Source organism: Streptomyces sp. NPDC046876 (genome assembly GCF_040645035.1).
Lineage (GTDB): Bacteria > Actinomycetota > Actinomycetes > Streptomycetales > Streptomycetaceae > Streptomyces.
In genome coordinates, this window is record NZ_JBEYXK010000058.1 from 1 (window position 1) to 43,945 (window position 43,945).

43 protein-coding genes and 4 pseudogenes are annotated in these 43,945 nt (G+C 71.6%); 20 read left to right on the forward strand and 27 right to left on the reverse strand.

Annotated elements, in window-relative coordinates:
• Both ABZ924_RS25465 and ABZ924_RS25470 read left to right on the forward strand, forming a co-directional pair.
• Positions 1 to 206: pseudogene (locus ABZ924_RS25465) on the forward strand (hypothetical protein); the annotation flags it as partial.
• 47 nt (positions 207 to 253) lie between these two features.
• Positions 254 to 1,165, forward strand: a complete 912-nt coding sequence (locus tag ABZ924_RS25470; protein WP_361914092.1) for an ADP-ribosylglycohydrolase family protein — start codon at positions 254 to 256, stop codon at positions 1,163 to 1,165.
• Between the two features lie 49 nt (positions 1,166 to 1,214).
• Here the strand turns inward: ABZ924_RS25470 and ABZ924_RS25475 are convergent.
• From ABZ924_RS25475 to ABZ924_RS25520, 10 genes and pseudogenes are all read right to left on the reverse strand, one after another.
• Positions 1,215 to 1,973: pseudogene (locus ABZ924_RS25475) on the reverse strand (collagenase); the annotation flags it as partial.
• Positions 1,974 to 2,297: 324 nt separating this feature from the next.
• Entirely contained in the window at positions 2,298 to 4,307 is a 2,010-nt protein-coding gene (locus ABZ924_RS25480; protein ID WP_361914095.1) for a hypothetical protein, read from the reverse strand.
• Positions 4,307 to 5,002, reverse strand: coding sequence for a hypothetical protein (locus tag ABZ924_RS25485; RefSeq protein WP_361914098.1), 696 nt, complete (start codon positions 5,000 to 5,002; stop codon positions 4,307 to 4,309). Before ABZ924_RS25485 ends, ABZ924_RS25480 begins: the two co-directional genes overlap by 1 nt.
• Complete coding sequence (locus ABZ924_RS25490) at positions 4,999 to 5,673, reverse strand: hypothetical protein (RefSeq protein ID WP_361914100.1); 675 nt, start codon at positions 5,671 to 5,673, stop codon at positions 4,999 to 5,001. Before ABZ924_RS25490 ends, ABZ924_RS25485 begins: the two co-directional genes overlap by 4 nt.
• A 35-nt stretch (positions 5,674 to 5,708) precedes the next feature.
• Entirely contained in the window at positions 5,709 to 6,251 is a 543-nt protein-coding gene (locus ABZ924_RS25495) for a TetR family transcriptional regulator C-terminal domain-containing protein (protein ID WP_361914192.1), read from the reverse strand.
• 211 nt (positions 6,252 to 6,462) lie between these two features.
• Positions 6,463 to 6,620: pseudogene (locus ABZ924_RS25500) on the reverse strand (serine/threonine protein kinase); the annotation flags it as partial.
• Between the two features lie 45 nt (positions 6,621 to 6,665).
• Positions 6,666 to 6,809, reverse strand: a complete 144-nt coding sequence (locus ABZ924_RS25505) for a hypothetical protein (protein ID WP_361914102.1) — start codon at positions 6,807 to 6,809, stop codon at positions 6,666 to 6,668.
• Between the two features lie 310 nt (positions 6,810 to 7,119).
• The gene (locus ABZ924_RS25510; protein ID WP_361914105.1) at positions 7,120 to 8,298 is read right to left on the reverse strand and encodes a GDSL-type esterase/lipase family protein; all 1,179 of its coding nucleotides are present in this window, start codon (positions 8,296 to 8,298) and stop codon (positions 7,120 to 7,122) included.
• A gap of 73 nt (positions 8,299 to 8,371) precedes the next feature.
• The gene (locus tag ABZ924_RS25515) at positions 8,372 to 8,941 is read right to left on the reverse strand and encodes a TetR/AcrR family transcriptional regulator (RefSeq protein ID WP_361914108.1); all 570 of its coding nucleotides are present in this window, start codon (positions 8,939 to 8,941) and stop codon (positions 8,372 to 8,374) included.
• Positions 8,942 to 9,145: 204 nt separating this feature from the next.
• Positions 9,146 to 9,316 (reverse strand): hypothetical protein, encoded by a 171-nt coding sequence (locus ABZ924_RS25520; protein WP_361914111.1) that lies wholly within the window; start codon positions 9,314 to 9,316, stop codon positions 9,146 to 9,148.
• Positions 9,317 to 9,484: 168 nt separating this feature from the next.
• Here ABZ924_RS25520 and ABZ924_RS25525 point away from each other — a divergent pair, with 168 nt between their 5' ends.
• Positions 9,485 to 9,688: a hypothetical protein gene (locus tag ABZ924_RS25525; RefSeq protein ID WP_361914114.1), complete on the forward strand. Its 204-nt coding sequence runs from the start codon at positions 9,485 to 9,487 to the stop codon at positions 9,686 to 9,688.
• On the forward strand, positions 9,685 to 9,843 hold the full coding sequence (locus tag ABZ924_RS25530) for a DUF6126 family protein (RefSeq protein WP_361914116.1): 159 nt from the start codon (positions 9,685 to 9,687) through the stop codon (positions 9,841 to 9,843). The genes ABZ924_RS25525 and ABZ924_RS25530 overlap by 4 nt, the downstream gene beginning before the upstream one ends.
• A gap of 168 nt (positions 9,844 to 10,011) precedes the next feature.
• Here the strand turns inward: ABZ924_RS25530 and ABZ924_RS25535 are convergent, their stop codons facing one another.
• The 5 genes from ABZ924_RS25535 to ABZ924_RS25555 all read right to left on the reverse strand — a co-directional run bounded on the left by ABZ924_RS25535 (position 10,012) and on the right by ABZ924_RS25555 (position 13,442).
• Positions 10,012 to 10,347: a metalloregulator ArsR/SmtB family transcription factor gene (locus tag ABZ924_RS25535; protein WP_361914119.1), complete on the reverse strand. Its 336-nt coding sequence runs from the start codon at positions 10,345 to 10,347 to the stop codon at positions 10,012 to 10,014.
• Between the two features lie 152 nt (positions 10,348 to 10,499).
• Positions 10,500 to 10,925 carry an ATP-binding protein gene (locus ABZ924_RS25540; RefSeq protein WP_361914122.1) on the reverse strand — a complete coding sequence of 142 codons (426 nt, stop codon included), beginning with the start codon at positions 10,923 to 10,925 and terminating at the stop codon, positions 10,500 to 10,502.
• Complete coding sequence (locus tag ABZ924_RS25545; RefSeq protein ID WP_361914125.1) at positions 10,922 to 11,374, reverse strand: pyridoxamine 5'-phosphate oxidase family protein; 453 nt, start codon at positions 11,372 to 11,374, stop codon at positions 10,922 to 10,924. Before ABZ924_RS25545 ends, ABZ924_RS25540 begins: the two co-directional genes overlap by 4 nt.
• On the reverse strand, positions 11,371 to 13,026 hold the full coding sequence (locus ABZ924_RS25550; RefSeq protein WP_361914195.1) for a SulP family inorganic anion transporter: 1,656 nt from the start codon (positions 13,024 to 13,026) through the stop codon (positions 11,371 to 11,373). Before ABZ924_RS25550 ends, ABZ924_RS25545 begins: the two co-directional genes overlap by 4 nt.
• A 74-nt stretch (positions 13,027 to 13,100) precedes the next feature.
• Positions 13,101 to 13,442: a metalloregulator ArsR/SmtB family transcription factor gene (locus ABZ924_RS25555; RefSeq protein ID WP_361914128.1), complete on the reverse strand. Its 342-nt coding sequence runs from the start codon at positions 13,440 to 13,442 to the stop codon at positions 13,101 to 13,103.
• Positions 13,443 to 13,734: 292 nt separating this feature from the next.
• On the opposite strand from ABZ924_RS25555, the gene ABZ924_RS25560 reads away from it, so the two are divergent.
• The 4 genes from ABZ924_RS25560 to ABZ924_RS25575 all read left to right on the forward strand — a co-directional run bounded on the left by ABZ924_RS25560 (position 13,735) and on the right by ABZ924_RS25575 (position 16,609).
• Positions 13,735 to 14,352, forward strand: a complete 618-nt coding sequence (locus ABZ924_RS25560) for a DNA polymerase ligase N-terminal domain-containing protein (protein WP_361914131.1) — start codon at positions 13,735 to 13,737, stop codon at positions 14,350 to 14,352.
• A gap of 73 nt (positions 14,353 to 14,425) precedes the next feature.
• Complete coding sequence (locus ABZ924_RS25565) at positions 14,426 to 14,749, forward strand: hypothetical protein (protein WP_361914198.1); 324 nt, start codon at positions 14,426 to 14,428, stop codon at positions 14,747 to 14,749.
• 28 nt (positions 14,750 to 14,777) lie between these two features.
• The gene (locus ABZ924_RS25570) at positions 14,778 to 15,317 is read left to right on the forward strand and encodes a winged helix-turn-helix domain-containing protein (protein ID WP_361914134.1); all 540 of its coding nucleotides are present in this window, start codon (positions 14,778 to 14,780) and stop codon (positions 15,315 to 15,317) included.
• A gap of 17 nt (positions 15,318 to 15,334) precedes the next feature.
• Positions 15,335 to 16,609: an MFS transporter gene (locus ABZ924_RS25575; RefSeq protein ID WP_361914201.1), complete on the forward strand. Its 1,275-nt coding sequence runs from the start codon at positions 15,335 to 15,337 to the stop codon at positions 16,607 to 16,609.
• A gap of 17 nt (positions 16,610 to 16,626) precedes the next feature.
• On the opposite strand, the gene ABZ924_RS25580 is transcribed toward ABZ924_RS25575, so the two are convergent.
• From ABZ924_RS25580 to ABZ924_RS25590, 3 genes are all read right to left on the reverse strand, one after another.
• Positions 16,627 to 16,794, reverse strand: a complete 168-nt coding sequence (locus ABZ924_RS25580; protein WP_361914137.1) for a hypothetical protein — start codon at positions 16,792 to 16,794, stop codon at positions 16,627 to 16,629.
• A 184-nt stretch (positions 16,795 to 16,978) separates the two neighbouring features.
• Positions 16,979 to 17,287 carry a hypothetical protein gene (locus ABZ924_RS25585; RefSeq protein WP_361914140.1) on the reverse strand — a complete coding sequence of 103 codons (309 nt, stop codon included), beginning with the start codon at positions 17,285 to 17,287 and terminating at the stop codon, positions 16,979 to 16,981.
• A gap of 178 nt (positions 17,288 to 17,465) precedes the next feature.
• Entirely contained in the window at positions 17,466 to 18,698 is a 1,233-nt protein-coding gene (locus ABZ924_RS25590; protein WP_361914204.1) for a SpoIIE family protein phosphatase, read from the reverse strand.
• Positions 18,699 to 18,893: 195 nt separating this feature from the next.
• On the opposite strand from ABZ924_RS25590, the gene ABZ924_RS25595 reads away from it, so the two are divergent.
• From ABZ924_RS25595 to ABZ924_RS25605, 3 genes are all read left to right on the forward strand, one after another.
• On the forward strand, positions 18,894 to 19,169 hold the full coding sequence (locus tag ABZ924_RS25595; protein ID WP_361914143.1) for an isoamylase early set domain-containing protein: 276 nt from the start codon (positions 18,894 to 18,896) through the stop codon (positions 19,167 to 19,169).
• Positions 19,170 to 19,229: 60 nt separating this feature from the next.
• On the forward strand, positions 19,230 to 20,984 hold the full coding sequence (gene sulP / locus ABZ924_RS25600; protein WP_361914206.1) for a sulfate permease: 1,755 nt from the start codon (positions 19,230 to 19,232) through the stop codon (positions 20,982 to 20,984).
• A 129-nt stretch (positions 20,985 to 21,113) separates the two neighbouring features.
• On the forward strand, positions 21,114 to 21,659 hold the full coding sequence (locus ABZ924_RS25605) for a hypothetical protein (RefSeq protein WP_361914145.1): 546 nt from the start codon (positions 21,114 to 21,116) through the stop codon (positions 21,657 to 21,659).
• A 119-nt stretch (positions 21,660 to 21,778) separates the two neighbouring features.
• Here ABZ924_RS25605 and ABZ924_RS25610 read toward each other — a convergent pair whose 3' ends face one another.
• Both ABZ924_RS25610 and ABZ924_RS25615 read right to left on the reverse strand, forming a co-directional pair.
• Positions 21,779 to 22,708: a DUF4344 domain-containing metallopeptidase gene (locus ABZ924_RS25610; RefSeq protein ID WP_361914148.1), complete on the reverse strand. Its 930-nt coding sequence runs from the start codon at positions 22,706 to 22,708 to the stop codon at positions 21,779 to 21,781.
• Positions 22,709 to 22,908: 200 nt separating this feature from the next.
• On the reverse strand, positions 22,909 to 23,706 hold the full coding sequence (locus tag ABZ924_RS25615; protein WP_361914151.1) for a helix-turn-helix transcriptional regulator: 798 nt from the start codon (positions 23,704 to 23,706) through the stop codon (positions 22,909 to 22,911).
• 65 nt (positions 23,707 to 23,771) lie between these two features.
• Here ABZ924_RS25615 and ABZ924_RS25620 point away from each other — a divergent pair, with 65 nt between their 5' ends.
• Positions 23,772 to 25,265: an MFS transporter gene (locus tag ABZ924_RS25620; protein ID WP_361914154.1), complete on the forward strand. Its 1,494-nt coding sequence runs from the start codon at positions 23,772 to 23,774 to the stop codon at positions 25,263 to 25,265.
• Positions 25,266 to 25,407: 142 nt separating this feature from the next.
• On the opposite strand, the gene ABZ924_RS25625 is transcribed toward ABZ924_RS25620, so the two are convergent.
• Positions 25,408 to 26,460 carry a YncE family protein gene (locus ABZ924_RS25625; RefSeq protein ID WP_361914156.1) on the reverse strand — a complete coding sequence of 351 codons (1,053 nt, stop codon included), beginning with the start codon at positions 26,458 to 26,460 and terminating at the stop codon, positions 25,408 to 25,410.
• A gap of 151 nt (positions 26,461 to 26,611) precedes the next feature.
• On the opposite strand from ABZ924_RS25625, the gene ABZ924_RS25630 reads away from it, so the two are divergent.
• Positions 26,612 to 27,535 carry a LysR family transcriptional regulator gene (locus ABZ924_RS25630; protein ID WP_361914158.1) on the forward strand — a complete coding sequence of 308 codons (924 nt, stop codon included), beginning with the start codon at positions 26,612 to 26,614 and terminating at the stop codon, positions 27,533 to 27,535.
• 32 nt (positions 27,536 to 27,567) lie between these two features.
• Here the strand turns inward: ABZ924_RS25630 and ABZ924_RS25635 are convergent, their stop codons facing one another.
• Together ABZ924_RS25635 and ABZ924_RS25640 are read right to left on the reverse strand one after the other, a co-directional pair.
• Entirely contained in the window at positions 27,568 to 28,761 is a 1,194-nt protein-coding gene (locus ABZ924_RS25635) for a hypothetical protein (protein WP_361914161.1), read from the reverse strand.
• A 331-nt stretch (positions 28,762 to 29,092) separates the two neighbouring features.
• Positions 29,093 to 29,896: an aquaporin gene (locus ABZ924_RS25640; protein WP_361914163.1), complete on the reverse strand. Its 804-nt coding sequence runs from the start codon at positions 29,894 to 29,896 to the stop codon at positions 29,093 to 29,095.
• A gap of 832 nt (positions 29,897 to 30,728) precedes the next feature.
• Between ABZ924_RS25640 and ABZ924_RS25645 the strand changes: the two genes are divergently transcribed.
• The 6 genes from ABZ924_RS25645 to ABZ924_RS25670 all read left to right on the forward strand — a co-directional run bounded on the left by ABZ924_RS25645 (position 30,729) and on the right by ABZ924_RS25670 (position 40,090).
• Positions 30,729 to 33,293: a Pls/PosA family non-ribosomal peptide synthetase gene (locus ABZ924_RS25645; RefSeq protein ID WP_361914165.1), complete on the forward strand. Its 2,565-nt coding sequence runs from the start codon at positions 30,729 to 30,731 to the stop codon at positions 33,291 to 33,293.
• Positions 33,290 to 35,839, forward strand: a complete 2,550-nt coding sequence (locus ABZ924_RS25650; RefSeq protein WP_361914168.1) for an amino acid adenylation domain-containing protein — start codon at positions 33,290 to 33,292, stop codon at positions 35,837 to 35,839. The genes ABZ924_RS25645 and ABZ924_RS25650 overlap by 4 nt, the downstream gene beginning before the upstream one ends.
• Positions 35,836 to 36,909, forward strand: a complete 1,074-nt coding sequence (locus tag ABZ924_RS25655) for a TauD/TfdA family dioxygenase (RefSeq protein ID WP_361914171.1) — start codon at positions 35,836 to 35,838, stop codon at positions 36,907 to 36,909. The genes ABZ924_RS25650 and ABZ924_RS25655 overlap by 4 nt, the downstream gene beginning before the upstream one ends.
• Complete coding sequence (sbnB, locus tag ABZ924_RS25660; protein WP_361914174.1) at positions 36,906 to 37,943, forward strand: 2,3-diaminopropionate biosynthesis protein SbnB; 1,038 nt, start codon at positions 36,906 to 36,908, stop codon at positions 37,941 to 37,943. The genes ABZ924_RS25655 and sbnB overlap by 4 nt, the downstream gene beginning before the upstream one ends.
• A 63-nt stretch (positions 37,944 to 38,006) precedes the next feature.
• Positions 38,007 to 38,975 carry a 2,3-diaminopropionate biosynthesis protein SbnA gene (gene sbnA / locus ABZ924_RS25665; RefSeq protein WP_361914177.1) on the forward strand — a complete coding sequence of 323 codons (969 nt, stop codon included), beginning with the start codon at positions 38,007 to 38,009 and terminating at the stop codon, positions 38,973 to 38,975.
• Positions 38,976 to 39,658: 683 nt separating this feature from the next.
• The gene (locus ABZ924_RS25670; protein WP_361914180.1) at positions 39,659 to 40,090 is read left to right on the forward strand and encodes a hypothetical protein; all 432 of its coding nucleotides are present in this window, start codon (positions 39,659 to 39,661) and stop codon (positions 40,088 to 40,090) included.
• Positions 40,091 to 40,154: 64 nt separating this feature from the next.
• Here the strand turns inward: ABZ924_RS25670 and ABZ924_RS25675 are convergent, their stop codons facing one another.
• From ABZ924_RS25675 to ABZ924_RS25685, 3 genes and pseudogenes are all read right to left on the reverse strand, one after another.
• On the reverse strand, positions 40,155 to 41,012 hold the full coding sequence (locus ABZ924_RS25675; RefSeq protein ID WP_361914183.1) for a class I SAM-dependent methyltransferase: 858 nt from the start codon (positions 41,010 to 41,012) through the stop codon (positions 40,155 to 40,157).
• An 89-nt stretch (positions 41,013 to 41,101) separates the two neighbouring features.
• On the reverse strand, positions 41,102 to 41,248 hold the full coding sequence (locus ABZ924_RS25680; RefSeq protein ID WP_361914209.1) for a hypothetical protein: 147 nt from the start codon (positions 41,246 to 41,248) through the stop codon (positions 41,102 to 41,104).
• A 166-nt stretch (positions 41,249 to 41,414) separates the two neighbouring features.
• Positions 41,415 to 41,867, reverse strand: a pseudogene (locus ABZ924_RS25685) (MurR/RpiR family transcriptional regulator); the annotation flags it as partial.
• Positions 41,868 to 41,947: 80 nt separating this feature from the next.
• On the opposite strand from ABZ924_RS25685, the gene ABZ924_RS25690 reads away from it, so the two are divergent.
• Entirely contained in the window at positions 41,948 to 42,760 is an 813-nt protein-coding gene (locus ABZ924_RS25690; protein ID WP_361914186.1) for a DMT family transporter, read from the forward strand.
• A gap of 88 nt (positions 42,761 to 42,848) precedes the next feature.
• On the opposite strand, the gene ABZ924_RS25695 is transcribed toward ABZ924_RS25690, so the two are convergent.
• Positions 42,849 to 43,724: a hypothetical protein gene (locus ABZ924_RS25695; RefSeq protein ID WP_361914189.1), complete on the reverse strand. Its 876-nt coding sequence runs from the start codon at positions 43,722 to 43,724 to the stop codon at positions 42,849 to 42,851.
• Positions 43,725 to 43,945 lie beyond the last annotated feature (221 nt).

Genomic DNA, 43,945 nt, shown 5'->3' on the forward strand with positions numbered 1-43,945 from the left:
GGGCCGCGCACCTGCACGTGTGGTTCTTCGCCCGGCCCGAGGGACAGGCCCAGTTGTACGGGTCGCGGCTGCCCGTCTGGGACGACCTCCTGCCCGAATACCCGGCAGACGTGGCCGACGAGGACGCAACCGCCGTTGCCGACGCCCTGATTGCCTCGTACGGAGGTCGCCGCTCGGACCCCGACGGGCAGACGAGCCCCTCTTGAACGCGATCGCGTTCCCGGGGGGTGCCGGTGCCCGTGATACTGGGTGGATGATCGATCTGCCTACTGCTGCAATGGACTCGTTGTCCGGGCTCGCCTTCGGTGATGCCTTCGGTGACCGCTGGTTCGGCATCCTGCGCCGCGAGGGCTCGGCAGCCCTGGAGGCGCGGATCCTGCCCCAGGAGCCGCTGTGGCAGTGGAGCGACGACACCGCCCAGGCGCTCGTGCTCCTGCGGGAACTCGCCGAGGGCGGCGGAACCGTCGACCAGGACCGCCTCGCCCTGCGGCTCGCCGAGGCCTACGCCGACGACACGCACCGCGGCTACGGAGCCTCCATGCACGACGTACTCCGCCGGATCGGCGCGGGCGAAGCCTGGCGGGAGGTGGTCGCCGGACAGTTCGGCGGCCAGGGCTCCTGGGGCAACGGCGCTGCCATGCGCGTGGCGCCGCTCGGCGCGTGGCTCGCCGAAGACCTCGAGGCCGTCGCCGAGCAGGCCGCCAGGCAGAGCGAGGTCTCCCACCACCACCCGGAAGCCGTCGCCGGGGCGGTGGCGGTCGCCCTGGCTGCTGCGCTGGCCACCCGCAGCCGCGGCGGATCCGCCCCTGCTCGGCCGGACTTCCTGCGGGCCGTCGCCGAACGGCTCCCCGCCGGCGACGTCCGCTCCGGCGTACGGATCGCGGCCCGGATGCCGGAGCACACCTCGGTCCGGCACGCCGCGGAGGTGCTCGGCTCCGGCTACCGGATGTCCGGGCCCGACACCGTCCCCTACGCCCTCTGGTGCGCCGCGAGCCACCTCGACGACCTGCACGAGGGCTTGTGGTCCACCGTCGCCGGGCGCGGCGACATCGACACCACGTGCGCCATCGCGGGCGGCGTCATCGCCGCTCGCACGGGCGTCGCCGCCCTCCCGCCCGCCTGGCACGCAGCCCGCGAGCCGCTGCCCCCGACCGTGTACGGATAGGAACGCGGCGCCCGCGGCTGCGCCAGGGCGGGCCCCAGGGTCAGGCGGTCGCCGCCACGGATGTCAGCCAGGCGTTCCAGTCGCTCTCGTAGTCCAGCGAGGTGAGGAAGGAGCGGGCGGCGGTCCAGTTCCCCGTTCGGTACTGGCCGAGGACGGTGGCGACGTCGGCCGGGTGCTTCTCGACCATGTAACGCGCGGCCAGATAGCCCCAGTTGTAGGTGCGGTTGACGTCGCTGTTGGCGTAGGTCGTGTCGAACAGCGTACGCAGGGAGTACGTGTGCCGGCCGGCCTCAGCCAGCGCATTGGAGTAGGTGACGCCGCGATAGGAGTAGGAGACGTACTCCGCGATGCCCTCGCCCCACCACACGGTGGGGGTGGTCTGTCCGGCGCTGAAGTCCCCGTACAGGTCGAAGCGACCGTCGAGGTAGTGGGTGTACTCGTGGTTGAGGTTCCATATCTGCCAGCCGGGGCTCACATCGGTGCGCTCGTAGCAGATGAACCGCGGCTGGTTGCCCGTCTTGGCGGGGTCTCCCTCCAGGTACATGCCGCCGTTGTTGGTGTCGATGCCGTAGATCCTCCCCGCGTACGCCTTGTAGTCGGCGCTCGAATTGAAGACGTCGACCTCCAGGGTGGTGTTGTAGTCGTTCGCGACCGGTCCCGGGTCCTTGACCACGCCGTGGAAGTAGGCGTCCTGGTTGGCCAGGCTCGCGCAGGTCGCCGTCAGCTGGTCGGCGGTCATCTCCTGGGCGCGGATCCGCAGCGACGGACTACAGGTGTGGACGATCGGCAGGATGCGCGACTCCAGCTTGCCGCCGGTGGTCCCGGTCGCGTCGGGAGCGGCTTTGGCATTGCCGTGGGCGGGGCGTTGGGCGGGGTCCGCGAAAACGTGGTCGGGCTTGGGATCGGCCTGCGAGGCCTGGGCGGGGGAGGCTGCGATGGCGGCGAAGAGCAGGGCGGTGGCGACGGCCATGGCGCGCAAAACTCACTCCTGGGGAGGGGAGTAGGGGTCCCGTTCGCAACGGGCTGCGCTGTAAAATTGCACACGTCACATGGCTTTTCAATGACTTTGACAGGGACACATTGATTCACCTCCGTCGCTCCCGGGCGGCGGGCCCTTGTCGGTGGTCTGGGTTCAGCGCGGAGGGCCGGGTTCGCTCGGACTCTCGCCGGAGATTGCGAGCAGGGCGGCGCGCGCGGCGTCACACAACTCGTCGTCCTCCGGTACGGAACGCCAAGTTCCGTGCGAGACGGGCCGCTCATCGGCGTCGAGAAACGCCTTCAGGACGGGCTCCGCCGGTGCTGCAGGCGCGCCGATCTCCGCCAGGAGCCTCACCGTTTCCGTGACCGCGCGGTAGGCGCCGCCCCGTTCGGCGAACGGCGCGATCGCCCGGATGAGCACGGGAACCACCTCGTCGCCCTCACCGGTGATCCGCCAGAGCGCCTGGCCGACGCAGAACGGCAGCCAGCCCTCCTCGTGCAGGGGGAGGAGTTCCCGCAGCCGCGGAACGTACGGAGCGCCGGCCGGCCCCAGTTCCCCCAGCAACGTGGCGGCGTTCCCCTGGCCGTACGGCTCGCCCAGCTGCGGAAGCAGCAGCGCGAGCGCGGGCTCCCGGTCACCGGTCAGCCGCCCGTACGCGAGCGTCAGGCAGCGCTGTGCGAACGGCTGGCCTTCGGGCGGGGCGTCGAGCAGGGCGCGCAGCCGCTCCTGTGGCACGGCCGCGGCCGCGGCCGGCCCGATCGCGGCGAGGGCGTCCAGCGCCCACACCGCGCTGTCGGTGTCCAGGAGAGCGAGCAGTTCGGGGATCGCGGGGGCTGCTGCCCCGCCCCATGACTCCAGCAGTTGGCAGAGCGCTCGACGCTCCTCCAGGGTGGAGGCGGCGGCGAGGCGGCCCCGCAGCAACGGCAGCAGCACGTCGGCGTGGGCGCCGAGCCCCCCGGCGGTCTCGGTCAGGCTCAGGTCGTACGTCCACCAGCCGTCGGAGTGGACCGAGTGGTACGCGAACCCGAGCCGCTCCCCCGTCAGACGCCGCACCAGCGGCGGTACGCAGCGCGCGTCGCCCAGTCGGGACAGTGCCCAGACGGCGTGGTCCTGGGCGGGCAGGTACGGCTCGCCGTCGTCCGCCACCATGGCCGCCAGCGCGTCCGCCCAGGGGCGGGCGGCGCGCCCGCACATGCCGAGGACCCGGGCGGCGAAGAGCCGGTTGTCGGGCGCGGGGTCGGACAGCAGGCGGGCCACTGCCGGGAGCAGCTCGGGTACGGCGGAGCGTCGGCGGCCGAGCGCGTCGGCGGCCGCTTGCAGGGCGCCCGCGCGCACGGAGTCGTCCGGGTGCGCGAGCAGTCTCCTGGTCGCGTCGGCCCGGATCGCCCGGTCTTCTCCCAGCAGGCGGATCGCCCGGATGACCGTCGCCTTGACCGGGTAGTCGCCCGGCTGCCAGGCTGCCGGTTCGCTGTCGAGCAGCACCTCGAACACGGTCCGCGCGTACGCATCGTCTTCCTGCCCCGGCAGCGCGTGACGCAGGGCCTGGACGGCGCCGAGGCGAGCGGCGGGTTCGGCAGCGTCCATGAGCCGGCGCAGCCAGTCGAGGGCTTCCTCGGGCGGTGCGTCGGCGTAGGGGATCAGCGAGCCGACCGCGTCGATGAGTTGGAGCCCCGGCTCTGTCTCCGGCTCCAAGGCCCACCGCGCCCGCAGCGCCGCGATCACCTCGTCGGCTCGGTGACGGGCTTCGGCGAGAGCTTCCGCGACGGCGGCGCGGTGCGCGGCAGCCGGGTCGTCGAGCAGCGGCAGCAGGTCCGTCACCGCCAGGTCCCAGGCTGCGGGCCAGGTCGGGTGGACGAAGCGGGGCTCCGCCGTGTTCGCCGAAGCGGCCATTGACCCGACGAGCTCGAGGAGTTCGTGGCGGACGGCCGGAGCGATGGCCGGATCGGCGGCGGCCCCGAGCACGTACGGCAGGGCGGCCGGAGCCGAGGAGTAGATACCGCCGCCCTGGTGGTGGACGTAGACGAGCAGGTCGTCTGCTGCATCGGCCGCCTTCTCCGGCTGGTACAGATCCCGCAGCATTGCGGGGACGTCCTCGGCCCCCCCGTAGGCGTGCCGCAGCGCAGCCCAGTCGATGTCGTCGAGGTCCGCGAGAACGTCGCTCATCAGTGGCTCTCCTCGACCTGTTCCGATACCGCGAAGTCGCCGGCGCAGTCCGGGCACGTCGCCCTGCCGAAGAGGTACGTCACTGCGCGTGCGAGCTCCTCGTGTCCCGCCTCCGTCGCCATGCGGTGCAGGCGTGCGGGCAACGCGTCGAGGGCCGCCGGATCGGCGGGCAGGAGCGCCGCCCTGACCGGGTGCGCCGAAAGGTAGTCACCGGCTGCGGCAAAGGTGCCGTGGTCGCCGAAGGCGATGAAGAGCGACGCCTCGCACCTGGGGCAGTCGACCTCGTACTCCCCCTCGAAGAGTCCCTCCAGCCGCCCGGCGCTCCACACGCGTTCGCCCTCGAAGGCCAGAACGCACTGGAGGAGGTACACGAAGGTCGGGCGGTCCTCCGTTGCCGCGTCGAGGAGGTGGCGGGCCACCGGGAGAAGGGCGTTGATCTCTGCCGCGTACCGCGCGCTGTACGCGTCGTCCGCTGCCGAGGCAATGAGGCCGGCCATCAAGACGGCGTCCTGCGGCGCGCCCGGCGCGCGACCTGTCACGATCGCGGCCAGGTACGGGAGGGCGAGGAAGCTGTCCTCGTAAACGGAGCCCTGATGGCACAGGTCGTCCCAAAGATCGCTCCACACCCGCTCGTCCTCCTCACCGCCCAAGCGGGCGAAGGCGGCGGTCAGATCATCGGAAGGACGCACGGTCATGACAACGCATTCTTCCGGACCCGGCTCCCGTACCGAAGGGCGGCCCGCGTCACCAACGCGCCAAGGCCCCCGGCCCGGCATCGGCCGCCGGGACGAAGGCCGAGCGGGCGACCCACCGCCAAGCCGGGCTGGTGCGGACCGGGTACCACGGCGCGGCCGTTGCCCATTCCCACCACGGCCGCGTCGAAGGTGGCCTCGGTGACCGGTGTCCACGAGACGTTGCCGTTGGCCGCCTCCCGGTAGGCGGCGTGGCCGTTGGCACGCCAGTCGGCGTCCGGCCCCAGCAGCTCCGCCAGCCCGCCGGCGATGGCTTCGGCCAGGCGCCGCATCGACCCGTCCACACCCCCGCCCCGGTATGCGAGGGTGCGGACCAGCGTGGCTGCCGTCCAGGGAAGCACCTGGTCCGCAGGAATCCGCCTGGACAGCGCTGCTTCCATCTGGTGTGGAGTGCGAGGGCCGCCGTGCCTGTGATCGCAAGGGCCGCAGGACACGGCGAGCAGCCCCGTAGGGGCCAGGACGTCCCAGCAGAGCCGCCCGTGGCTGCGGCCGTCGTCGGGACCGAGATGGACGATCCGGTCCGCGTACTCGCCCCACTCCCCCAGCCACATGCCGAGGTCGGCATCCGGCCCCAGATCGTATGCCGGGGGTTTCTCGAACGTCAGCTTCACCATTCCCCTTCCGCCAAGGACTTCCCGTAGGAAATGGCTCAGGTCGCCGGCGGCTCGTCCGGCGTCAGAACGTCGAGCGCACGGTCGAGGGCGGCGAGGAGGGAGGCCTGTTCGGCGGGTGCGTAGAGCATCCGCAGCGCGAGCCCGTCGCCGAGCGCGATGACGGCGTCGGCGGTGGCTCCGGCACCGGGGCAGCCGACGCTGTCGAGCCAGGCCGCGAGGACCTCCCTGACGTCGTGGTCGACCTGGCGCCGGATCGCGGCGAGGCGGGGGTGGTGGGCCGCCTGCACGGCGAAGGCGAGCTGTGCGGCGGCTTCGGCTCGGCGGTCCTCGTCCAGCGGGAGCGTGGTGAGGATCAGCTCGCTCAACGCCTGGCGCAGCGGGAGGCCGGGGTCCACGAGCGCCATCCGCTCCTCGACGCGCTCACCGGCGAGTTCGGCGGCGAAGACCAGCATCTCCTCCTTGGAGCGGAAGTACTTCTGCACCGCCCCGGCGGACCGGCCGCTGGCCGCGGCCACGGTGCGCACGCTGATCTGGTCCAGGCCTCGCTCGGCGGCGAGCCGCAGCAGCGCGGCGCCGATCTGCCGGCGCTGCTCGGGCCGACGGTCTGGACTTGGCGGATTGGCTCGCGGAGTGGCGGTACTGGCTCGGCGGACTGGTGCTCATGTCGGCGATCTGGGGCGTGCGCTGCCTGCAGGAGGGCGAGCTGACCTAGGGCCTCGACTGGCTGCGGCCACGGGGGACCAGGGTGGGTGGCGGGGCGGTGACGTGGAGGTAACCGACCGTATAGGCGGAGTCCGCCTCGACTGAAGGGGAGTCGCCCGCCGAGCATGGAACAGCATCACGCCGACCGAGTACGGATCGGAGCGGCCGTCGATGTCGGAGCGGCCCGGCACCTGCTCCGGAGACATGTAGTGCGGGGTGCCGATCAGCCGACCGGTTCGCGTCAGGATCCGGTAATCATCCCGGAACCGCCGGAACCACTCCGGCGGCCGTCAACCCGCAGCCACCACCTGGCCGGCCGTGACCTGGGGAGGGGTGGGCAGCAGTGACGCCAGGCTGTCCCGTACGAATGCGGCCGCCCTCCTGATCGACTCCTCGGCTCCGGCTTGGTCTTCGAACACGCTGGTGGAGACCATCACTCCACCCCCCGCATCAATCCAGTAGTAGGCCACGAATCCGGGGACTTGGCGGAGGAGAGGTACGAACCCCTCGTCCACTCGGCGTCCCGCCTCGGCAGGATCAGTCACCCCTTCATACCGTCGCACCACTGCGTACATGGCTGATCTCCTCATGGATCCCAAGGTCGCCTCGCGCGAAACCACATACCCCTCTGCACGCTTCTCCCCCGCGGGGCGTCCGGAAGGCACTCGAATAGCCGCACCGGTGCGTCGGCAGGGACCGCACCGCCATCTGGTCGATCCCGCTGCGCCGGTCGTCCGGCTGGTGTCAGCCGGTCTCGGTGGCGAAGGGGCCGTTGTCCGCGAACGCGAGCCTCGCGAAGTTCTCGCCGATGCGGCGGTGTCCTTCGGGGCTGGGGTGGATCGCGTCCGGGAGCGGCAACTCGGTGTGGTCGTCCTCTCCGTAGAGGTCGCGTCCGTCGACGTAGTGGAGGTTCGGATCCTCGGAGGCCCGCTGCTTGACGATGCCGGCGAGTACGTCGCGGATGATCGTGAGCGTCAGGCGTCCGGCGGCGGTTTCGGCCGGATCGCCGGTGGCCTTGAAGCGGAGGGTCCCGCTGTCGAGGTCCGGCATGAGAGGGCCGGGGGTGTCTTCGTGGGTCGGGCACAGGATCGGCGACACCAGGAGCAGGGGTGTCGACGGGTGGCCCTCGCGGATGGTGTCGAGGAAGCCGTGGATGGCGGGGGCGAAGGCGCGCAGGCGCATTGCGTCGCTGTTGACGACGTTGATGCCGAGTTTGACGCTGATCAGGTCGGCGGGGGTGTCCCGCATCGCCCGCGCGGTGAACGGGTCCACCAGAGCGCCGGCGCCGAACCCGAGGTTGATCAGTTCCACGCCGCCTGCGGACGCGGCCAGGGCGGGCCAGGTGGCGCTCGGATGAACGGCGTTAGAGCCGTGGCTGATGGAACTGCCGTGGTGCAGCCACACTCGGCGTCCGCTGTCCGGGGCGGGTTCGACGGGAGCGTCGGTGCGCAGGGCGATCACCTCGGTGATCTCCGCGTGCGGGAGCCAGATCTCGATGCTCTTCTCGCCGTCGGGGAGGTCGGTGAAGCGGGCGGTGCCCGCCGGCCCCTCGGTGAACACCGCGGTCTGGGTGAGCATGTCGGTGATCGTGTGGAGGTTCCCGTCGGCCACGGTGGCCTGGGCGGTGAGTCGGCCGTCGACCAGAAGGTCGTACACGCCGTCCGGCGGGGGCGGGAAGCCCTGGTAGACCCGCTTGGTGGGCAGCGCGTCCAGTTCGACGGTGGTGGCGCGGGTGCGGAAGGCCAGCCGGACGCCGGAGGGCTGGGCCTCGGCCACGGCCAGACGGTCGTCGGGGATTTGCCGGCGTGCCCAGGCGGGCAGCCGGTGCGGCAGCAGACCGTGCGCGGTCTGCTCCGCCTCCAGGTGTCCGCGCAGGAAGTCGGCGGTGATGGGGGTGGTGATCCAGTTCTGTTCGGTGCTCATTGGCTTGGCCTTGTTGGTTCTGAGGGGTGGCAGGGGTGGATCGGGTTTCCGGTGGGTGGCGGCGCGCCGCTGATCAGCGGGTGGCCCGATTCCGCAGTGCGGCGTCGAGGGAGTCCAGGGTCCAGGCCCAGGACTCCTGCGAGGCGACGTCCGTGTGACTGAAGCCGCCGGCCGCCTCCAGGCTGACGTAGCCGTGGAAGACGCTGCCCAGCATGCGGACGGCGTGCGTCTGGTCCGGCTCTGCCAGGTCGTAGCCGCGCAGAATCGCCCGTGTCATCTGCGCGTGCCGGACGCCGGCGCTGGCTGCGGCGGTCTGCGGGTCGAGCCGGAAGCGGGCTGCGTCGTACCGGCCGGGGTGCGCTCGGGCGTAGTCCCTGTAGGCGTTCGCGAAGGCAGTCAGGGCGTCTTTGCCCGCACGCCCCGCCACAGCGTGGGCGACCTGGTCGGCGAGTTCCTCCAGTGCGAACAGCGCGATCCGGGTCTTGAGCTCCTGGGAGTTCTTCACGTGCGAGTACAAGCTCGCGACCTTCACGTCGAAGCGCCGGGCGAGCGCCGAAAGGGTCACTTGGTCGAACCCGGCTTCATCGGCGAGTTCCACCCCGGCGAGCGTCAGCCGTTCCGGGGTCAGCCCTGCCCTACCCACAACCATCACCTGCTCTCGAGTCTCCTACAGATATTATGCGTGTACCTAATACCTGTAGGCAATTGTGCGCCCGCGACTCGTCGCGCAGATCGGCTTCCCCGACTGAGTGGGCGGCGGCCGGCCACCGGGTTCGGGCGCACGTCCGGGACCGGTGATCCTCCCCGCGGACCCGTAACCGCTAGACTTGCAGAGTTATGCAATTTACTAGTTCTGGATATGGTGGACGGGGGTCGCGGTGTGGCCGGGTTCGAGGAAGCGGCACTGGAACGGGTCCGCGTGGCGCGGGCTCGTCTCCAGGCTGCACGGGAAGCCGACGATGCCTTCGAGGAGGCACAGGCCGTGGAAGAACTGGAGGACGCATTGCGCGTGGCCCACGATCATGGCGTGGCCGCCGATGCGGGGAACAGCAGGTGAACCAGGCAGTGCCACCGGCCGGCCTGAGGCGCCGGTGAGGGCCAAGCACCCCAGCAGTCGGCAGGCCGTCGAGGTGCGCAGGCACGTCCCCGACGTGGTCGTCCGCTTCATCCTGCCGGAAGGCACGCCGTGACCAGCAAGAACCGGAGGACCGTCCAGCTGTACGAGATCACCTACATCGGCACCGGCCCTGAGCCGGAGGTTCGGACGGTCGAGGCCGGCGAGGTCGCGGCCGTCATCGCGTACGCGGGCGAGCACGGCGTGCAGGTCCTCGTCCGTCCGTGCCGCGGCCCGGTCGGGGAGCCGGGTACCGGGAAGGAAGGCGCATCATGACGGACCACCTGCCCGGGAAGGACACGGCGGCGGAGCACGAGAGATGGAAGGAGAAGGGCGTCGCGCGGCGGGCCTTCTTCTACATCTTCGGCACGCACGTGTTCGCCGGGTTCATCTGGTTGCTGTTCTACCTGGGGCAGCACGCCCGGAAGTGAGACCGGACCCAAGCGGGCCCAGGCCCCCATGCCTGGGGCATGGGTTCGGTTCGGCGTATGAGGAAGCGGCCGTCTTCCGGTGTCAGAAGCGCGTTGAACCCGCACTAACGGAAGACGGCCGCCGCATGGGGGGCAGGCCCGTCAGGGCCGGCACGGTGGGGCACCCGTTCAGGCGTGGCGTCCTGCCTTGAGGTCTGCCAGGAGTTCGATCTGGCCTTCCAGGACGCCGGAGAGGATGCCGCGGGCGACCTTGAGGAGCTCGGCAATCTGGGGGTCGGTGAGGCTGTAGAACACGTTCGATCCCTCCCGGCGGGTGACCACCAGGTTGGCCTTGCGCAGGACAGCCAGCTGCTGGGAGAGGCTGGCGGCTTCCACCCCGACCTCGGGCAGCATTTCGGCGACCGCGTGCTCGCGTACGGACAGGAGTTCCAGGACGCGGATGCGGACCGGGTGTCCCAGCGTTTTGAAGAACTCCGCCTTCAGCTGGTACAGCGGCGTGCTCACCTGAATACCTCTGTCGCGACTGCCCATCTCATCCACCCGGAACCGCTCCTCGTAGGGGCATTCGTTCGCCCCTGTTCACACCTTGCGACCTCCACAATTGCAGATCCCTGCAAGTCGTGTACCCGCCGGGGGCACCTTCGTGACGTTCGGCTTCACAGGGGAAGGGTGATCCAGATGGCCTTGCCGCGCCCGTCCGCGTCCGGCCGCACGACGGCGGTGCCGCCGAGCTCCACGGTGGTTTCCACCACCATGGCCAGGCCGCTGCCCGGGGCGGTGGACAGTGCCCCGAACAGGGCGGGCTGGTAGGGGTGGCGGTCGTGGACGGCGAATGCGAACGCCCCGGCCCCGTGCGCGTAGGTGACCGTGATCGTCGGGGATGTCGCGGCGGCGTGGCGGACGGCGTTGGTGACGAGTTCGGCCAGGATCAGCAGCGCGGGGCCGACGCTCGGGTGGCGTAGGCCGACCCCGCATTCGACCAGGACGAGTTCGGTGGTCTCGCGGGCGATGCGTACGGCGGCTCCCATGGCCGGAACGTCCAGCACGTGCCGGTAGGGCATCGCCTCGGCCTGGATGCTCACCGGCCCGCCCCGTTCGCGGTGCGGGCCAGTCGGAACCCGGACAAGGACTGCGGGCGCAGGCGCAGCAGGGTGTCGTGGGGGCCGTGGGCCCAGCCGGGCAGGGTGCGCCGGTAGTGGGCGGCCTCGTCCGGGTCGGAAATGACCTCGGCCGGGCCCTGGGCGGTGACGGTCCAGCCGGTCCCGGCCGGAGTGCGGATCTCATCGGCCTGGTAGGCCAGGAGCGCACGACCCGGGAGGGTGGCGGCTTGTATGGGGGCTCGGACGATGAGGCTTCCGTACTCCATGACGTGTGCGGCGGGGCGGACGACGGCCACCTCCCGCTGGATGTAGACGAGGCGGCCTTGGTCGGAGCCTTCGAGGAGCCACAGGGCCTCGGTGCCGCAGACCTCGGTCATGCGGCGGTCGGTCATGCGGCGGTCGGCCATGCGGCGGTCGGCGGGGACGGTCATCGTGCGGCCTTCCGGATGCGGTGCGGTCGGTGATGCGGACGGGGCAGCAGTCCCGCCTGCTCCAGATGCTTGCGGGCGCCGGCGATCGCCTCCGGGGTGGTGGCGTACTCGCGGCCCTCCAGGCGCAGGAGCTCCAGGGCGCCGACCGCGTCCAGGGCCTGGCGCTGGCCGGGCCGGATGCCGGAGGTCATCACCGCGATGCCGCGACGGTTCAGCTTCTCGACCGCGTCCTTGAGGACGAGGGCGCCGGTGGCGTCCAGGGTGGTCACGCGCGCCATGCGCAGGATGACCACCTTCACGTCGGCGACCTCGGAGAGTTCGAGCAGGAAGCGGTGGGCGCCGGCGAAGAAGAGGGGGCCGTCGATGCGGTAGGCGACGATGTGCTCGGCCAGCAGCGCGTGCTCCTCCTCGCCGTGCTCGCCGGGCAGGTCCGGCCGGAAGTCGACCTGCTCCATCCGCGCCTGACTCGCCACGGCCTTCAAGGCGAGGGCTCCCGCGACGACGAGACCGATGATCACCGCGTACACGAGGTCGAGGATCAGAGTGGCGGCGGCGGTCAGGACGAGGACAGCACCATCCGAGCGGGTCGCCTTCGCCATCGCGCGCAGCGAGCCGACCTCCACCATGCGAATGGCCGTGGCCAGCAGCACACCGGCCAGGGCGGCCAGGGGGATCTTCGAGACCAGGGGGGCGGCGGCGAACACGATCACCGCGAGGACCACGGCATGGGTGAGCGCGGCCAACCGGGAGGAGGCGCCGGTGCGGACGTTGACCGCGGTACGGGCGATGGCGGCGGTGGCGGGGACGCCGCCGAACAGCGGGGCTGCGAGGTTGGCGATGCCCTGCCCGAACAGCTCCTTGTCCGGGTCGTGCTGCTGTCCCACCGTCATCCCGTCCGCCACGGTCGCCGACAGCAAGGACTCCAGCGCGGCGAGCGCCGCGACCGCGACCGCCGGGGCCAGCAGCGAGCCGAACGCGGAAGCATCGAGGAAGGCCAGCGACGGTGCGGGAAGCCCCGGGGGAAGGTCACCGATCGGGGCCGCCGCGTCCAGGTGGAAGAGCTGCGCGACCGCAGTCGCAGCGATCACCGCGACGATCGAGAACGGGACCGTCGGCTTCCACCGGGCCCCGGCCAGCATCGCCGCCGCGACACCCGCGGAGAGGCCGATCGCCGTCCAGTTCGGGAAGGCCACGAACTCCACGAGCGCCCGCCACGCCACCGGCAGGACCTTCTCCCCCTCCGGCTTCTGCACGCCGAGGGCGTGGGGTATCTGCTGAAGGCCGATCACGCAGGCGATCCCGAGGGTGAAGCCCTCCACCACCGGTGCCGGCACGTACCGCATGTAGTGCCCGGCCCGCAGCAGGGCGAGAGCGATCAGCAACACCCCGGCCATCAGGCCGACGGTGAGGACACCGCCGGGCCCGTACCGGGCGACGATCGGCACCAGCACCACCGTCATCGCACCGGTGGGGCCGGACACCTGAAGGTTCGAACCGCCGAAGAGCGCGGCGAGCGCGCCCGCGACCACGGCCGTGGCCAGCCCCGCCTCCGCGCCCAGCCCGGAGGAGACCCCGAACCCGAGGGCGAGGGGAAGGGCGACGATCGCCACCGTGAGGCCGGCCAGGAGGTTGCGGCGGGGGCTGCGGGCCATGACCGCGTAATCGGCCCGGACGGGCAGGACGGAGCGGACACGGCCGAGCACGGGCGCAAGGGCGGTGTTCACGCTCACGCGGCCGCAACCTCGGACTCGCGCAGTTCCTCCAGCAGCTCGCTCTGCCCGGTCAGGACCTCGGTCAGGATCCGCCGCGCCGCCCCCATCAGCTGCGCGACGTCCCCGCCCGCCAGTTCGTACACCACCGTCGCGCCGTCACGGGCAGCGGTGACGATGCCCGAGCGGCGCAGGACCGCGAGCTGCTGAGACAGGGCGGAAGGCTCGACCTCGATCGCGGCCAGCAGGTCACGCACCCGCATCGGCCCGTCCTGCAGCAGCTCCAGAACCCTTATCCGCACCGGGTGCCCGAGCATCCTGAAGAACTCGGCCTTCGCCTGATACAGCGGAACCGGCACGGTCTCGCACCCTTCTCACCGCCCCGGGCGGGGCAAACGCCTGGTGCTGTGCCCGCGGCTACCTACGGGCACAGCCATCACAGCATCTATGAAATTGCAGATTTTTGCAATTTGCAGATACTGCGACCCGCTGCCGGTCGGGACGGCTGCGGCCGCTTACATGGGGGTGCGATGCGGGGGAAGGCGCCATGGCGCAAGGAGCACCCGGTCGCCTGTCCGCCTGGCGCGATCACGGCGGGTGAGGGGAAGTCGGATGCGGTTCAGATGAGGGCGGAGGGACGCGGGAGGCGGCATGACGCGCAAAGAGGCGCTGGCCGAGTACCGACGGCGCAGGGACTTTGCGAAGACCACGGAGCCGAAGGGTGCCGGCGCGGCCGATGTGCCGAAGGAGGGCGGACGGCCCTCGTTCGTGGTGCAGATCCACGACGCCACAGCCTTGCACTTCGACTTCCGGCTGGAGGCGGACGGCGTGCTGAAGTCCTGGGCGGTCCCCAAAGGGCCGTCGACAGACCCTCACGACAAGCGGCTGGCCATGCCGACTGAGGACCATCCCCTCGAATACCGGGAGTTCGAAGGTGCCATCGCCGAAGGCGAATACGGTGCCGGCACCGTGATCGTCTGGGACGAGGGGACGTACAGCAACCTCTCGGCCCGGCACGGCACGGAGATCCCCTTCGCGAAGGCCCTGGCCGACGGGCACGCCTCGTTCTGGCTCGACGGCCGCAAGTTGGTCGGGGGCTGGTCCCTGACGCGCTTTCGCGGCGGGGAGGGCGGAGAGCGGGAGGCGTGGCTGCTGGTGAAGCACGCCGACGAACACGCCTCCACCCGAGGCACGCCCGACCCGCGCCGGGCCCGCTCGGCTCGGACCGGTCGCACCCTGCGCCAGATCGCTGCAGGGCGGATGTCGTGAGTGCGCCGACGAGCACTTCCGGCCCGTACGGGAGGCCGCGCAGTGGCTCCACGAACTCCTGGGCGAGCTGGAACTGCCCTCGCTGCTGATGGCCACCGGCTCGCCCGGCCTGCACGTCCTGGTCCCGCTGGACCGGTCCGCCGCCTTCGACGACGTGCGCGCCTTCGCCGCCGGTGTCGCCGACGTCCTCACCGGCCGCCACCCGACCGCCTCACCACCACGGCCCGCAAGAAGGACCGCGGGCACCGCGACGCCGACCGGCTCCTCACGGACGACCGGTGGAGCCCCGCTCCCCGACCCCGACGATCAAGGTCTGCGGTCGATCCAACCGCCTCTCCTCACGGGCCGGTTACTCCGACCGGCGTTCTGGAGGTCTGCGCGAAAGCCCCTTGCTTAATGGTCAAGGATCGTTGACCATTGCTCGCATGCCTACGGACGATCTTCCCGAGACGTTTCACGTCACGACGGACGAGCAGCTGCGCGCCGTCTCCAATCTCACGCGCCACCGGATCATGGCCGTGCTCCGCTTCGAGCCGGCGACCATCACGCAGATCGCCGAGCGGGTGGGCCTGGCGAAGGGGAGTTCCAGCTACCACGTACGGCTGCTGGAGCGGGCCGGCCTGGTGAAGGTGGTACGGACGCGGAAGGTCCGGGGGGTCACCGAGCGGTACTACGCCATGGCCGCGCGGTCGCTCGTGCTGCCGGATCCGGGCGAGGGAGGGCCGGACGTGCTGATGCGCCATGCGGTGGCGGACCTGGAGGCGTCGCCGGCGGATGCCGAGCGGCACGTACGCATGGCGCATCTGAGGCTCACCGAGGAGCAGTTCGCGCAGCTGGGCGCACGGCTTGAGGCACTGGCGGACGAGTACCGGGAGCTGTCCGACCCGTCGCTGCCGGACGCGTCGCTCGTCTTCGCACTGTTCCACCCGGCGTCGCGCGCGCAGACCGAGGGGGATGCCAAGTGAGCTCGGGTGTGGGGAAGTTGCCGACCGGGTTCGGACGGCTGTGGACCGCGCAGACGGTGTCCTCGCTCGGCGACGGGGTAACGCATGCCGCGCTGCCGCTGCTCGCGTTGACGTTGACGCGCGATCCGATGGCGCTCGCCGTCGTCTCGGCCGCCGGGACGCTGCCGTGGCTGCTCTTCGGGGTGCTGGGCGGTGCGCTGGTGGACCGCTGGGACCGTCGGCGCACGATGTGGGTCACCGACGCGGCGCGTGCGGTGCTGCTGGCGATACCGGCGGCAGCGGCCGCGCTCGACGTGCTGAGCATTGCGCTGCTCGCGGCCGTCGCCTTCCTGCTCGGCCTCGGCGGACTCTTCTTCGACACGGCCGCCACGGCCTATCTGCCGGATCTGCTCGGCCGCGACCCCGCACTTCTGGAGCGAGCCAACTCCCGCCTGCGCGGGGCGCAGACCGCCATGTCGGGCTTCGCGGGGCCGCCTGCGGGCAGTGCGCTGCTCGCGCTCGGACGGGCGGTCCCGCTGCTCGCCGACGCGGTGTCGTTCATGCTCTCCGCACTGCTCGTACGGTCGCTTCCTGCCATGCCCCGGCCGGCGCCGGAGGTCCGCGAGTCGCTGCTGCGGCAGGCTCGGGCCGGGGCCTCGTACGTCTTCCGGGACCGGCTGCTGCTCGGGCTAGCGCTCCGCCCGGCGGTCGGGAACATCGCCTTCCTCGCCGTGGAGACCGTCCTCGCCCTCTTCGCGCACGACCGCCTCGGCATCGACACCTACGGCTTCGGCCTGCTCCTCACGGCGGAGGCCACCGGCGGCCTGCTCGGTGCAGGCATCGCCTCCTTCCTCGGCCGGCGACTCGGCACCGGCACCGCGCTGACCTGCACGGCTGCTGTCGAAGGGCTGGCCATCCTCGGCCTCGCCGCTGCCCCGAACCCGTACGCGGCCGGGCTGGCGCTCGCCGTCTGCGGGGCCGGCATGGGCGCCACGATGGTGCTCGGGCCCTCCCTCCGGCAGGCGATCGTCCCGGCCCACCTCATGGGCCGCGTCGCCTCCACCTCCCGCATGCTGGCCATGTGCGCCGCCCCGTTCGGAGCCTTCCTCGGCGGCTGGCTGGCCACCGCCTACGACATCCGCACCCCGCTCTACGCCGCCGCCGTCCTCCTCCTGGCGATGACGGCCGTCACGGCATCCATGACCAACAACCGCCGGGTCGAAGCGGCGCTGCGCGCCGCCGCCCCGGTCAGCGGTCCAGATCACCCGGTATCCAAGGACCTCGCCCAGGAGAGTGCGCCCGACTTGTCGTGACGCCTGCCGCCAAGGCGTCACCACACATCGGATGCCACGTTCCCGGCGGGGCGCGACGAGTGGCGCCCGTGCGCTACGGCGTGCTCGGCGTGGCCCGCGATCCGGTCGGTGTCGGCGGGGAGGCCGGCCCCGCCGAGGGCGTCGGCGCACAGGAGGAGGGCCGCGGTGGCCCAGTAAGGCCACACCAGGGAGGGAATCCTGACCTCGGACCCGTCGTGCGCGATCTTGATCAGCCGTACTCGGCCAGGGCAGCGGCGGCGAAGCCCGCCCGCCCGGATCACGAAGCGCTGGCGGCAGGAGCCTCAGGTCCCCGTCGTGGCCGAACAACAGCCGCAATGCTCCTCGTCGTACACCCCTCACGCCGAACCGTCACCCTTTGGCGGCGGTCTCCCGGATTAGCGGCTCGAACTCCCGCCGTACGTAGGCGTCGAACGGCTTCGTCAGCGCGCCGTCGATCACCCGTCGCACCCGGTGCCTTGCCGCGAACTCCTTGAGCGCTGCGCGGGAATCCGGCTCCACACCTCCGCCAATGATCAGCACCCCGAACTCCTCGGTCTCCAACAGCTTTCGGGCCTCGTCGTCGGTGCTCACCCCCTCCGCGTCAAAGCCGTCCGCGCGCAGCGTGGCCAGTACCTCCGTCACCCTGGCGGGCGTTCTTCCCAGCACCAGCGTCCTCATGACCGTTCCTTTCCGGTACGTCGACATCGGCAGCCCCGAACCTAGAAGCTCAACCGGACTTGAGGTCAACACCCCCACGCTTCACTTCAGGTGCCGGGTGAGGAACCGGGTCGCCGCGTCCCCCGCGACCTGCGGGGCGCCAGTGCGCACGGTCCAACGCCTGGTGTGCTTTTCGAGGTCACAGGTGCAGGGTGATCAGGGCGGTGTCGTCGGTTGCGCCCGCGGGCGGGATCAGGTCGGCCAGGAGGGCGTCGGAGAGGGTTTCGGGGTCGGCGGTGCGGTGGCGGGCCAGGGCGCGGGCGAGCCGGGCGAGGCCGGTGTCGATGTCCTCACGGCGGCGTTCGATGAGCCCGTCGGTGTAGAGGACCAGGACACAGCCCTCGGTGAAGGCGGTGTGGGCCTCGGGGCGGGGGACGTGGTCCGGGCGGGCGCCGAGCGGTGGGTCGGTGGCCTGGTCCAGGAAGGTGACGGTGCCGTCGGGGTGGCAGAGGGCGGGCGGGGGGTGGCCGGCGCTGCTGTAGGTGAGGGTGCGGCTGTTCCAGTCGATGAAGACGGAGGCGGCGGTGGTGGATTCGGCGCCGTCGACGGAGCGCGCGTACAGTCCGAGGACTTCGAGGGCGCGTGCGGGGCCGGCGGCGACGTGGGAGGCGGCGGACAGGGCGCTGCGGAGCTGGCCCATGACGCCGGCCGCGTGCAGTCCGTGGCCGACGACGTCGCCGACGGCGACGGCCGTGCGGCCTGACTCGGGCATGTCGACGAGGTCGTACCAGTCGCCGCATACGTTCAGGGCGCCCATCGCGGGCTGGTAGCGGACGGCGGCGCGGTGGTGGCCGAGGGGGCGGGGCGCGGGCAGCATCGCCTGTTGGAGGTGGAGGGCGACCTCGCGTTCGCGGGCGTGTGCCTGGCGCAGCCGTTCGTTGAGTTCCTGTAGTTCCCGGGCGCGGGTGTAGAGCTCGGCTTCGAGGACCTGGGTGCGGTCGCTGCCGCGGCGGGTTCCGCGGGCCTTGATGAGTTCGGTGACCTCCTCGACGCGGTGCAGCAGCAGGGCCACGGTGCCGTCGGGGGCGAAGACGGGGACGTTGACCGGGCTCCAGTACCGCTCCTGCCATACCCCGGGGTGGTCGGCGTCCTCCACGTCGTAGCGCTGCAGGGCCATGGTGTCGCGCTCGCCGGTGGTGGCGACGCGCCGAAGAGAGGCGTACAGGTTGCGCATGCCGTTCGCTGCGGGGTCGTTGGGGTTGTCCGGGAAGACGTCGAAGATGTAGCGGCCGATGATCTGGCCGCGGGTGCGCCCGGCCAGTGCCAGGAACGCCTCGTTGACGTCCGCGTACACCAGGTCGGGGGTCAGGAGCGCGATCCCGGCGGGAAGGGCCCGGAACACGGTCTGATAGTCGATGACGGGTTCATTCACCATTCCACCTGCCGCCTGCCGCCTGCCGCCTGCACGGCCAACCGGTCGGGTCTTGTGGCTCCCACGATGCCAGTCGTCCGTGGCCACCGGCCGGGTGATGTCCGCGACCCGCGCGGGCGTGTGCAGCAGCAGCACCCGAATGCGCGGACCAGGATGCACGGGTCGAACCCCTCACCTACATGGCCGGGAGTCTCCGTGCTCGAACGCAAGAAGATCAAGGGCCGCACCCAGATCACCTTCATCCTGCCCGACGGCACCCCCGACGGGCCGGTCAGCGTCGTCGGCGACTTCAACCACTGGAACCCCGCCGCCCACCCCCTCACCCCCCGCGGCGACGGCACCCGCGCCGCCAGCGTCAGCCTTCCCGCCCACAGCACCCACCACTTCCGCTACCTCGCCGCCGGCGACTACTGGTTCAACGACGATGCCGCCGACGGGCACGACGGCACCAACAGCCACCTCCACACCTGATCCCCCACGGCCATGCCCGATCCGCAGGCACAGGGACCGCCCCCACCAGGAGCGCGGCCCCTGCCCCCGCACCACACGCAGCGCGGGGGCCGCGGTCTCCTCGGCCGGTTGCGGGCCGTTCCCGGGATCCGCGCGGTGTCCTCCTACCGGCGGGAGTGGCTGGTCAAGGACCTGGTCGCGGGTGTCGTCCTGACGACGTTGCTGGTGCCGCAAGGCATGGCGTACGCGGAGTTGGCGGGCCTGCCCGCCATCACCGGCCTGTACACGACGATCCTCTGTCTGCTCGGTTACGCGGTGTGCGGGCCCTCCCGGATCCTGGTGTTGGGCCCCGACTCCTCGCTGGGGCCGATGATCGCCGCCACCGTGCTGCCGCTGGCGGCGGGCGGCGGGGATCCCACCCGGGCCGTGGCACTGGCGTCGGTGCTCGCGCTCATGGTGGCGGCGATCATGATCCTGGCATCGGTGGCGAAGCTGGGCTTCATCGCCGATCTGATCTCCAAGCCGACCATGATCGGCTACATGAACGGGCTGGCCCTGACGATTCTGATCGGCCAGCTGCCCAAACTGCTCGGCTTCGAAGTCGAGGCGGACAACCTGATCGGCGAGTTCGTGGGTGTCGTACGGGCCCTGGCCGGCGGGGCGGCGGTACCGGCCGCCGCCGCGGTCGGTGTCGGCGGGATCGTCGTCGTGCTGGGGGTGCAGCGCTTCCTGCCCAAGGTGCCCGCGGTGCTGGTGATGGTGGTCCTGGCGGTCGGCGCGGCCGCCGTCCTCGACCTCGGCGCGCACGGAGTGGAGCTGGTCGGGGAGCTGCCCGGAGGCTTCCCGCCGTTCACGATCCCCGAAGTGCGGCTCGGAGACCTGGCGTTGCTCTTCGGCGGTGCGGTGGGCATCGCGCTGGTCTCCCTGGCGGACACGATCTCCAACGCGTCGGCCTTCGCCGCCCGCACCGGGCAGGAGGTCCGCGGCAACCAGGAGATGGCGGGCATCGGGGTGGCCAACCTGGCGGCGGGTCTCTTCCAGGGCTTCCCCGTCAGTACGAGCGGATCCCGCACGGCGGTGGCGGAGCGCGCGGGGGCCCGCAGCCAGCTCACCGGGGTCGTCGGGGCGGCGCTGATCGTCCTCATGCTCGTGCTCGCTCCGGGCCTGTTCCGCAATCTGCCCCAGCCGGCCCTCGCCGCCGTGGTCATCACCGCCTCGCTGTCCCTGGCCGACGTCCCCGGGGCCGTACGCCTGTGGCGGCAGAGCCGGACGGACTTCCTGTTGTGCTGTGTGGCCTTCGTCGGCGTGGCCCTGCTCGGCGTGCTGCCCGGGATCGCCATCGCCGTGGGCCTGTCCGTGCTCAACGTCTTCCGGCGCGCCTGGTGGCCGTACCACACCGTGCTGGGGCGGGTGGGGGGCCTGGAGGGCTATCACGACGTCCGCTCCTACCCGGAGGCCGCGCGGCTTCCGGGCCTGGTGATCTACCGGTTCGACGCCCCGCTCTTCTTCGCCAACGCCAGGACGTTCCGCGACGAGATCAGGCGGCTGGCCGACTCGGACCCGCGGCCGGAGTGGATCGTGGTCGCGGCGGAGCCCATGACGGATGTGGACACCACCGCCGCCGACGTCCTGGAGGAGCTCGACGAGAAGCTCAACGCGGACCGCGTCCACCTCGTGTTCGCCGAGCTCAAGGACCCCGTACGGCGGAAGATCGAGCGGTACGAGCTCACCCGCACCATCGACCCCCGGCACTTCTTCCCCACCGTGGAGGCCGCCGTCGCCGCCTACCGCCTGCGCACCGGAGCGGAGTGGGAGCCGCCGACCGACACCGAGTGACCACGGCATGAGGACCGCGGGGAACCGGTGGTACGGCGGGCGGGTGAACGGAAGCGCCTCGCCGGGGGTGGTGTGCCGCGGCCGGTGGGTACGGCTGCGACGATCGAACCGCGGAGAGGGGCTGAAGGCATGACGACTGACGCCGCGCAGGGACAGACACCGGCCCCGGACGACCTGCGGGCGGCTGCCAAGGGCTGGCAGGGGATCCAACTGGCCGTTCTCGGCTTCATCGGCCTGTGCGGGGTGCTCAAGGGCAGCGGACCGACCGGCGTCCCGCGCGGCATTCAGGTGGTGGCCGGGCTGCTGGCGCTGAGTGCCCTGGCCGTTGCCTGCTGCGCCATCTTCCTCGTCGGCCACGCCGCCTGGCCCCTCTACCGGACCGGGGCTCGCGCGGCTGACCCGCGCCGCATCGGTCGTAGCCTGCGCAGGGGCATCGTCCTCACCTTCACGGCCGTGGCGCTGATCACCCTGTCGGCGTCCGCTGCCTGGTGGCCCGCGCAGGCCGCCAGCCCTCCGGCACGGAGCCTCGTCCGCGTGGACACCGAGGCGGAGACGGTCTGCGGGCCGCTGAGCAAGAGCGACTACGGGTACGTGGCCCTCCGGGCGGACGACCGCACCGTCAGGGTGGCGCTCAGTGAGATCAGGGCCTTGCAGCCCGTGCCGTCCTGTGGTTGACACGGAGGCTCCGGGCCGAACCCTGCGCTGTGGGAAGTGACTGTCCAGTAGCCGGAGCTCTCCCCCTGGTCGCAGCGGTGCGCCCTACGCCGAGACCAGCGCGCGCTGGTCCGAGGCAGTCATTGCCCGCTGCGGATCTTGTCGAGCTCCTTCTCGAAGGCTTTCGTCTCCGCGATCAGCCGGTCGTGTGCGTTCCCCTGCGTCTTGTCACCCTCGTCCTTGAACGCCCTGCTGAAGTGCGGCTTCAGTTGGGTCCACCAGCCGTAGTCCAGCATCGCCCATGCCTGCGGGCACAACGGGGCGCGGGTTTTGGGCAAGTAACCGGCGTCGACCAAGGGTTCGCGGTACTTGTTCCGGTCGCTCCCTTCGAGGTGGCAAAGGAAGTTGAAGACCCGTTGCTGGGTGACCGGGTGGTCGCTCGAGAACCCCTCCAGCGTCAGCTTGCCCTCCCTGCGGGCGAGCTCGTCGAAGAGGAGGGCGGCTGCCAGCGACGGTCCCGGGCCGACCTCGTTGACGGTGTGGAACGACGCGAACCCGTCGGCGGCGTCCTCTTCGAGGCCGAGGTTGGGAAGGGCCAGCTGACGCTGCAGGGCGTGGCCCATTTCGTGGCCGAGGATGAACTGGGTCGACAGGGCCGTCAGATCGTCGACGTTGTACTGGGCCTCGGGAAACAGGGCGGGGCGCTTGACCGTCTTGACCACGTTGCCGAGGGCGCCCTTGAGCTGGACCAGGAACGCCGGGGGCACATAGATCGTCCTGCCGTCGGGCTGTGTGACCGCATCCGTAACCCCCGGCGGGACCTTGTCCGTGACCTTCACGGTCAGGTCATGGGGAAGGACCACCGTCTTGTTCACCCAGTCGGCGGTCTGTTCGAGGACGCGAGACTTCCGGATCGCGGCCACCGCCTGCCGGTGCTCCGGACTCATCGCCGCGTCGTCCTCGTAGACGACCGTCACCTGGCCGTTCGCGGCAGCCGCGTTGCCGTTGCCGCCACAGGAGACGATCGCGAGGCCGGTGACGAGCAGCGCCCCCGCCAGAGCGGTCCTCAACCCGGCCGGGTGTCTGCTGCTGCTCAGCACTCTGGTCAGCTCTTTTCTTCGATCAAAGGGATCGGGAGCCACATAGCGGCGCCGGAGGCAGGACTCGAAGCGGACACGCGGATTATGGTCGACCGGCCCCCGGTCCACAATGATCTGTTTGCGGCGATTTGCGTTCTGTCGATGGGTCCGTCGGGTCCGCCGTCGGTCGGTCAGTCTTCGAGGTGCAACCCGAGCCATTCGGCGATGCCGTCGACGCCGGCGTCGGTGAGGTGGACCACGCGCGGGCTCACCCCGTAGCGGAGCCAGTCGAGTCGGAAAAGCCGTGCGGTGATGGCCGCGCCCACTCCCCCGGCCAGGTGGTGTTGCTGTTCGCTCCAGTCCACGCAGTACCGGACGAGCGGTCGGCGCCCGGGCAGGGCGGCGACGTCGACGCCGAAGCGGCCCAGCGCTTCGCGGCCGGCCGCTGTGAGCCGGTAGTCGCGGTCGCGTCCGTAGCCGGAAGCCCGGTCGCGCACCGCCTCCTCCTGGCGGTGGATGCCGTCGTGTCCGGTGAGGATGCCGCGGTCGAGCAGTGCGCCCATCAACGCAACACCGAGCCGGCCCGCCAGGTGGTCGTAGCACGTACGGGACCGGCGCAGCGCGTTCGCGTGGCCGCTCTCGCGCAGGGTCGTGATGGGGAGCGGGGGCGCGATCACGGCGAGGGCTTCCAGCGCCAGGCTGACCTCGGGCCCGGCCAGTCGGTGGTACCGGCTGCGCCCGACGCTTTCCACCGTGATCAGACCGGCCTCGACCAGCTTGGCCAGGTGGACGCTTGCCGTCGGAGCGCCCACTCCCGCCTCCGCGGCGAGCATCGTGGCCGACAGGGCGCGGCCGTCGCCGAGCGCCTTCAGGATGCGTGCGCGGGAGGGGTCGGCGATCAGGGCGGCGGCGCGGGCGATGTCGGGCTGATGGTTCAGCCGGTCGGCGTGGGGCTTGCCCGCGAGGGGTGCGGGCATCGGCGTCGGCATGGGCTCCATGCTATGTGCGCCATGCTTCGCCGGCCGACGAAGTGTTCGGCGTCGAGACTGACGGCATGGGTTCCACCGACTTCTCCGCCACACCCGTCTCCGGTGCATCGGACCTTCTGGTCCGGCCGGGCGATGAGGCAGTCCCTGCGAAGCGGCCGGGGTTGCCGCTGCCGCCGCTCATCGCGCTGAGTCTCGGCTACTTCCTCGTCATGCTCGACGTCACCGTCGTCAACGTGGCGGCGCCGAGCATCCAGAGCTCGCTCGGTGCCGGACCGTCCGGCCTGCAATGGGTCGTCGACGGATACAGCACCTTCTTCGCGGGGCTGCTGCTCCTGGGGGGCGGGCTCGGCGACCGCTTCGGGCACCGGCCCCTGTATCTCCTCGGACTGGCCGTGTTCACCGCGGCCTCGGCCGGCTGCGCCCTGGCTCCGGTGGCCGGCGTGCTGATCGGTGGCCGGCTCGCGCAGGGGGCCGGGGCGGCCTTCCTCGTCCCGGCCTCCTTCGCGCTGCTGCAGGCGGCGTATCCGGATCGCGCCCAACGCGCCCGGGCAGTGGGCATCTGGGGGCTGATCTCGGCCGTGGCGTTCGGCGCCGGGCCGGCGGTCGGCGGCCTGCTCGTGTCCGGTCTGGACTGGAGGTGGGTGTTCTGGGTGAACCTGCCCGTGGCGGCGCTCGCCGCGGTGATGACGCTGCGCCACGTACGGGTGGCGGCCGCCCGAAAGCAGCAGGCAGGCCGGATGGACCCGGCGGGCCAGGTGCTCGGCGTGCTGGGGCTCGTCGGGGTGGCCGGCGCGCTCAACGAGGCGGGTTCGGCCGGCTGGACGTCGCCCCGGGTGGTCGCCGCCTTCGCGGTGGGAGTGGTGGCGCTGGGCGCCTTCGTCGCGGTGGAACGGCACTTGGAGAAGGGGCTCGCCGTACGGCCGTCGCACGGCGGGTGCAGGAAGCCGTTGCTGCCGCTTTCCTTGGTCCGCGACCGCCGGCTCGCCACTACGAACGCCGTCGGCCTGCTGCTCAGCCTCGGGTATTACGGGATGCTGTTCGTCGCCACGCTGTACTTCCAGCAGGAGCGCGGCTTCAGCGCGCTGGAGACCGGACTGGCCCTGCTGCCCTCCGTCTGCATGGGTTTCCTCGCGGCGCCGCTGTCGAGCCGCATCACGGCCCGGACCGGGCCGTACGTCCCGATGGCCGGAGCGCTGCTGCTGGGTGTGGCCGGCTTCCTGGGCTGGCTCGCCGCCGGGCCGCAGACCCCGTACGCCGTACTGCTCTTCGCCCTCATGGCGACGGGCCTGGCGACGCCGGTGACCGTGGTGGCGGCAACCGTGGCGATCATGGATGCCGCTCCTGCGGAGGGCGCGGGCGTGGCCTCGGCCGTGTTCAACGTGTCGCGCCAGGCCGGCAACGCGATCGGCGTGGCCCTGTTCGGCACGCTCGTCGGCGACACGGGCCGGCTCCCCGGGCTCCACGTCTCCGCCCTCATCGCGGCGGGCGCCTTCCTGCTCGGGTCCGCTCTCGCCGGCGTCATGGTGCGGCGGGTGGGCAGGGGTGGGGCAGCACGGTGATCCCGCACCCCCGCGGGAGGCTCCCACTGCCGCCCCCGGACGCCAACCGCGTCAGCGTCCGGGGCGACTTCCTGTCCGGCCCTCGTCTTCGCGCCGCACGAGCTGCCGAGCAGCGTGATCGGCCGGACAGGCCCCCAAAGGGTCAAGCGGGGCGCGGGATGTACGCCAGGCCGTGCGCGCCGGGTTCGCCGAGCTTGGCGATGTCCAGCTGGGCCAGGCGCTCCAGCGTTTCCAGGTCGACGATGTCGACGGTGGAGGAGACGACGCAGGACACGTAGCCGAGTCGGCCGTCCGGAGAGGAGGTGATGGTCAGCGGGAAGAGGCCGACCTCGACCTCACCCAGCTGCTTGCGGGTGTCGGCGCTGAACACGGTGAGCCGGCCCGGTGCGTGGCGTCCGAGTTGCGCCCCCGGCTCAGCCGTCATGCGCAACTCGCCCGCGAGCAGCTTGCCCGTCGACGTCAGGTGCACCGGCAGGATGACGTTCTCCGTCGGCAGGGTGTCGACGACGGACGCCGTCCGGGAGTCGATGACGCGCAGACCGGTGGCCGGCCGGCCCTCGGCGCCGGCGGAGAAGTTGCCGTACGGCGCCGCGACGAAGGCGTGCGTGCCGTCGGCGGAGACGGCGAGTCCCTCACTGCCCGGGACCTCGACCTTCGCCGTGAGGATGCCCCGTTCGAGGTCCACGACGGACACGAACGGCGCTTCCTTGTTGGTGGCGTAACCCGTGCGCCCCGCCGGATCGATCGCGAACCAGTGCGGGCCGGGCGCGTCCGTGTCGATCCTGCCCAGGGGCCGGCGGGTCCCCGTGTCGATCACCACGACACCGCCGGGCCGGTCCTGTGCGCCTTCCACGCTGACGTAGAGCCGCCCGCGCGCCGTGTCCAACGCCAGCCCGTGCGGCCCGTGTTCCGGGGCGAGGTCGACGACCTCGACGATGCGGCGGCTGTCGGGATCGATGACGGCCAGCTCGGTGCGCCGGCCGCCGTTCGCGTGGTAGTAGCCCGAGTGGTACGTCAGCGTGCACCACAGCAGTCGCTGCGTCGGGTCGTAGCACAGCTCGTGCGGCTCGGCGGGGACCTGCACGTCGCCGAGGTGCCGGTCGGAGGCGGCGTCGAAGAACGAGACCGTGGGTCCGCTCTGACTGACGACGGCGAGTACGTCGCCTTCTCGACCTGTACGGGGGGACTGCTGCACAGCGGCTCCTTCAACGGGTGAAGCGGGAATGCCGCGCGTCTTCTTCGCGGGCGTCTCCACTCTCCGATGCCGGCGGGTGCGGCAGCAATGCAAAGATTGGCACTCAATCATTGCCGCAAGCGTAAGAATGCAGTTCAGGAGAGTCACATCAATGGATCTCAACCTGCTCCGCGTCCTGGACGCCCTGCTCCAGGAGAACAGCGTGACCCGCGCCGCGGAGCGCCTGGGCACCTCGCCCGCAGCGGTCAGCCGCACCCTGGCCCGGCTGCGCCGTACCGTCGGCGACCCCCTGCTGGTCCGGGCCGGCCAGGGCCTGGTCCCGACCCCGCGCGCCGTGGAACTCCGCGACGAGGTCGGCGCGTTGCTGCGCAGCTGCGACAACGTGCTGCGGCCGGGCGCCGGGTTCGACGCCGCTCATCTGCAGCGCACCTTCACGGTGCAGGCCACCGACCTGCTCCTCGTGGGCGTGGCCGGGAGCCTGACCGAGCGGATCCAAGCGGAGGCCCCGCAGGTGGACGTCGTCTTCCTGCCGGAGGCGCTGGAGGGCGGTCCGGGGCTGCGGCAGGGCTGGGTGGACGTCGAACTGGGCGTCCTCGGCCACTTGGACCCGGAGATCCGGACCCGGCCGCTCACCCGGATGCCGCTGGTCGGCATCGCCCGCAGCGGGCATCCCCTCTTCGACGGGCCGATCGACGCCCGTCGTTTCGCCGCGGCCGACCACATCGGCATCTCCCGGCTCGGCAAGCGCCTCGGGCCCATCGACAGCGCCCTCGCGGAACTCGGACTGCGCCGCCGGACCGCGGTCGTCGTACCCAGCCACACGAGCGCGATGATGCTCGCCCGGGACACCGACCTCGTCGCGCTCAGCCTGGCCGACTGGCTCCCCGACACCGTCTCGGCCATGGGACTGCGGACGTTCCCCGTCCCGCTAGAGCTGGAACCCCTGGAGCTCGGGATGGCCTGGCACCCCCGCAACTCGGCGGATCCCGGGCACCGCTGGTTCCGCGACCACCTTGCGGCCGCGGTCCTGGCCCCGGCCGGGCCGGGGCCGGCAGCCGCTCGTGCTCTCGGCTGACCGCGCCCTGCCCGACCGGTGGCCGGCTCCCCTTACGCCGCCGTGTGCGGCACCCAGACGGCGGCGTGGAAGGGGCCGTTCGCGTTGGTCGGGTCGGCGGGCGGAAGCGCTGCCCTGCCTGCGACGACGCCGTTGCGGTTGGCCTGCGTCGCGGAGGAGTTGCGGCCGCCGAGGGAGGCCAGGTAGGTGAAGTCGCCGTTGTCGGCGCGGGCGACGAAGGCGAAGGAGTTGGGGGCGAAGTTGCTGCCGACCACCACGTTGCCGGTGATCTGCTTGACCTCGGTGACGCCGCGCCCGGAGCCGATCACGGCACTCGTGTGCGTCGTCAGGTCGAACGAGCTGGCCAGCAGGCCGTCGCCGCCGACCACCGTGTTCCCGCTGATCAGCTGCGCGGTCAGGAAGTGGGCTCCCAGGTCCGTGCGGGTGCCGGTGCGCAGGTCGTAGGCGTATCCGGTGAGGCGGTTGTCGGCCGTTCGGGACTGGCCGACCACGGTTGAACCGCTGATGTCGTTGGCGGTGCTGGAGCTTCCGCCGAGGGTGCCGAGGTCGGTCATCGTCCGGGTGCGCAGGTTGTACGCGAACCCGTGCGTCGTGGCGGCAGGCGTGTCCGGCAGGGAGGAGCTGCCCACGACGGTCGCACCGCTGACGGCCGCCGCGGCGCTGCGGCCCGACGGGCCTGCGAGGCTGCCGAGATCGGTCATGGTGCGGGTGCGCAGGCTGTACGCGAACGCGTGGGTGACCGTGTCGCCGGACAGCGAGGACGTCCCCACGACGGTGTCACCGCCGATGCCGGTGATCTTGGTGCTGCTGCCGCCGAGAGTGCCGATGTCGACGAGGCGGCGGGTCCGGAGGTTGTAGGCGAATCCATGAGCGGGGCCGTCGGTGGAGAGGTGGGACTCCCCGACGACGTAGTCCCCCTCCACGTCGGTCGCCCGGCTGGAGCCCCCCAACGTGCCGAGGTCGGTCATGGTGTGCCTGCGCAGGTCGTACGCGAAGGCGTGTTCGGCGGCGTCGCCGCTCGTCAGCGAGCTCCCGACGACGGTGTTGCCGTCGATGGCGGTCGCCTCGCTGCGGGTACCGCCCAGGGTGCCGAGGTCCTGCACGGTGTACTGCACGGACCCGGCCGCCGACTCGGCCGACGGCGTGTCGGCCCCGTACGCCGGACCGGCGCCGACGGCGAGCAGGCCCGCGCCCGCCAGAATCCAGACACGTAAACGTATGTGCATGATCCCCCCTGAAACGATCGGTCGAAACGAGCGCGGTTCGGCAGGCAGAGCCCTGTGCCGTCCCCCGGAACGGGCCCACCTGATGCTGCACAGCCCTCACTTGTACATCAGTGCGGAACGGTCAGACAGTGGGCGGTCGGCCACCTGCCGGGTGCGCACCCGGCCGGCCGTCCACGGTGCCGGAGGACCCCAGACGAGCGCCACGGCCGGCCGGGCACACCCATGCTCCCGAGCCGGCCCCCGCACCACCGGGTCAGCAACGGAACGGATCGTTTCGCCCTCACCCGAACGGAACAACGACGACCGAAGGTGCGGTGTGCGCAGGTCTTTCTCAGGTCGAGCGCCCCGAGGCCGGGTCGCGGCGGGAGCGGCGGGTGTACGGCCGGCTCCGCTGGAGGAGGCGGTGGGCGGCGGCGCCCAGGGCGGCCCCGACGAGTGGCGCCGCCAGGTAGATCCACAGGGCGGCGGTGGATCCGGACACCAGTGCCGGACCGAACTGGCGGGCAGGGTTCGCGGCGCCGCCGCTGTAGGGGCCCAGAAGGGCCACGATCGCCCAGACGAGCATCCCGAGGGCACAGGGCAGCCACCGGTCGTGGACCGGGTGCGCGAGGAAGAACCCGATCAGCAGGGTGACCACGAGCAGGCTGCCGCCTTCGGCGGCGAAGACGGCCCAGCCGTTCCACGACGGCGCCGCGGCCACCGCCGCGTAGTTGACCCGGGCAACCGCCGGCCCCCAGGCCAGGCGGGCCAGGGCCGTCCCGGCGACCGACCCGCCCAGCTGGGCGGCGGCGTACACCGCCACGCCCCGGCCGGGGAAGGCCCTCAGCAGCCACAGCGCGAACGTGACCGCGGGATTCATGTGCGCTCCCGAACGCCGTCCCCACGGGGAGCGGATCAGTCCGAAGACGAGGGCCCCGGCCACGGCACCCACCAGGGTCAGACCCAGGTTGAGGTGGGCGGTCGCAAGGGGGGAGGTGGGGTCGAGCACCCAGCGTACGGCCGTGACCACGCTGAACATCAGCGTCGCGGTCAGGGCGAACTCGTACAGGGGGTGGCCGCGGAATTCGGCCGGGGCGGCCTGCACCGGCGCGGGACCCGGGCCCGTATCCAAGTCCGCGTCCGTGTTCGTATCCACGTTCGTTTCCACGTTCGTGTCCGCGTTTGTGTCCGCGTTCGTGTCCGTTACGGGTTCACCGGCCGGCCCGTCACCCGTCTCGCCTGGGCCCATGCTTCCTCCCGCCAATCGGCTCGTCTTGCGCGCGCAGGTCTGCGCATGCTGCGCGTCGAGGAAGCGTGCGCCATTCCCCGCCCGGAAGTACGCGCACACGCCGGGCGGCGACGCCCGACCGGACGTATCCGCGGTTGTTCGAACTGGGCATGCCGTCGGGCCAGTCGGTCGACGGATGAATGCCTATCAGCACGCCCGCACCCCTATGACCCCCGCCTTCCACGACAGACCTCTTGGTCAGGTGGCGGTTTCCGGTTCTGGCGGTCGGTCAGGGTGAGCCGACCGGGCCCGTCGAACTGGGCGTTGGCAGGCTGCTCCTGGCCGCCTCCCTCTTCACACACCGCCAGCGAGCAGGTCACCGCTCTCCGCTATAAGCTGGGCTCATCGCCACTGACCCGGCGCGGAAGTGGGGTCGTTTACACACTCACGCCGCCGGGCAGTGCTCTGCTCAACGTCCAGCGCTGCCGGGCTCTGCCCGTCTCAGCCGGCTCCTCGAAGCCGTAGACAGCCCGGCGCCCGTTGACAGCGATGGCGCCAAGGGGCCCACAGAGAGCCCCTCTCAGCCGGCGCGGGGTTGCGCCTCCCGTGCGATTCGAAAAGATTATTCCGCATTACGGAACCCATGGCCTGTATTTTGGCCCAAAAAGTGCATTTTTCGCGTTTAATGCAATCTTTTGGCGGTTCTGCTTCGAATACAGGTTAGGGCAGGGGGAGGCGTAGGAGACCCAGGGAGTCGGTGATGACGGGAAAGCAAGTCAGCGCAGTATGCCCCCCGACCGAGGAGGCGTCGGACCTGGAGGGCGGGCCACCACACTCCCCCGCCGCCGTCGAGGAGGCCTTCGGCCGACTGCTCGCCGAAGTCACCCATGTGGACGCCGTGTCGGTGGACGCCGACTTCTTCGACGAGCTCGGGGCCGACTCCCTGGTCATGGCGCACTTCTGTGCACTGGTCAGGAAAGACGGCGAACTGCCGCCGGTGTCCATCAGGGACGTCTACCGGCACCGCACGATCAGCGCTCTGGTGACGGCCGTTGCGGAGGCAGCAGTTGCAGCGGATGCAGCAGATGACGCGCCCGCGGCCCCTGCCGCATCCTCCGCGCCCCTCGCGCGCGGCGGGCCCCACTACGTCGTCTGCGGCGCGCTCCAGCTCCTGGCCTTCCTCGTGTACTCCAGCGCCGTCGTCATCGCCGCCGCTCGCGGATACGCCTGGGTGGCCGCCGGCCGCGGCGCAGCCGAGGAGTACATACGCGCCGTCCTGATCGGCTCGGCCGGCTTCGCCTTCCTGTGCGTGTTCCCGGTGCTCGCGAAGTGGATCCTCGTCGGCAGGTGGAAGCCCCGCCGGCTCCACGTCTGGAGCCTGCCCTACCTCCGCTTCTGGACAGTCCGGGCACTCATACGCTCCAGCCCGCTCGTCCTCTTCATCGGATCGCCGCTGTACGTGCTCTACCTCAGGGCCCTGGGCGCGAAGATCGGCCGCGGTGTCACGATCTTCTCCCGGATCATGCCCGTCTGCACCGACCTGCTCGTCATCGGTGACGGGGCGGTGATCCGCAAGGACACGTACTTCCCCTGCTACCGCGCCCATGAGGGGCTGATCGAGACCGGCCCCGTGACCGTGGGCAAGGACGCGGTGGTCGGAGAGGCTTCCGTCCTCGACATCGGTACGTCGCTGGGCGACGGCGCCCAGCTCGGCCACGCCTCCGCGCTCCACAGCGGGCAGGCGATACCGGCCGGCGAGCACTGGCACGGATCCCCCGGGCAGCCCACCGACACGGACTTCCTCGCGGTCGGCCCGGCCCGGTGCGGTACCTTGCGACGGGCCTTGCACGGCGTCGCGCAGGTCCTCGTCGTCCTGCTGGTCTACCTCCCCCTCTCGGCCGCCGGAGCAGGCTTCGTCCTGGCCCACACGCCCCAGCTCGCCGCAACCGTGGCACCGGGCCCGGCAGCGCTCACGAGCTGGGCGTTCTACGCCGAAGCCCTGGCGGCCACTGCCCTGTGGTTCTTCGGGGGCCTGGCGCTCGCGCTCCTCGTGGTCACCACGGTGCCGCGCCTGCTGAACCGCGCCCTCACCCCGGACCGCGTCTACCCCCTGTACGGATTCCACTTCGGCGTGTACCGGGCGATCACGCTGATGACCAACAGGCGCTTCCTGACGAGGCTGTTCGGTGACAGCTCGGCGATCGTCCACTACCTGGGCGCCATCGGCTACCGCCTCTCCCCCGTCGAGCAGACCGGCTCGAACTTCGGCACGGAGGTCAGGCAGGAGACTCCGTACCTGGTGTCCGTCGGGAGCGGCACGGTGATCGCCGACGGGCTGTCGGTCAACAACGCCGACTTCTCCAGCACGTCCTTCCGGGTGTCCCAGGTCTCGATCGGCCCGCGCAACTTCCTCGGGAACCGGATCGCGTACCCCACCCGGGGCAGGACCGGCGACAACTGCCTGCTCGCGACCAAGGTCATGGTGCCGGTCGACGGGGAGATCCGGCAGGGCGTGGGGCTGCTGGGCTCGCCGAGCTTCGAGATCCCCCGGTCGGTCTTCAGGGACGGGGCGGTCGACTTCCCGGACGGCCCCGACGGCCGCCCGTACGGGGCCGCGGAGGCGCTTCGTCTCCTGCCCGCCAAGAACCGGCACAACGCGGGGACGATGGCCTTGTACCTGGCGGTGCGGTGGTTCCACTTCTTCGTGGTCACGCTGCTCTTCACGATGGCCGCCGAGGCATACGGCGTGGTCGGCCCGCTGGCCGTCGCCGCAGCCAACCTCTGCGTCGTGCTGTTCGGCACCGCGTACCTGGTCATCACCGAACGCGCGATCACGGCCCGGAACCCGACCGGCCCGCTGTTCTGCTCCATCTACGACCGGCGGTTCTGGGAACGGGAACGCTTCTGGAAGGTCCCGGCGGAGACGTACGTGCGCCTGTTCAACGGCACCCCTTTCAAGCCGCTGGTGTGGCGGCTGCTCGGGGTCCGCATCGGCCGCCGGGTCTTCGACGACGGCTGCTACCTGACCGAGCGGACGATGGTCTCCATCGGCGACGAAACCACGCTCAACGCCGGCAGCATCGTCCAGTGCCACTCGCAGGAGGACGGCGCCTTCAAGTCCGACCGCACCACCATCGGCGCCCGCTGCACGGTCGGGGTCGGCGCCCTCGTCCACTACGGGGTGACGGTCGGGGACGGCGCGGTCCTCGCGCCCGACTCGTTCCTCATGAAGGGCACGACCGTACCGCAGGGGGAGATCTGGGGAGGGAACCCGGCCCGGCACCTGAGCCGGACCGACACGGCCCCCCGGAGGTGGGAGTCATGACCGCGACAGTGCACACCGGCGTCCGGCCCTCGGAGCAGTCCCCGGACGTGTTCACCGCACTACCGCAATGGACCCTGACACCGGTGCCGGGAACGGCGGAGTACCGGATCGCGCTGCCCGACCCGCTCGCCACGGCCCTGCACCGACTTGCGGACGCGTGCGGAACACCCTTCACGACGGTGGTGCTGGCGGCCCATTTCAAGGTCCTCAGTGCACTGTCCGGTGAGGACGGGATCACCGGCGGACACCTTGCCGGAGCCGACGGCACCGCGCTCCCCTGCCCCCTGACGACCGAACCCGGCTCGTGGCGCGAGCTCGTACGGGACGTGCACCAGGTGGCGACCGCGCACCGGGGCCCCACGCCCCCCACGCCGGCGCCCCTGCCCGACATCGTGTTCGACCCGCACGGTGACGCCCGCACCGACCCCGGCACGCCGCTGCGGGTGACGCTGACCCGGCAGGGCGACCGGCACCTGCTGGAGCTGCGCTATCGGACGGACCTCATCGACGCGGACTGCGCCGCCAGGATCGCCGGCTACCACCTCACCGCGCTGCAGCTGCTCGCAGCCGCCCCGGACGCGGCTCCCGGCCCCCAGAGCCTGCTGAGCGCCGCGGAACTCCGCCACCAACTCGAAGAACTCGCCGGGCCCACCCGGGAGCTGCCCGACCTGCGGGCCCACCAGGTCTTCGAACAGCAGGTGCGCGCACACCCCGAGCGGATCGCCGCCGTCCACGGCGACCGGCAGTGGACCTACGCCGAGCTCAACGCCCGCGCCAACCGGCTGGCCCACGCCCTCCTGGCGCACGGGCTGCGACGCGAGGACGTGGTGGCCGTGGTGAGCGAGCGCAACCTCGGCTGGCTCGCCGCCGTCCTCGCCGTCTTCAAGGCCGGCGGGACCTACCTGCCCGTCGAACCGCACTTCCCGGCCGACCGCATCGCCACCATGCTCACCCGGGCCGGATGCCGCTTCGTCCTGGCCGAGACCGGCAGCGCCGCCGGCCTCGACCGGGCGCTGGAGACCCTGCCCGAGACCGTGGTCCTCGGCCTGGAAGGCGCGCACGACGACGTGCACTCCCCGGCCGACGCCTACGGCACGCACGACCCCGGGCTGGAGATCCCGCCGCACTCGCTGGCCTACATCTTCTTCACGTCCGGATCGACCGGGCAGCCCAAGGGGGCGATGTGCGAGCACGCCGGACTCCTCAACCACCTGTACGCAAAGATCGACGACCTGGGCATCGGCGAGACGGACACCGTGGCCCAGACCGCACCCCAGTGCTTCGACATCTCCCTGTGGCAGCTGCTCTCGGCACTGCTCACCGGGGGCCGCACCCTGATCGTGGCCCAGGACGACGTGCTGGACGCCGGACGCTTCCTCGACACCGTCGCGGGCGGCCGGGTCAGTGTGCTGCAGGTGGTGCCCTCGTACCTCGAGACGCTCCTCTCCCTCCTGGAACGGACCCCGTGGTCCCTCCCGGCCCTGCGGTGTCTTTCCGTCACGGGCGAGGCGGTCAAGAGGCAGCTCGTCGAGCGCTGGTTCGCGGTCGAGCCGGGAATCAGGCTCGTCAACGCGTACGGCCTCACCGAGACCTCGGACGACACCAACCACGAGGTCATGGACCGGGTGCCCGACGGCCCGCGAGTCCCCCTCGGCCGGCCGGTCAACAACGTGCGCCTGTACGTCGTGGACCGGTACCTCAATCCGGTGCCGCTGGGTGCGCCGGGCGAGATCGTGCTGTCCGGAATCTGTGTGGGCCGCGGGTACGTCAACGACCCCGAGCGCACGCGGCTCGCCTTCGGAGCGGACCCGTACCGCCCGGGCAGCCGCCTCTACCGCAGCGGGGACTACGGCCGCTGGCTGCCGGACGGCAAGGTCGAGTACCTCGGCCGCCGGGACACCCAGGTCAAGGTCCACGGCTTCCGCATCGAGATCGCGGAGATCGACAACGCCCTGCTGCGCGTACCGGGAATCCGGGACGCCGCCGTGGTCGCCGCCGGGCAGCCCGGGGACGGCCGCTACCTCGCAGCGTTCTACACCGCTGACGCGCCCCTGGAGACCTCCGCACTGCAGGACGCCCTGCGCGGCATGCTGCCCGCGTACATGATCCCGTCGGTCTTCCACCGGCTCACGGCCCTGCCCCTGACTGCCAACGGCAAGATCGACACGAAGGCCCTGACCGCACTCACCGAGCCGGCCTCGGGCGTAGCCGCACTGCGCGACGCGGCCGGTGACCGCCGAGAGCCACCCGCGACGCCCGCCGAGCGGCGTGTCGCCGCGGCGTGGTCCGCAGCCCTCGGACTGCCCGACGAGCAGATCGGACGGCAGGATCGTTTCTTCGACTTGGGCGGCACCTCACTGACCGCCCTCCGGGTCGCGGTCGCCCTCGACCGGGCGATCACGTACAGGGACATCACCGAACACCCGGTCCTCGCCGACCTCGCGCGACTGGTCGACGGGCGTCCCCCGGACATGGTGTCCGACCCCGAACCGGCGGCGACGGCCGGTCACCCGTCCGCCGCCGAGACAGACAGGAGTCACCGATGACCTCTGCACCATCCGCATCCGCCGCGTCCTCCGCGGCTCCGGCGCCTTCGGCGCCCCCGGCCTCGTCCGCTCCCCCGTCCGATGCCGGCCCGCAGGACCCCGACGGTCCCGCGGACAGCCTCGTGCTCCTCCACGTCCCGGACACGGCCGACGCCGCCACCTGGCTGCAGGAGCAGCGCCACGCTCTGCGCGCCACGGTCCTCGACCACGGCGCGGTCCTGGTCCGAGGCCTCGGCATCAAGGACCCCGCGGACGTGGGCCGCGCCCTGCGACAGCTCGGTGCCGCCCCGGTGACCGAGACGGAGGCCTTCGCCGCCCGCCAGACCCACGGGGAGGGCGTCTACTCCTCCGCCGCGTGGCCGCCGAACCAGCCGATGTGCATGCACCACGAACTGAGCTACACCACCGAGTTCCCCTCCCTGCTGCTCTTCGGCTGCCTCACACCGCCCACCACGGGCGGGGCCACCACCGTGGCGGACGCCGCCGCCGTACTCGACGCCCTTCCGGCCGAGGTCACCGAACCGTTCCTGCGCGAGGGGTGGCTCCTGACCCGCACGTACGGCAACGACATCGGCGCCTCCCTGACCGAGGCGTTCGGCACCGACGACCGCGGCGCCATCGAGCAGCACTGCCGGACCCACGCCATCGCGTACGAGTGGCTCCCGGACGGCACACTGCGCACCCGGCAGCGCCGCAGCGCCGTGCTGCGGCACCCGGAGACCGGCCGCCGCTGCTGGTTCAACCAGATCGCGTTCCTCAACGAATGGACGCTGGACCCCGACATCCGTGACTTCCTCATCGACGCGTACGGAGCCGAGGGCCTGCCCTTCAACACCCACTACGGAAACGGCGCCCCGCTCGACCGGGACACCGTCCAGCTGATCAACGAGGTCTACGAGGCGCACACGGTCCGCCGCCCCTGGGAGGCGGGCGACCTGATGCTGGTCGACAACCTCCGCACCGCCCACGCCCGAGAGGCCTTCCAGGGCCCGCGCCAGGTGGTGGTCGCGATGGCCGACCCGCGGCGCGCCGCCGACTGCGACCCGACCATCGAGGTGACCCTCCCATGACTGCCGAACGACAGGTGCCGCCCTTCGCCGTGATTCCGGGCGCGCAGGTCCAACGCGCACTGGACGGGAACGAGAAGCACATCGTGTCCCTCGTCGAGGAGGCGTACCGCCTCCACGGAGCGGGCCGCTGCGTGATCCCGCCCTCGCTGTTCCTCCGCTTCCCGGACCGCCCCTCCTCACGCATGATCGCGCTGCCCGCCTCGCTCGGAGGAGCGAACCGGGTCGACGGGCTGAAGTGGATCTCCAGCTTCCCGGAGAACACCGAGGCCGGCCTGCCCCGGGCGTCGGCGGTGCTGATCCTCAACGACCCCGTGACCGGCTACCCCTTCGCGTGCCTCGAAAGCTCCATCATCAGCGCCACGAGGACGGCGGCTTCGGCGGTCCTGGCCGCTGACTGGCTCAGCCGCGGCCGCGGCAGCCGGCCGACACGCATCGGGTTCTTCGGGGCGGGGCTGATCGCCCGCTACATCCACGGGTTCCTGACCGCCACGGGCTGGAACTTCGAGGCCATCGGCGTGCACGATCTGTCCCCCCGCAACGCGGCCTCCTTCCGTACCTACCTGGAGCAGTCGGGCTCCACCGGGCTCATCGCGGTCCACGACAGCCCGCAGGAGCTGATCCGCGTGAGCGACCTGGTGGTCTTCGCGACCATCGCCGGCGAGCCGCACGTCGAGGACCCGGCCTGGTTCGACCACTGCCCCCTGGTGCTCCACATCTCGCTGAGGGACCTCGCCCCCGAAGTCCTCCTCTCCGCCACCAACATCGTCGACGACGTCGACCACAGCCTGCGCGCCGGGACCTCCGCGAACCTGACCGAGCAGCTCACCGGGAACCACCGGTTCCTGCACGGGACCCTGGACGACGTCATGTCCGGTCGCGTGCAGGTGCCGCCGGACCGGCCCGTGGTGTTCTCGCCCTTCGGCCTCGGGATCCTGGACCTGGCCGTCGGCAAGTACGTCTACGACGGGGTCGCCGCAGCGGGGGAGCTGCAGACCGTCGACGGCTTCTACCACGAGGTGACCCGCTACGGATGAACCGGATCCCTTCAGCCCTCCCCCGCACGTACCACCCGAAGGACAGGCCAAGAGGAGGCCGACGTGCCCGTCATTTCCGCTCCGTATGCCTTCAACGAGGAAGACCTCTACGTTGACCTCCGACCCGTTCTCGGCTGTCGGCTGTTCCTGAAGTGCGAAGGGTTCAACTTCGCCGGCTCCGTCAAACTCAAGGCGGCGGCCGCCATGGTGGAAGCAGCCGAGCAGGAGGGCGTCCTGACCCCGCGGTCCGCCCTGGTCGAGTCCTCCTCGGGGAACCTCGGCGTCGCCCTCAGCGTGATCGCGGCGAGCAAGGGCTACAAGTTCCTGTGCGTGACGGACTCCCGGTGCAACCTGGCGACCAGGCTGATCATGGAGGCCCTGGGCAGCCAGGTCCACGTCATCAACGATCCGGAGCCCCACGGCACCTACCTGGCCGCGCGCCTGGACTACGTGCGCGAGCTGTGCGCGTCCGACAGCCGCTGGGTCTGGCTCAGCCAGTACACCAACCCGGCCAACTGGCGTGCGCACTACCGCAGTACGGCGCCCGCGATCGCCCGGCGGTTCCCGAAGCTGGACGTCCTGTTCGTCGGCGCGGGGACCACGGGGACCCTGATGGGGTGCGCCCGCTACTTCAGGCACTGGCACAGACCGGTGCACATCGTCGCGGTGGACAGCGTCGGGTCGGTGACGTTCGGCGGCCCGTCCGGCCGCCGTATGATCCCCGGCCTGGGCATGGGAGTCCGCCCGCCCCTGCTCGACGAGTCCTACGTCGACGAGGCGGTCATGGTGGAGGAAGCCGACACCATACGCAGCTGCCGCCAACTCGCCCGTCGGGGCTTCCTGTTCGGAGGCTCGACGGGAACGGTGGTCAGCGGCGCCGCGCAGTGGCTGGCCCGGCACGACGACCCCTCCGTCACGGCGGTCGCCATCGCGCCCGACCTCGGCGAGCGCTACCTCGACACGGTCTACCAGGACAACTGGGTCCAGGCCCTGTACGACAACACCCCCGCCCCGACGCGCCGGACCGCATGACCGCACGACCGCACGACCGCGGCGGGACGGTCGCCGTCCCGCCGACGGGCCCGGGGACCGCTGTGTGGTCAGCGGCCGCCGGGGGCTTGGCCGGGCCGGGTCTGCGGGGAGGCACGGACGCGGCCGTGGGCTGTGCCTGCGACGGGACGACGGAGGGGTGCCGTGTCGGCGGCCCGCAGACGGTACCCACCGGGGTGAGACAAGGGGGGTACCGCCTACGGTCGCCAGCCGCGACGGTCGCCGGTCTGGCGAGACGTACCACCGTCAACCGGGCGTCTGTCCCCGATCGCCTCCCCCAAACTCCCTTTGCGGCAACGGATTTCAGCCGAGGTCCGGGGACGGAGTCGGTTGTCGCCTCTCCCGACCGCACACGCGTGCTAGCTTCCCGTTGAGATCACGGAGACCCGGGGGGACGGATCATGCAGGCGGGCACGCACGGGCCAACGCACCGGCACACGCGGAGGCGAGCGCACCTCGCGGTCACCCTCATCGCGCTGGCTGCCCTCTCCGCGACGGCGTGCAGCAGCGGTAACGGGAAGGGCGCCGCGCCGGCCCCTGCCCCCGAGGCGCCGCAGAAGACGGCCCCGGCCCCCGCTACGGCCACGGCATCCGCCCAGTCGGCGTCCAGTCCCACGCCCGGCCACTCCCCCGCTTCCACCGAAGCTCCCGCCGCACCGCGCGACGTGAAGGTGCGGACGCCCGCCGACTTCTGCGCGGACCGGGGGAAACTGCTCGAACCAGCAGTCCGCACCGTCATCAGCATTGCCGGCGTGGAGGAGAAGAAGCAGGGCGAGTTCAACGTCCTGGGCGCCACCGAGCCGGAACTCAAGTGCGGCCCCGGCGTCGACAATGACGGGTATTTCGAGGCCAACCTCCCCCTCGGCCCGTACTATCTCGCCGCCGACGCCAAGATCCGCCTGCTGACCTACGACGAGAAGGCGCAGCGCATGGGGCTGGCCGAGCCGGCCTCGGTCGCGACGTTGCGGGAGGTGGTCAAGGCGTGCAAGAGCGGAGAACAGCCGAGCAAGCCGTACACCTGCGGGGGCAACCTCTTCCACGCGACGGTGGACAAGAACGGCGTGATCACGGATCTCACCGCGGTGTTCCAGTCGTGATCCGCTGGATCCGTCGCCGCCGTACTCAGGCGAAGAGCTGCGCGCCCCGCTACGACCGGACCGGTCAGGTGCGGCGGGCGTGGAAGAGGCCCCAGCGGAGCAGTTGCCGACGGGTGACGTCCGTCCACAGGGGCAGGTTGGCCAGCAGGTCGTCGAGGTAGGCCGTGCTGATGGTGCCCCGCAGCTCGTCGGCGCGGTGGCGTACCTCTTCCTCGAGGCGTGCGTAGTGGGTGGCGAGGTGGGGGGTGAGGTCCGCGAAGTCGGTCTTCATGCCCAGGCCGGACAGGTGCTCCAGGTAGAACGACGGGGTTGCCAGGGTCTCCACGCCCAGCCGGGACAGCGCGGGCCGCAGGGCCTCGGCGGGGGTCGTCTCGGCAGCCATGATGTCCGAGAAGACCAGGGCACCGCCCGGTTTGAGGACACGTACCGCTTCGCCCAAGGCTCGGCCACGGTCGGTCACGTGGCACAGGACTTCCAGCGACCACACGACGTCGAAGCGCTCCGCCGCGTAGGGCAGGTGGTTGAGGGAGCCGGTCTCGACCTCGATCAGGTGATCCAGCCCCCGGCGGGCGTTGGCGGCCCGGTGGCGCCGGTTGTGGGCCTCGCTGAGGTCCAGGGCCACCACGCGGCAGCCGAAGCGCTCGGCGAGCGCGCGGGCCGAGCCGCCGTAGCCCGAACCGAGGTCGAGCACCGTGGCCTCCGGGCCCAGCAGGTCCGCGACCCGGTCCGCGGCGTGCTCCACCGTGCGGTGCGAGGCCTCTGCGATCGGCTCCTGTGCGTGGGCGTACACGCCGACGTGGATGTCTTCGCCGCCCCAGACAGCGTCGTAGAAGGCGTCGACGTCACCGGTCTCGTAGTAGCGGCGGGTGGAGTCGTCATGGCGCTGCGCGGCGCCTGCGGCGGCCTTGGCGTTATCGGTCATGGCGAGTGGATTCCCCACAACGGCGAGGCCGATTCATCCCATCTGTGCACCGAACACCATCGGGCCGGAACACGCGGGGGCGGTGGCCGTCAGTAGGAGTGGTCGACCGTGACGTCGGCCGACATCCGCAGCGCCGCTTCGGCCGGCGCCCCGCGCAGCGCCAGCAGGGTGAGGGTGAGGGCGTCGACCACGGTCAGGTGGGCCAGCCGGCTGGCGACGGTTTCGAGTCCGAACACCAGGTCCTGGCCGCCCGCGACCAGCGTGCAGTCGCTGGACTCGCTGAGCGGCGAGCGGGCGTAGCTCGTGAGGGCGACGACCTTGGCTCCGGCCCGCCGCGCACCCCGGGGCGGCGTCCACCGTGCTGCGCGTGGCGCCCGTATGGCTGATGGCCAGGCAGACTCCGGCCGGTGTCAGCTGCGAGGCGGCCAGCTGCGCGGTCAGAGGGTCGGCCGGCGCGTCGACCGCGCAGCCCAGTGCGCGCAGCCGGTAGGCGGTGTCCAGCGCGACCGCGCCGGACAGTCCCGCGCCGACCACCAGCACCTGGGGTGCCGCGTCGATCAGTCCGGCCGCCGTGCGCAGCCGCTCCGGCGTCACCGTCGCCGCCACCGCGTCCAGCGCCTCCCGGGCGGCGCGGACCGTGTCAGCCAGGGCGCGGGCGGCCGGGTCCCGGTCCCGGGAGGGCTCCTGTGCCGGTGCCTGCCGGGCGGCGGCGATCTTCAGCTCCTGGTACCCGCGGAACCCCAGCCGCTGGCAGGCCCGTACGACGGAGGACGGCGCGGTGCCGGCCAGCGCCGCGACGTCGCTGACGCTGAGGTGCACCAACTCCGCACCCTTGTCCAGGACGACCTGGGCCACCCGTGCCTCGGTGTCGCGCAGCTCGGACAGGTGGGCCCGGATGTGGGCGGCGAGCCCCGCCCCGCCCCGCTGCGGAATCGGTGCTGCACGCCGTCTGGAACAGCCTCACGCACGGCCTGCGCGACAAACTGGCCGGCTTCACCCTCATCAGCCTCGCCTCCGCCGGCTGCGGAGCCGTCCTCGTCTGCCTCGCCCCGCTGCCCGATCCGGCGGCCTGGCCGTACATCGCCGCCTCCGCCGCGCTGCAGGTCGCATACCAACTCCTGCTGCTGCGCGCCTACCAGCTCGGCGACTTCGGCCAGATGTACCCCACCGCCCGGGGCACCTCACCCCTCGTGGTGGCCTTGGTCTCCACCACGCTCCTCGGGCACGCCCTGGCGGCCGGACAGGCGCTGGGCATCGCGGTGGTCGCCTGCGGCCTGGCCGGTCTCGCCCTCGCCGACGGAATCCCCGGCCGGGCCCAACTGCCCGCACTGGCCGCCGCGCTCGGCACCGGCGTGACGATCGCCTCCTACACCCTGGTCGACGGCACCGGCGTCCGCGTCTCCGGCAGCGTCTTCGGCTACATCGCCTGGCTCTTCCTCTGCCGGGGACTCGTCCTCCCACTCATCGCCTGGGCCCGCCGGGGCACCGCCCTGCTCACCGCGCTGCGGCCGCTGTGCGGACGCGGCCTGGCCGGCGGACTGCTCTCGCTGCTGGCGTACGGGCTCGTCGTCTGGGCGCAGTCTCGCGGCGACCTCCCCACCATCGCCGCACTTCGGGAGACCAGCATCGTCTTCGGCGCCCTGATCGGCGCGGTCGTGTTCCGCGAACGCCTCGGCCACCGCCGCATCACCGCCAGCATCACCGTGCTGGCGGGCATCGCGGGGCTCCAGCTGGCGGGCGGCTCCTGAGGGCGGCGGGCCCGGCTCGGTGGGCGGCGTGGAGGCGTACCGGGCAGCCCGGTATGGTCCGGCGCCGGATCCGGGCGGGCCCCTCACCTCAGGGACCGGTCACGACCTTCCGCAGCGCGTACGACTTCCCGGAACCCGGGTGGCCGACGTGCTGGAGGAGCCGCGGCTCCCGGTCGGTGCCGCCGACGCTCCACGCCTGCCAGGAACACCCGGCGACGCGGATGCGGACTTCCTGGGTCCAGACGTCCCTCCCCGGCTCGTACGACCAGGTGCCGGAGCCCGAGCACCGCCGCGACGGGCCACTGGGGTGGTCGTCCCGGGCGTGCTCACCCACGCCGGAGGCCGTGACCCGGCCGTCCGAGGTGAACACCAGCGTTCCGCTTGTGTGGTCAATCCAGGTGCCGGGCATGGTCGCCGCACCGATCGCCGGCGGCTCGTAGGCGGGCAGCAGGCCGGCGGTGAGTCCGAGTGCGCCGAAGAGGCCCGTTCCCGCCACCACCGCTGCGCCCCACAGGGCCACGTGCCGGACCAGCCCCGGGCGCCGGAGCCGGGCGACCAGGCCGCCCAGCGAGAGGGCGGCTGTGGCCACCGCCCAGAAGATGACCACGGGCCGCGCTTCCACCCGGTTGTACGCGGCGGAGGCCAGGATCGGTGGTGCCACCAGGACCGCCACCACCGGCGGCACCCACCACCACGCCTCACGGCCGCCGATCCGGCGGCCGATCAAGTCTGCCAACGCCACCGCCGGCAGCACGAAGACCAAGGACAGCAGGAACGCGATGACGCCGACGATCACACCGAACGAGAGCAAACCCGCCAGCAGAGCGGTGTGGTCGACCGGGGTTTCCGGCGGCGGCTGCGTCCGGACGTACAGGAGGACCACCACGACGGCGAGCGCGACCTCCAGGCAACCCACCAGCGCCGAAACAAGCAGCATCCGGCCGTACGACCTCTTCTGATGCACGGCCAACCCCCTCGTGGCACGGCGAAACGCACGCGTCGGCCAGATCGGCGGCGCGGATCCATTCTGCCCGACGGACTGAACGCGTTCAATAAATTCTGCCTGCGTCCTGGACGCCGGCCGGGAACCCCGCTTGCCTTCGGCGCAAGGCCGAAGGCCCCGGGGCCGGCCTGGGGAGGCCGGCCACCGGGGCCTTCGGTATCGCTGTTCGGCTCAGCGGGTGC

Bases quoted from the DNA above. Each gene is read 5' to 3' on its own strand.
- ABZ924_RS25470 (WP_361914092.1), top strand. From the start codon at position 254: ATGATCGATCTGCCTACTGCTGCAATGGACTCGTTGTCCGGGCTCGCC.
- ABZ924_RS25480 (WP_361914095.1), bottom strand. From the start codon at position 4,307: ATGAGCGACGTTCTCGCGGACCTCGACGACATCGACTGGGCTGCGCTG.
- ABZ924_RS25485 (WP_361914098.1), bottom strand. From the start codon at position 5,002: ATGACCGTGCGTCCTTCCGATGATCTGACCGCCGCCTTCGCCCGCTTG.
- ABZ924_RS25490 (WP_361914100.1), bottom strand. From the start codon at position 5,673: ATGGTGAAGCTGACGTTCGAGAAACCCCCGGCATACGATCTGGGGCCG.
- ABZ924_RS25505 (WP_361914102.1), bottom strand. From the start codon at position 6,809: ATGGTCTCCACCAGCGTGTTCGAAGACCAAGCCGGAGCCGAGGAGTCG.
- ABZ924_RS25510 (WP_361914105.1), bottom strand. From the start codon at position 8,298: ATGAGCACCGAACAGAACTGGATCACCACCCCCATCACCGCCGACTTC.
- ABZ924_RS25530 (WP_361914116.1), top strand. From the start codon at position 9,685: ATGACGGACCACCTGCCCGGGAAGGACACGGCGGCGGAGCACGAGAGA.
- ABZ924_RS25545 (WP_361914125.1), bottom strand. From the start codon at position 11,374: ATGACCGTCCCCGCCGACCGCCGCATGGCCGACCGCCGCATGACCGAC.
- ABZ924_RS25550 (WP_361914195.1), bottom strand. From the start codon at position 13,026: ATGGCCCGCAGCCCCCGCCGCAACCTCCTGGCCGGCCTCACGGTGGCG.
- ABZ924_RS25560 (WP_361914131.1), top strand. From the start codon at position 13,735: ATGACGCGCAAAGAGGCGCTGGCCGAGTACCGACGGCGCAGGGACTTT.
- ABZ924_RS25570 (WP_361914134.1), top strand. From the start codon at position 14,778: ATGCCTACGGACGATCTTCCCGAGACGTTTCACGTCACGACGGACGAG.
- ABZ924_RS25585 (WP_361914140.1), bottom strand. From the start codon at position 17,287: ATGAGGACGCTGGTGCTGGGAAGAACGCCCGCCAGGGTGACGGAGGTA.
- ABZ924_RS25605 (WP_361914145.1), top strand. From the start codon at position 21,114: ATGACGACTGACGCCGCGCAGGGACAGACACCGGCCCCGGACGACCTG.
- ABZ924_RS25615 (WP_361914151.1), bottom strand. From the start codon at position 23,706: ATGCCGACGCCGATGCCCGCACCCCTCGCGGGCAAGCCCCACGCCGAC.
- ABZ924_RS25620 (WP_361914154.1), top strand. From the start codon at position 23,772: ATGGGTTCCACCGACTTCTCCGCCACACCCGTCTCCGGTGCATCGGAC.
- ABZ924_RS25630 (WP_361914158.1), top strand. From the start codon at position 26,612: ATGGATCTCAACCTGCTCCGCGTCCTGGACGCCCTGCTCCAGGAGAAC.
- ABZ924_RS25635 (WP_361914161.1), bottom strand. From the start codon at position 28,761: ATGCACATACGTTTACGTGTCTGGATTCTGGCGGGCGCGGGCCTGCTC.
- ABZ924_RS25645 (WP_361914165.1), top strand. From the start codon at position 30,729: ATGACGGGAAAGCAAGTCAGCGCAGTATGCCCCCCGACCGAGGAGGCG.
- ABZ924_RS25650 (WP_361914168.1), top strand. From the start codon at position 33,290: ATGACCGCGACAGTGCACACCGGCGTCCGGCCCTCGGAGCAGTCCCCG.
- ABZ924_RS25655 (WP_361914171.1), top strand. From the start codon at position 35,836: ATGACCTCTGCACCATCCGCATCCGCCGCGTCCTCCGCGGCTCCGGCG.
- sbnB (WP_361914174.1), top strand. From the start codon at position 36,906: ATGACTGCCGAACGACAGGTGCCGCCCTTCGCCGTGATTCCGGGCGCG.
- ABZ924_RS25675 (WP_361914183.1), bottom strand. From the start codon at position 41,012: ATGACCGATAACGCCAAGGCCGCCGCAGGCGCCGCGCAGCGCCATGAC.